40 protein-coding genes are annotated in these 48,045 nt (G+C 56.9%); 21 read left to right on the plus strand and 19 right to left on the minus strand.

Annotated elements, in window-relative coordinates; all coding sequences use genetic code 11:
* Nucleotides 1–131: 131 nt before the first annotated feature.
* Nucleotides 132–1,274, plus strand: coding sequence for an alpha/beta hydrolase (locus HMPREF2547_RS07965; protein ID WP_070605436.1), 1,143 nt, complete (start codon nucleotides 132–134; stop codon nucleotides 1,272–1,274).
* A gap of 132 nt (nucleotides 1,275–1,406) precedes the next feature.
* On the opposite strand, the gene HMPREF2547_RS07970 is transcribed toward HMPREF2547_RS07965, so the two are convergent.
* The 3 genes from HMPREF2547_RS07970 to HMPREF2547_RS07980 all read right to left on the minus strand — a co-directional run bounded on the left by HMPREF2547_RS07970 (nucleotide 1,407) and on the right by HMPREF2547_RS07980 (nucleotide 6,442).
* On the minus strand, nucleotides 1,407–2,048 hold the full coding sequence (locus HMPREF2547_RS07970; RefSeq protein WP_049171985.1) for a DUF3239 domain-containing protein: 642 nt from the start codon (nucleotides 2,046–2,048) through the stop codon (nucleotides 1,407–1,409).
* Nucleotides 2,049–2,073: 25 nt separating this feature from the next.
* Entirely contained in the window at nucleotides 2,074–3,777 is a 1,704-nt protein-coding gene (locus HMPREF2547_RS07975) for a DNA repair helicase XPB (protein ID WP_016423319.1), read from the minus strand.
* A gap of 148 nt (nucleotides 3,778–3,925) precedes the next feature.
* Nucleotides 3,926–6,442 carry a helicase-associated domain-containing protein gene (locus HMPREF2547_RS07980; protein WP_070605439.1) on the minus strand — a complete coding sequence of 839 codons (2,517 nt, stop codon included), beginning with the start codon at nucleotides 6,440–6,442 and terminating at the stop codon, nucleotides 3,926–3,928.
* 74 nt (nucleotides 6,443–6,516) lie between these two features.
* On the opposite strand from HMPREF2547_RS07980, the gene HMPREF2547_RS07985 reads away from it, so the two are divergent.
* Nucleotides 6,517–6,705 (plus strand): hypothetical protein, encoded by a 189-nt coding sequence (locus tag HMPREF2547_RS07985; protein WP_016423317.1) that lies wholly within the window; start codon nucleotides 6,517–6,519, stop codon nucleotides 6,703–6,705.
* A gap of 442 nt (nucleotides 6,706–7,147) precedes the next feature.
* Here the strand turns inward: HMPREF2547_RS07985 and HMPREF2547_RS07990 are convergent, their stop codons facing one another.
* Entirely contained in the window at nucleotides 7,148–7,768 is a 621-nt protein-coding gene (locus HMPREF2547_RS07990) for a transglycosylase family protein (RefSeq protein ID WP_016423316.1), read from the minus strand.
* An 871-nt stretch (nucleotides 7,769–8,639) separates the two neighbouring features.
* On the opposite strand from HMPREF2547_RS07990, the gene HMPREF2547_RS07995 reads away from it, so the two are divergent.
* The gene (locus HMPREF2547_RS07995) at nucleotides 8,640–9,071 is read left to right on the plus strand and encodes a cold-shock protein (RefSeq protein ID WP_005511873.1); all 432 of its coding nucleotides are present in this window, start codon (nucleotides 8,640–8,642) and stop codon (nucleotides 9,069–9,071) included.
* 72 nt (nucleotides 9,072–9,143) lie between these two features.
* Here HMPREF2547_RS07995 and HMPREF2547_RS08000 read toward each other — a convergent pair whose 3' ends face one another.
* Both HMPREF2547_RS08000 and HMPREF2547_RS08005 read right to left on the minus strand, forming a co-directional pair.
* Nucleotides 9,144–9,638 carry a DUF2771 family protein gene (locus tag HMPREF2547_RS08000; RefSeq protein WP_016423315.1) on the minus strand — a complete coding sequence of 165 codons (495 nt, stop codon included), beginning with the start codon at nucleotides 9,636–9,638 and terminating at the stop codon, nucleotides 9,144–9,146.
* 122 nt (nucleotides 9,639–9,760) lie between these two features.
* On the minus strand, nucleotides 9,761–10,921 hold the full coding sequence (locus HMPREF2547_RS08005; protein ID WP_049171372.1) for a glutaminyl-peptide cyclotransferase: 1,161 nt from the start codon (nucleotides 10,919–10,921) through the stop codon (nucleotides 9,761–9,763).
* A gap of 23 nt (nucleotides 10,922–10,944) precedes the next feature.
* Here HMPREF2547_RS08005 and HMPREF2547_RS08010 point away from each other — a divergent pair, with 23 nt between their 5' ends.
* The 3 genes from HMPREF2547_RS08010 (at nucleotide 10,945) to HMPREF2547_RS08020 (ending at nucleotide 14,192) form a co-directional block, all read left to right on the plus strand.
* The gene (locus HMPREF2547_RS08010; RefSeq protein ID WP_224433761.1) at nucleotides 10,945–11,637 is read left to right on the plus strand and encodes a DUF3027 domain-containing protein; all 693 of its coding nucleotides are present in this window, start codon (nucleotides 10,945–10,947) and stop codon (nucleotides 11,635–11,637) included.
* A gap of 158 nt (nucleotides 11,638–11,795) precedes the next feature.
* The gene (locus tag HMPREF2547_RS08015) at nucleotides 11,796–13,310 is read left to right on the plus strand and encodes an NCS2 family permease (RefSeq protein ID WP_016423312.1); all 1,515 of its coding nucleotides are present in this window, start codon (nucleotides 11,796–11,798) and stop codon (nucleotides 13,308–13,310) included.
* A gap of 9 nt (nucleotides 13,311–13,319) precedes the next feature.
* A complete protein-coding gene (locus tag HMPREF2547_RS08020) occupies nucleotides 13,320–14,192 on the plus strand; it encodes a TrmH family RNA methyltransferase (protein WP_070605443.1) in 873 nt (290 codons plus the stop codon).
* Between the two features lie 3 nt (nucleotides 14,193–14,195).
* Here the strand turns inward: HMPREF2547_RS08020 and HMPREF2547_RS08025 are convergent, their stop codons facing one another.
* From HMPREF2547_RS08025 to serC, 3 genes are all read right to left on the minus strand, one after another.
* Nucleotides 14,196–15,101 (minus strand): DUF6928 family protein, encoded by a 906-nt coding sequence (locus tag HMPREF2547_RS08025; RefSeq protein WP_070605446.1) that lies wholly within the window; start codon nucleotides 15,099–15,101, stop codon nucleotides 14,196–14,198.
* A gap of 15 nt (nucleotides 15,102–15,116) precedes the next feature.
* Nucleotides 15,117–16,244: a septation protein SepH gene (sepH, locus tag HMPREF2547_RS08030; RefSeq protein WP_083296879.1), complete on the minus strand. Its 1,128-nt coding sequence runs from the start codon at nucleotides 16,242–16,244 to the stop codon at nucleotides 15,117–15,119.
* Nucleotides 16,245–16,385: 141 nt separating this feature from the next.
* Nucleotides 16,386–17,522 carry a phosphoserine transaminase gene (serC, locus tag HMPREF2547_RS08035; protein WP_070605449.1) on the minus strand — a complete coding sequence of 379 codons (1,137 nt, stop codon included), beginning with the start codon at nucleotides 17,520–17,522 and terminating at the stop codon, nucleotides 16,386–16,388.
* 725 nt (nucleotides 17,523–18,247) lie between these two features.
* Here serC and HMPREF2547_RS08040 point away from each other — a divergent pair.
* Nucleotides 18,248–19,543, plus strand: coding sequence for a citrate synthase (locus HMPREF2547_RS08040; protein ID WP_016423307.1), 1,296 nt, complete (start codon nucleotides 18,248–18,250; stop codon nucleotides 19,541–19,543).
* A gap of 215 nt (nucleotides 19,544–19,758) precedes the next feature.
* Complete coding sequence (locus HMPREF2547_RS08045) at nucleotides 19,759–20,118, plus strand: FKBP-type peptidyl-prolyl cis-trans isomerase (protein WP_005511805.1); 360 nt, start codon at nucleotides 19,759–19,761, stop codon at nucleotides 20,116–20,118.
* 227 nt (nucleotides 20,119–20,345) lie between these two features.
* Here HMPREF2547_RS08045 and HMPREF2547_RS08050 read toward each other — a convergent pair whose 3' ends face one another.
* On the minus strand, nucleotides 20,346–21,827 hold the full coding sequence (locus HMPREF2547_RS08050) for a carboxyl transferase domain-containing protein (RefSeq protein ID WP_070605452.1): 1,482 nt from the start codon (nucleotides 21,825–21,827) through the stop codon (nucleotides 20,346–20,348).
* 108 nt (nucleotides 21,828–21,935) lie between these two features.
* Between HMPREF2547_RS08050 and HMPREF2547_RS08055 the strand changes: the two genes are divergently transcribed.
* On the plus strand, nucleotides 21,936–22,922 hold the full coding sequence (locus tag HMPREF2547_RS08055) for a ribokinase (protein ID WP_016423305.1): 987 nt from the start codon (nucleotides 21,936–21,938) through the stop codon (nucleotides 22,920–22,922).
* Nucleotides 22,923–23,011: 89 nt separating this feature from the next.
* Here the strand turns inward: HMPREF2547_RS08055 and HMPREF2547_RS08060 are convergent, their stop codons facing one another.
* The 4 genes from HMPREF2547_RS08060 to HMPREF2547_RS08075 are packed head-to-tail and all read right to left on the minus strand — an operon-like array spanning nucleotide 23,012 to nucleotide 26,074.
* Nucleotides 23,012–24,277 carry an ABC transporter permease gene (locus tag HMPREF2547_RS08060; protein WP_070605455.1) on the minus strand — a complete coding sequence of 422 codons (1,266 nt, stop codon included), beginning with the start codon at nucleotides 24,275–24,277 and terminating at the stop codon, nucleotides 23,012–23,014.
* Nucleotides 24,274–25,179, minus strand: a complete 906-nt coding sequence (locus HMPREF2547_RS08065) for an ABC transporter ATP-binding protein (RefSeq protein WP_069359659.1) — start codon at nucleotides 25,177–25,179, stop codon at nucleotides 24,274–24,276. The genes HMPREF2547_RS08060 and HMPREF2547_RS08065 overlap by 4 nt, the downstream gene beginning before the upstream one ends.
* Nucleotides 25,180–25,238: 59 nt before the next feature.
* On the minus strand, nucleotides 25,239–25,808 hold the full coding sequence (locus tag HMPREF2547_RS08070) for a hypothetical protein (protein WP_049189717.1): 570 nt from the start codon (nucleotides 25,806–25,808) through the stop codon (nucleotides 25,239–25,241).
* Nucleotides 25,809–25,810: 2 nt separating this feature from the next.
* Nucleotides 25,811–26,074 (minus strand): helix-turn-helix transcriptional regulator, encoded by a 264-nt coding sequence (locus HMPREF2547_RS08075; protein ID WP_042388879.1) that lies wholly within the window; start codon nucleotides 26,072–26,074, stop codon nucleotides 25,811–25,813.
* Nucleotides 26,075–26,207: 133 nt separating this feature from the next.
* Here HMPREF2547_RS08075 and HMPREF2547_RS08080 point away from each other — a divergent pair, with 133 nt between their 5' ends.
* The 8 genes from HMPREF2547_RS08080 to HMPREF2547_RS08115 all read left to right on the plus strand — a co-directional run bounded on the left by HMPREF2547_RS08080 (nucleotide 26,208) and on the right by HMPREF2547_RS08115 (nucleotide 37,528).
* A complete protein-coding gene (locus HMPREF2547_RS08080; protein WP_069359658.1) occupies nucleotides 26,208–27,074 on the plus strand; it encodes an aldo/keto reductase in 867 nt (288 codons plus the stop codon).
* Nucleotides 27,075–27,135: 61 nt separating this feature from the next.
* Nucleotides 27,136–27,888: an enoyl-CoA hydratase gene (locus tag HMPREF2547_RS08085; protein WP_016423300.1), complete on the plus strand. Its 753-nt coding sequence runs from the start codon at nucleotides 27,136–27,138 to the stop codon at nucleotides 27,886–27,888.
* 41 nt (nucleotides 27,889–27,929) lie between these two features.
* Nucleotides 27,930–30,383, plus strand: a complete 2,454-nt coding sequence (locus HMPREF2547_RS08090; RefSeq protein WP_070605458.1) for an HAD-IC family P-type ATPase — start codon at nucleotides 27,930–27,932, stop codon at nucleotides 30,381–30,383.
* Between the two features lie 229 nt (nucleotides 30,384–30,612).
* Nucleotides 30,613–30,990 carry a DUF485 domain-containing protein gene (locus HMPREF2547_RS08095; protein ID WP_038626386.1) on the plus strand — a complete coding sequence of 126 codons (378 nt, stop codon included), beginning with the start codon at nucleotides 30,613–30,615 and terminating at the stop codon, nucleotides 30,988–30,990.
* 2 nt (nucleotides 30,991–30,992) lie between these two features.
* Nucleotides 30,993–32,645: a solute symporter family protein gene (locus tag HMPREF2547_RS08100; RefSeq protein ID WP_038626384.1), complete on the plus strand. Its 1,653-nt coding sequence runs from the start codon at nucleotides 30,993–30,995 to the stop codon at nucleotides 32,643–32,645.
* 279 nt (nucleotides 32,646–32,924) lie between these two features.
* Nucleotides 32,925–34,097, plus strand: coding sequence for a glycine cleavage system aminomethyltransferase GcvT (gene gcvT / locus HMPREF2547_RS08105; RefSeq protein WP_070605461.1), 1,173 nt, complete (start codon nucleotides 32,925–32,927; stop codon nucleotides 34,095–34,097).
* Between the two features lie 1,168 nt (nucleotides 34,098–35,265).
* Nucleotides 35,266–36,315 (plus strand): hypothetical protein, encoded by a 1,050-nt coding sequence (locus HMPREF2547_RS08110; RefSeq protein ID WP_141744344.1) that lies wholly within the window; start codon nucleotides 35,266–35,268, stop codon nucleotides 36,313–36,315.
* Nucleotides 36,316–36,370: 55 nt separating this feature from the next.
* Nucleotides 36,371–37,528: a hypothetical protein gene (locus HMPREF2547_RS08115; protein WP_070605466.1), complete on the plus strand. Its 1,158-nt coding sequence runs from the start codon at nucleotides 36,371–36,373 to the stop codon at nucleotides 37,526–37,528.
* Between the two features lie 1,600 nt (nucleotides 37,529–39,128).
* Here HMPREF2547_RS08115 and HMPREF2547_RS08120 read toward each other — a convergent pair.
* Nucleotides 39,129–39,764: a hypothetical protein gene (locus HMPREF2547_RS08120; RefSeq protein ID WP_070605469.1), complete on the minus strand. Its 636-nt coding sequence runs from the start codon at nucleotides 39,762–39,764 to the stop codon at nucleotides 39,129–39,131.
* Between the two features lie 434 nt (nucleotides 39,765–40,198).
* Between HMPREF2547_RS08120 and HMPREF2547_RS08125 the strand changes: the two genes are divergently transcribed.
* From HMPREF2547_RS08125 to HMPREF2547_RS08140, 4 genes are all read left to right on the plus strand, one after another.
* Complete coding sequence (locus HMPREF2547_RS08125; RefSeq protein ID WP_141744345.1) at nucleotides 40,199–41,758, plus strand: serine/threonine protein kinase; 1,560 nt, start codon at nucleotides 40,199–40,201, stop codon at nucleotides 41,756–41,758.
* Nucleotides 41,752–42,411 carry a hypothetical protein gene (locus HMPREF2547_RS08130; protein WP_070605475.1) on the plus strand — a complete coding sequence of 220 codons (660 nt, stop codon included), beginning with the start codon at nucleotides 41,752–41,754 and terminating at the stop codon, nucleotides 42,409–42,411. The genes HMPREF2547_RS08125 and HMPREF2547_RS08130 overlap by 7 nt, the downstream gene beginning before the upstream one ends.
* A 103-nt stretch (nucleotides 42,412–42,514) precedes the next feature.
* Nucleotides 42,515–43,108, plus strand: coding sequence for a hypothetical protein (locus HMPREF2547_RS08135; protein WP_141744346.1), 594 nt, complete (start codon nucleotides 42,515–42,517; stop codon nucleotides 43,106–43,108).
* A 35-nt stretch (nucleotides 43,109–43,143) separates the two neighbouring features.
* Nucleotides 43,144–43,902, plus strand: coding sequence for a hypothetical protein (locus HMPREF2547_RS08140; RefSeq protein ID WP_141744347.1), 759 nt, complete (start codon nucleotides 43,144–43,146; stop codon nucleotides 43,900–43,902).
* A 537-nt stretch (nucleotides 43,903–44,439) separates the two neighbouring features.
* Here the strand turns inward: HMPREF2547_RS08140 and HMPREF2547_RS08145 are convergent.
* The 4 genes from HMPREF2547_RS08145 to HMPREF2547_RS08165 all read right to left on the minus strand — a co-directional run bounded on the left by HMPREF2547_RS08145 (nucleotide 44,440) and on the right by HMPREF2547_RS08165 (nucleotide 47,813).
* A complete protein-coding gene (locus tag HMPREF2547_RS08145) occupies nucleotides 44,440–45,300 on the minus strand; it encodes a siderophore-interacting protein (RefSeq protein WP_070605483.1) in 861 nt (286 codons plus the stop codon).
* Between the two features lie 335 nt (nucleotides 45,301–45,635).
* Nucleotides 45,636–46,121, minus strand: coding sequence for a type II toxin-antitoxin system VapC family toxin (locus HMPREF2547_RS08150; RefSeq protein WP_070605484.1), 486 nt, complete (start codon nucleotides 46,119–46,121; stop codon nucleotides 45,636–45,638).
* Nucleotides 46,114–46,896, minus strand: a complete 783-nt coding sequence (locus HMPREF2547_RS08155; RefSeq protein WP_070605486.1) for a hypothetical protein — start codon at nucleotides 46,894–46,896, stop codon at nucleotides 46,114–46,116. Before HMPREF2547_RS08155 ends, HMPREF2547_RS08150 begins: the two co-directional genes overlap by 8 nt.
* Before the next feature lie 605 nt (nucleotides 46,897–47,501).
* The gene (locus HMPREF2547_RS08165; protein WP_070605490.1) at nucleotides 47,502–47,813 is read right to left on the minus strand and encodes a hypothetical protein; all 312 of its coding nucleotides are present in this window, start codon (nucleotides 47,811–47,813) and stop codon (nucleotides 47,502–47,504) included.
* Nucleotides 47,814–48,045 lie beyond the last annotated feature (232 nt).

The following is a 48,045-nucleotide window of genomic DNA, read 5'->3' on the forward strand; positions in this document are numbered from 1 at the left end:
TTGTGTGGGGTTGGGTGCTGCGGCCCACTTTTGTTTTACCCACAGGTAAACGGAATTAACTAAGCGTCGATCGGATCCTCGGTTTCCTCTTTTGGTGAATCCTCGTTGGCTCTCTGTGGCAGACTGTCTCTATGACTAATCAGACACCTAACTCCGATGTGATTAACCTCGCTTCTTCTGAGGACGAGGCTCAAGACAACTTCACTCCCGTAACGACCGAAGAAGGTAAGCTACAACAGCTTATTGAATGGCTCGAAGAACACGTCTCGGCCTATTCCTACTTGAGCGAGGTTGTCCCCTTGGGTGCCTCTGAGGAAGACATTAAGAAGGCTCGTGCGTCAGTCAATGACCGCGGCGCTCGTATGCCAGACGCCATTATTCACGGTTCGATGATGGTCCTGGGGGCGGCTGTCAACCACTCTTCGCCATACCTTGCGTATGCCGACGGCAAGGTAGAGGTGACGGATACGACGGTGGGGGATAGTCCTAGCGTTCCGGTTCGGGTTTTTGTCCCGCAGGATCCAACCGGGTCTGTGGTAGTTGCTGCACACGGCGGCGCTTTCTGGATGGGTGACGGCAGTCTGCGTGAGAATTCCTTCGGCCCAAATATGGCTGCCCTGGCAGCCCGATCGGGCGCAATTGTTGTGGATGTGGATTACCGTCTCGCGCCAGAGCATAAAGTATCTGAGGCCGTCAATGACATCGCGCGGGTAGTCGCATCTGTTGCAGATGATTCGTTGCAGCTTCAAAAATTGGGTGCAATGCCCATCAGTGATCAGAACCCGATAGTTCTCTATGGTGTCTCTTCAGGCGGCCACAACGTTGTTTCTGCGGTGGACCAGATTAGTCAAGACACTCCGGTTGCTCTGTTGCTCGTTGCCCCGGCTCTAGACCTGCGTGGTGCTCCTGCGGTGTGGTTGCAGGCATTCTTCGGCACCTCTGATGATTCGGCAAAGGAAGTGTCACCGGGATTGCATGAGCCGTCGCGAAGCATGCGTGTCCACGTTCAGGCGGCCTCCCGCGATACTGTCGTTCGGCCAGCTACCGAGTACCTGAAGAAGGTTGAGGAGGCAGGGGGAGAGGCCTCTCAGGCGGTATTCTTGGCGACTCACCAGATTGCGGTTCCAAAGGTTCAGCGAGAACAGATTACGGACGCGGCGCGGTTCATTCTAGAGGCCACTCACACGGAACGTGAGCTGCCAGAGGATCCGGCAGGTGAATACGATAAGGAAGCGATCGACCGGCAGAACGAAGAGTCATGGGGCAAGAGCTAGTCAATCCGTTTCAGTTCCCAATGGCGCTCTCGCCGTGCATGTGAGCACCGCGGAGGGGGCGCTGCTAAGGGAAATCGGGGGCGGGTCTAGAACAGTTCAGTGCCAAAATGTCGGGGGCTAACAGCCCCCGGACTAGTTCAGCGGCAGGAGGTTGCGCTTCGTTGCGTGTACCTCTTCCACCCGGTCGATGTTGCGTTCGAGCACATTCCAATCGTTGACAGGAATATTGCGCTGGGCTTGGGCAATGATTGACTTGTCTGGAGTGGACCACGCGAGCGGCACTGGGGTGATCTCGTCGTAGAACTCGGTGCGGCTCTTGTGTGTACCGGCCACAGCAACAGCTGGCACCTTCGCGCCCACGCGGCGGGGGACACCGGAAATCGTGGTGACCGTACGTGTAGCCAGGGCCGGGACGGGCTCGCCATCGGAGGGGTTTTTACGCATGTCCACCAGGGTCATCAGCACCATGGTCCGCTCATCCACACGCGCAATCATGGCCGGAACCAGCGGGGATTCGTCGTAAAGCTCTTGCGGATCCTTAATTGCGCGTCGCACCTGGAAGGTAACGCCGACGTAGAGAGCCGCGAGGGCGAAAAGCACAACCGCGCTGCCGATAACAAACGGCGTGCGGTCGAAAACTATTAGAACCAGCACAGCGCCGACGAGCAGCAGAGCAGAGAAAATGCCGGAGGAGATGAGCAGTCGGCGGGCATCGCGGTAGTACTCGTTGTTGGCGTTGGTGTGCTCGCGGTTGACGGGGAAGTGAAAGTTCATGGCAGTCCTTTAGTTATCCAGTTTTCTAGGATTCCGAGCTAGCGGTGGAATCACCGGGCAGGGAGGGCCCGAGGTACTCGTCTGCGTCGACGATTCGGTAGGCGTAGCCCTGTTCCGCCAGGAAACGCTGGCGGTGAGCTGCGTATTCGGTATCGAGCGTATCGCGAGTCACCACCGAGTAAAAGACGGCGCCACCACCATCGGACTTCGGGCGCAGGAGACGCCCCAGGCGCTGTGCCTCCTCCTGTCGGGAACCGAAGGTGCCGGAGATTTGCACGGCGACAGAGGCTTCGGGAAGGTCGATGGAAAAGTTCGCAACCTTGGAGACCACCAGCGTGTTGATCTCGCCGCGCCGGAACTTCCCAAAGAGCTCCTCGCGTTTGGCGTTGGACGTCTTTCCTTCGATGACGTCGACGCCGAGCTCTTCGCCGATCTCTTCGAGCTGATCCAGGTAGGCACCAATCACCAGAGCGGGTTCGCCCTCGTGTCGGGCAAGGATTTGCTTGACGACGGGAATCTTCGTCGGCGTCGTTGCGGCCAGACGATACCTGTCGGAGGCCTCAGCCGTGGCGTAGAGCATGCGCTCGGACTCGGTCGGGGTCACGCGGACCTCAACGCAGTCTGCCGGTGCGATCCAGCCCTGGGCTTCAATGTCCTTCCATGGGGCGTCGTAGCGCTTCGGGCCAATCAGGCTGAAGACATCGCCCTCGCGGCCATCTTCGCGCACCAGGGTAGCGGTGAGCCCCAGTCGACGGCGCGACTGCAGATCCGCACTCATTCGGAACACGGGAGCGGGCAGGAGGTGGACCTCGTCGTAGATGATGAGGCCCCAGTCGCGGGAATCGAATAGCTCGAGTGCGCGGTATTCTCCCTTAGTCTTGCGCGTGACCACTTGGTAGGTCGCAATGGTGACGGGGCGAATTTCCTTCTTTTCGCCGGAGTACTCGCCGATTTCGTCCTCGGTCAGCGAGGTGCGTCGCAGCAGCTCGTCGCGCCACTGCCTGCCGGCGACGGTGTTGGTGACCAGAATCAAAGTGGTGCGCTGCGCGTCTACCATGGCCGCTGCACCGACGATTGTTTTGCCTGCGCCACAGGGCAGCACCACGACGCCGGAGCCGCCTTCGCGGAAGGAATCAGCCGCCATGCGTTGGTAGTCGCGCAGTTCCCAGGTGTCGTGGCCTCCGGTGCCCTGATCCTGCCAAGCGATGGCGTGTGCCTCACCGTCGATGTATCCGGCGGTGTCATTGGCAGGCCAGCCGACTTTCAGCAGCTCCTGTTTGATTCGGCCTCGCTCGGAGGGGTGCACGGTCCAGGTGTCGGCATCGATTTGCTCGCCAAGCATCGGACGAATCTTTTTGTGCTTGGTCACCTCGGCCAGTACCGCAGGGTCGTGTGAAACCAGAATAAGGCCGTGAGCTGGATGCTTTGTCAGGCTCAGGCGACCATAGCGGTCCATGGTCTCCGCGACGTCGATAAGCAGCGGCTGTGGGACGGGGAACTTGGAGAAGCGCTCGAGGACATCGACCACCTGCTCCGCGTCGTGACCGGCGGCGCGGGCATTCCACAGCGCCAGCGGGGTGATGCGGTAGGTGTGCACATGTTCAGGAGCGCGTTCGAGCTCCGCGAACGGTGCCAGCGCCGCGCGTGCCGCATCCGCCTCCGGATTATCGACCTCCAGCAGCACCGTCTTATCCGATTGGACGATCAGCGGACCCGTACCGAAACCCATTATTTCCTCGCCTCGCAGACATTCGACCAAAAATAAGCTAAAGGTCAATTCTGCCACGATTACGCGGAAGATGCGGCACGGGCTCGAATCATCCCGAACCGCCACATTCGCTTCTGCATCGCTTTACGACGGTCCGCGCGCCCGCCGCCTAGTCGACAGGATGTACTTCGGTAATGCGATGCAGCAGGAAGCGCAGCACTTGGCTGGTGGCCGGGTCGATAGCATCGACCTGCCCACCGGAGACTGTGACTGGGCGCACGCGCTTGCGGCCGGGTTTGCCGTTGCGGTCAACGTAGCTCAAATACAGGTCGTCACCGTGGCGAGCCGCGCGCTGCAGGAGCTTGAATGCTTCGGTGCCGGAGGCGTAGTCGCTCGTGCCACCGGTGCTAGTGCTGGCACCGGCAGCTTTGTCCGTACCTGTCGTCGAATCCGCAGCCGAGTCAGAGACCCCAGCAGTGCTGCCACTGGCCGTAGCGCCGCTGGAACTACCAGCATGCTCAGCAGCACGGTTGCCATCGGCAATAGCCGTCAACGCCTGGCTGATGCGTTCCGGTTCGGGCATCGTTGTACGCGCAGCGGGCACCGGAGCCGGCGCCTCAATGCGGCAGGGAGCGCGACCGAGATCCAGCACCAAACCCTCTGCATCTTCGGCGATGATGGAAAAGCCCGCATTTCTAGCGGTCTCAATCACCTGGGCAAGCGGGGCCTGGCTAATTAGCACCGTTTCGGCAATCTTCCGCAACGCCAGGCTTTGCCCAGCCTGGTGACTCTGGAATGAGGCCAGCAGGGCCGGATCGTCACAGCGGATAAACGAAGCTGCGGGGCCACCGCGGAGACGACCGTGGCGGCGGGCGACGTCGTCAAGCAAATAGGTAATGGACTGCGGCACCTCGCCGACGGCGTAGCGCGAAAGAAACTCCGAGATATCGGCGGCGTTGATGCCGGCGTCGAGGGCATCGCGGAGGCTGTCTTCGGTCACACGGTAGACGCTGGCGAGGCCGGGAGATTCCAGCTGCGCAATCGAACTGAGCATGCGTTCCATCTCCGGGGATGCAGGGCCCGGTACGACAATGGTGTTGTCCGCCTGAACCATCAGGTACGAGGCGTTCGGCGGCAAGAGGTTGTTACAGGCGGCACGCAGATCGTCGAAGGCCTCGGCGGTACCGGATTCGATGAGCGCGACCATGGCTTTGCCGACCTCGCTAAGGCCGACGGAAATCGTTTCCACGCCCGGGTCCCGCACGACGATGCCGAGGGCGACCAGCTCGTCGACCACGCCACTGAGCGTCTCGTCCGTGCACCTCGCGTTGGTAATCGGGTAGTAGTAGGCGGCGCATTCACGCAGGTCAGTCAGAGCAACGATGTCGTTGTCGCTTGCCGACGACGCCACCTGCGCACAGCAGGCCAGCACCATTTCCCGGATTGACGGTACCCCGGAGAGCCGAGCTTGTGGGGAGAGTAGAGCAATGCGCTTGCCTTCCTCATTGAGCTGGTCGACCCGCCAGGGAGCTGCGTCGCTAGTGCGAGTGCCGACCGTCAAACTCACCCACCGGTCAACCAGATCGGCGTCGAGGAAGCCGTCGGCTGCCAGCGTGGGGGCGAAATAGTCACCACCGCTGTCGTGCAGTGGCAGCGGATGCGGAGTGCCGACATGAACCAGGCCCGCTGCACTGAGGTTAGCCACGCCGCGAGCCAACTCCGAGATGTCGACGCCGAGCTCCTCGATGAGACTGCGGGTTTCCCGCACTCCGATGACACCGTTTTTCAAGGTCGGCGCGGGGGCGGTTCCCAGCAAGTCCAGCAGGTCAGTCGCCTGTCGCAAAGTTTCCCAGGCAGTGGCGGCAGCACGGTCGTTACCGCTGGCGATCACGTGGGTAGCGGGGGTTTCGGGGCGCAGGGGGACGTCGTCGTCGGCAAGCCCGACTCCACGCATAAGCGCGCGAACGGTGGCGGGCAGGCGAACGGTGCCCTCGTCGATGCGTTCGAGCAGGCCGGCGTTGATGAGCGCTGGGACCGGCAGCGAAGGGTCGGCATCCGGATGAGCGCCCTTTGTGACGCCGAGCCCTCCGGAGTTGGCGAGGGTATCCAGGAGACGCTGCTGCCTGTCTGTGACCTCGGTGAGTGCCGTGCGTAGCTGGCTGCGGCTGGGGCCATCGGGATTGGGCAGAAGATACCAGCCGGGTGGCAACGAGGTGGCGACCTCATCGCTGAGACAGAAGTAGTCCTGCCAGGGCAGAGGTTTCTTGCGGGTGGACTTGCCGGTGAAGGTGCCGCGGGGGCCGGGACCGTTGCCCCAGATGAGTCCGTATTCGCGCAGGGTATCGAGGCTTGTCCGAATATGCGTGGCCGTGGGCCGTTGATTGGCGGGAACCTCTGCTCGAGAGAGTAAGTCGAGAATGTAGTCGATGAGGGCGTCCGCAGTGACGGGTTCGGCGTCAGCACCGAGGTCGGCGGCGGCCTCAATGCAGGCGAGCTCCAGTGCGGGCAGTTTGGTCAGCGCGCGGGAGACAGAAGCGCGGAGCTGGAGCCTTGCCGCTAGCACCTGGGAAGACTTCGGCGGTGGCGACAGCGCATCGGGGCGATTGCTGAGGATAGTGCCCACAAATTGGTCTGGTTGACCTGCCAGCCAGTCGGAAAAGAGTGCAAAGGGGGTGGTGCTAGTCATGACAATCCCCACTTTAGTGAGATTTAAGGAGGGGAGAAGGTGACTGGGGAGAAAATTTTTGGGATAATCTCAGCATGGCTAACGTTGCAAAGAAATCCTATGTCGATCCCGGCTGGCCGAAGGACCTCGAGCCTGGTCAGCACGCTGTTACTGAACTGATTGCTCACCACGCTGGTGCAGATTCGCCTTTCGGCGACATTGAGTTCCCGGTTGATCCGGAGACTCTGGGTTACGTGCACCCGACCACGGTGATTAACAAGTAATCTTTTAGATTCTTAGCAGAGCTACTTCTGCTGGAGGCCCGCAGCCGTGACTGCTAGTTCAGCCATGGCTGCGGGTTTTCACATCAGTGGCCTCGGGGCGGGGGCTTGAGTAGGGGCGCTTGAAGTGGGGGCTTGAAGTGGGCGGGGGCTTATTCAAGCCCAGTTTTTTGGCCAATCCACCGGAATGGCCCCATGGATGCGGGCTGCAAATGTGAAACTGTGTAAGTTTATGACACTTTCAAGCCATTTTTCGGGCCATTTTTGTCATAAACGCAGTCACTAACTCGCGTTGGCACGCGGTCGCTAGCCATAAACGCAGGCAGTAACTCACGCAGTCACTAACTCGCGTTGGGTCGGTACCGCCAACCTGCGGAAGCCAAAAAGTAGCCCCGAGGGGGATTACCCTCGGGGCTACTGTGATGAGCTGGCTAGCTCGAAAGTCTTAAATCAGACCCTGCAGCTTCGACAGGTCGAACGGAATGGCTGCGACCAGTTCCTGCGGGAGCTCAACCTCGCCGGTCAGTGCACGGAACTCAGCGATGAGTGCCTGAGCGTCGGACAGGCTGTCGACGTTGGACAGGCGGTCAGCGAACTGCTGGACCAGGTCAGTCTTGGAGTCGGAAGCAGCAGCTGCCGGAGCGGCCTGTGCGCGAACAGGAGCGGAGCCCTGGCTCGGGTGCGGACGATCGGTCGGGCCGGAGGAGAGACCCAGGCTTGCGGAGCAAGCCGGCCATGCGCCCCAACCCTGCTGAGCCAGGACCTTCTCAGCAACGTAAATCTGCTGCTCGCGGGAAGCCTGATCAGCGGTCGAAGCGAACTCGTTACCACCGAAAGCGTTCCAGGTGCTTGCGGAGAACTGCAGACCGCCGTAGTAGCCGTTTCCGGTGTTGATGTGCCAGTTGCCGCCGGACTCACACTGTGCCAGGCGGTCCCAGTCGGAGTCCGGAGCTGCAGAAGCGGTCGGTGCGAAGATAGCGGCACCGGCACCGAGGATTGCGCCGGTCAGTGCAACCTTTGCCGAAGTGGAAGCGAAGGTGTTGGTCTTAGCTGCGTGGCGAGCCATATGAAAATTTCCTTTTCGTCGATTTTCTTTGTGGCGCCAGTGGGGCTAATGCAACCCCATCTCACTCTTATGGAAAGTTCTTCACGTTATTGATAACGGGCCGATGTCATCGCACTGGAGTGAGATGAAGGCGATCTATGCGACTTCGTCCGTTAAACGCGTCGATTGCACACCGTAGCGGTTGATAACGAAATAGTCACGCGAATCGCCGGATTCTTAATTTTGAGCGCAGGTGGGAAATATGCATAAAAGTAGGTGAAACTGCAGGTAAGAGACGTGACTGTTATTGGTGTTGTGTAAGTTAAAACTTCAAAATGTGATAAAGCTCACGTTATCGTCTTGTTATTTTTCCGGTTTTGGCGCGCCGCATGCACTGAGAAGGATGGCCATAAGAGATAGCCATAAAGAACCAACGCTGGCAGTTAGTTGCCGTCTCGGTGTGTCAATCCGCGAGCGTGCTCGCTTCACTCAAATCCGTCTTCCCTTTATGTCTCCATCTATGGGTATAATTGAGTTCTTTAGGTAATCGGAGGTGACGTGCACATGCACGCCGCTACCGCTGCCGCCACTTCGCACTAGTAAGCAGTAATAAATAATGTGTTCCCCGTTGGAGTGCGTCCTGTTTTGGTCGCACCTTAATTAAAGGAACACCATTAAGACAGCGCCCGGCCCGGCATATCCTCGCGATCCTGTCTGGCCAGGCTCGCCGCGAGCGAGCCTCTAACTCTGGCCGTTTGTGCGTGCGAGGACGGTGGCAAATGCGGAAGAATTGCATCTCCGATCCGAAGACCCCGAAGGGCAGTCACCGCTGCACAAGGGGGAACGAGGTTGAGTGCCCCCAGTCACAGGGCACGGGAAGGTTAGGTGGAAAGTGCCCATCGGTAAGGTCAGGTGGTACGACAAGGATCGCGGTTTTGGCTTCGTTTCGAATCCGGACGGTGAAGATGTCTACATCGGCAAGAACGTGCTGCCGAAAGGTGTGGAAGAACTCGTAACTGGTCAGCGCCTGGAGTACGACTACGCTGACGGCCGCCCAGGCCCGCAGGCTCTCCGGATCAAGGTGCTCGACGAGGGACCGCGCGGTGCCCGTCACCGCCGTGGCGGGGCAGGTGGGGGCGCAGGAGCCCGTCGTCAAGCAAAGAAGCACAGCCCCAGCGATCTCAACGGCATGATTTCGGACATGATTTCCATGCTGGAGTCGACGGTGCAGCGTGACCTGCGCGCCGGGCGTTACCCGGAGCGTAAGGACGGCCACCAGATGGCTGAAGTCCTGCGTGCGGTCGCGCGCGAGCTGGACTCGTAAGTCGGTAGAAGATGTGAAAAACGCCCGCTCACGAAGGTGGATAACCTCAGTGAGCGGGCGTTTTGCTGTGCTTTACGACGGTTCGTTGACGATCGACCAAGTAATACCGTAGGTGGTCTCTTCACCCTCGGAGTTCTTTCCGATGAGCGCGGTGGAAACCTCCACGACCCCGAGTGGGGTGCGTTTGCCGGCAACAGCTGCGGAGCCGGCGATGGTCTCGGTCGTGGCTTCGCCCGGATCCTTGCGAGAGGTGGAGTTGACCGCATCGTCGGAGAAGAAACGCTGCAGAGTCCAAGAGTTAGAGCCAACAGTGGAGCCGACGTTAACCTCAGCTGTCTCCTGCTCGCCCAGAGAAATCTTGGCGGCGTTGGCCTCAGTCGTGGTGCAGGCATTCTTCTCAAAGAGGTCGCAGACACGGTAGGGAAGAACCTCTGTGGTTTCGCCGTCCTGAATGACTTCGATGGACAGCGCGTGAGGGTCGTCGATTGCCTGGTTGGTCCACTTATTGACAGCAAGGACAATGCCGGTGACGACAAGACCCACCACGACAATAGCGCCGACAACCATGAACGCCTTACTATTCTGTTGCCAGCGGCGCCTACTCGATCCCATCAACTCTCACTTCCCGACATTCGTAACGGAATTGAAGCTACGTTCAGTCACACTAGCCGTTTTCGGGCCAGATACTGCTATTCACTCACGGTAACACGGTAGGCCGTGGGCCATTTCTTCCCTGTGAGCAGGAACTGGCGGGGGCCATTGGGGGAGGTAGAGGAAGAATCCGGCATTAGAGCAATGCCGTTGAGCACATCAATACTGTTTTGCTCTGCCGGGGAGAGCTGCGTGTACAGGTCGCGGAAGAGTTCGGTGGCATCGACGATGCCTGTGACCTTTCCGTCTTCCGGGTTGATGCGGTAGATGAATGGACTCTGCCAGACGTTGGCCCAAATCTCGCGGTGCGATTGCGGGGAGTTTGGTCCGTCCGCGTTGCTCTGGTTGTTTGAATCGCTCGTGTCCGCTGGTGCTTCGTCCGGCACTTCGTCCGGAGCTGCGTCGCCGTCGACAGTGACGCACTCGAGTTCGTTGAGCCACGTTGTCTCTGTACCTGCTGCAGTGACGGGCAGTTGACGCTGGGAAGAGAGGTCATCGGGGGCGCGGAAAGTGAGGGTGCCACTGCCGTCGGAGGTCACGATGGTGTCCTCGAAGGAGCACGCGCCCCAGCCCTCGGTGTCGAAGGGAACCTCGCGACGCTGCTTGAGAGTAGCCGCGTCGCGTTCAATGGCGCGTCCTTCCTTCCACGTCAGCTGCCACACGGTATCTCCATGACGGGTAATCCCCTCGCCGAAGAGTTCAGGCTGTAAATCTTCCACGTTGGTCGGCTCGGCTGCAGAGTTGTCGAGCCACTGCGGTAATCGGTAAATCTGGGACTCGCCGTAGAGGCCAGTACCCATCAACAAAGAGCCATCGGGTTCGAACTCAAGGCCCTGGACAAAAGGCGCAGCGACATTCTTCTCCGTGGGAAGTGGTGGAGCCAAGACAGGATAGGACTGCTCGATGGCCAGTTTCAGTGTCGGAACGTCACCGAGCCCCGGCACCTTATCGGCACCGACCAGCTCGGAGGGATTAACCGATGCCGAAGTCGACCTTGGGGCGGTGCCGGAGTTCGAGTCCGCACTAGCGCCACTAGAAGGGGCCTCGCCTGAGGGATCGCCACCTGAACCAGTTTCAGCCGCACAGCCGGCCAATAGGGCGGCAGTTGCCACGGAGAGGATGGCAGCTCGGACCGTCGTAAAGCGTGATGAGTGGAAAGGGCGGGCGAGTTTTGCATCGCCCGACGGGAATCTGTCCATAGCTTCACTCTAGGATAGGAAACGTGACTGAAAATCGACGACGTTCCCGAAACAGCCGCCGACGGGGGAAGGTGATGAATCACCAGGCGGTCGACACTGCCCGTACCGCGATTGAAGAGCTCGGGGAGGGGCCTGCCGGCGCGCACACCGGTGTAAGTGTCGTAGGCGAGGGCGTTGCGGTGCATCGTTTTGCGGCTGACCTGCCCGGATACAGGGGCTGGGAGTGGCATGTGGTGGTCGCGTGCGCGCCGGGCACTCAACAGGCGACGGTCAGTGAAGTGGCTCTTGTCCCTGGCGAAACCGCGCTGCAGGCGCCTGAATGGGTGCCCTACGAGGAGCGGCTGCGCCCCGGTGACCTCGGTCCGCGCGATTTGTTGCCGGCTGCAGTGGGAGATGAGCGACTCGACGGCGATGACTTGCAGACCCGCACCTTGTCGGCGCGTGGTGTGGAAGACACCGAGCAGCGTTGGGAAGAGGGCGATACCGGCCCCGAGAGTGACTTTGCTCGGGAAGCATTGCACCGCTGCCGAACCTGCGCCTTTATGGTCCCGCTGACCGGTCCGCTCGGTAAGAACTGGGGCGTGTGCGTTAACGAATGGACATTCGATGCCACGGCCGTAAGCTTTGACCACGGCTGCGGTGCTCACTCAGCTATCCCGGAAGTAACGGGGCAGGGTGCACCGGTGGCGGAACCCTACCAGGATTCCCACCTGTAGCTTTCCACCTAGGCAAACGCGATGACGAAGAAGGTGCAGTTTCGACGCCACTGTGGCCCCAGAGACTGCACCGTTACGGATTTCGGCACAAAAATTCCGCTCTGACACGGATAAACACGTGACACGGATAATAAAGAGACTCTAGAGAGGCATAAAAAATGGACAAAGGTACGTCCACCTCTGCAACATCCTCAGATGAGGCGAAGGACTCCAAGCCTGCACGGAAGGGGAGCCATCTTTCGGCAGTGGACCGCTATTTTCACATCACGGAGCGCGGTTCGACGACCGTGACCGAGATTCGCGGTGGCGTAGTGACCTTCTTCGCGATGGCCTACATCATTCTGCTCAACCCGCTGATCCTTGGCAATATCGAGGATGTCAACGGCAATAGCTTGGGGATACCGCAGGTCGCCGCTGTCACCGCGCTCGCCGCGGGTGTCATGACCATTACTTTTGGTCTCTTTGCCAAGTACCCCTTCGGCATTGCGACGGGCCTGGGCATCAACACCCTGGTTGCCGTGACATTCGTTGCTAACGAGGGGCTGGCCTGGGAAGAAGCGATGGGCCTGGTCGTGCTGGACGGCGTGATTATCGTGCTGCTGGCGCTGACCGGATTCCGCACAGCTGTCTTCCACGCGATTCCGTCCGATATGAAGGCCGCGATGAGTGTGGGTATCGGCCTATTCATTGCCATGATTGGTCTGGTCGACGGTGGCCTGGTTCGCCGTATTCCCGATGCCGCTGACACGACTGTCCCGGTGCAGCTCGGCATCAATGGTCAGATTGCCTCGTGGCCGACCGCCGTGTTCGTCCTCGGGCTGATTATCTGCGGCATCATGGTTGTCCGCAATATTCCAGGTGGCCTGTTCATCGGCATCGTGCTGAATACCATCATTGCGCTCGCAGTCGAGGCCTTGACGGATGCGGGCCCCTCCTTCGCTGATGGCAAGCCAGTGCCGACCGGTTGGAATCTCGCGGTACCGACTCTGCCGGACCGCGTAGGCGGCATGCCGGACTTGTCCCTCGTTGGAGCTGTGGATCTTTTCGGATCCTTTGCCCGCGTCGGTGCCCTCAGCGCCACCATGCTGCTGTTTACCTTGGTCCTGGCGAACTTCTTCGATGCCATGGGCACGATGACTGGTCTGGGCAAGCAGGCCGCACTTGTCGATGAAGACGGTGTGCTGCCGGACATGAAGCGCGCACTGGTTGTCGAAGGCACCGGTGCCATTGTCGGTGGTGCAGTCAGCTCCTCGTCGAACACCGTCTTTGTGGATTCCGCAGCGGGCATCGCCGATGGTGCACGCACTGGCCTTGCCAACATTGTCACCGGCATCCTCTTTCTGGCAGCGATGTTTTTCACCCCGCTCTATGAAATCGTGCCCATCGAGGCTGCCGCGCCAGTGCTGGTCATCGTCGGTGCCATGATGATCGGGCAGATCACCGAGATTGATTTCACCCGTTTCGACATCGCACTGCCGGCATTTTTGACTATTGTCACCATGCCGTTTACCTACTCGATTGCAAATGGTATCGGCATCGGTTTCATCACCTTTGCTGCGATGGCTATCTTCTCGGGTCGTGCCAAGTCCGTACATCCGCTGATGTGGATTGTCTCCGGCCTGTTCATCATCTACTTCGCCGCCGATCCGTTCACCGCTCTGCTGGGCGGCTAAAGAGTTTCCATGAGTACCACCACATTCCTCGAACGCTTTGCGCCCATCGTCGTCGACGATCCCGCCGACAGCCGTCTCGATGACATCCGCAACCTCAACAAGTCCGATTCCCGCCCCGATTTGCCCGGTGGGAAGGGGCTGGTCATCGCCGAAGGCACGCTCATTGTGCCGCGGTTAGTGCGCTCACGCTTTCCGCTCCGCGCAGTCTTTGGTACTCGCCAGAAGCTCGCATCGCTTGCCGACGGACTGACCGCGAGCGAGGCCGCTATTGCGGAAACGGTGCCCTGGTTTGAACTCGACCGCGAGGTTCTGGCCGCAGCGGCCGGATTTGATCTTCACCGCGGCCTGCTGGCCACCGCTGACCGCGCGCCGGAGCTATCGGTGGACCAAGTTCTGAGCGGAGCCACCACCTTGGCCCTGATGGAGGGAGTCGGTGACCACGAGAACATCGGAGCCCTGTTCCGTAACGCGGCGGGCATGGGCGTGGATGGGGTCGTCTTCGGCGCGGCCTGCGCCGATCCGCTGTATCGCCGCAGTGTGCGCGTTTCCATGGGGCATGTGCTGACAGTCCCATTTGCGACTCTGCCCGGTACTACGACCACCTGGCAGCGAAGCCTGGACCAGCTCAAAGAGCAGGGCTTCCGCGTGGTGTCCATGACCCCTGCGGGCACGGTGGACCTGTGGGATGCCATGGACACGGACAAGGTCGCGATTCTCGTTGGCGCTGAGGGACAGGGGCTTACCGAGCACGCGATGGCAGCCACCGATGTGCGTGCTCGCATTCCCATGTCACCGGGAACTGACAGCCTGAATGTGGCTACCTCCGCGGCGATCGCGTTCTACGAGCGACTGCGCGTTCAGTCGCAGCGCGCAGGGCGGTAGAAACTATTTCCCGAACTTGCCTCGCACCCGCTGCCAGGTGCGGCCAGCGAAGTTCTTGGCCTTAGCCCCAAAGCGACTGAGCTCCTCCAGAAAGTCTCGGTTCGGCTCTGCGTTGTGAACTTCGTAGTCGTCGTAGGCGCGGTCAAACTCTGCGCCAGACTCGGACGAACCCGGCTCACCCATTAGCCCGCGTGGACTACGAGACGTCGAATACGAAGCTCCGGGAGCCGCACGACGGCCATCCACCGCAAAACCACTAACAGGGATATCGGTAGCGGGCGAATGCGGGTCGAATCCGAGCCAGTCGGTGATGACGGCGTCGGCAAGCTCTGCCGGAACGAACGGCAAACCGACCCCCTCGCGTGGACGTGAACCCGTATCTTCGAAAGCGTCGGGCAGCGGGCGGTGCTTGCCCGCCCAGAAACTGCCCTCTGCGGGGCAGGGAAGACCGATGTCTTCCAGTGTGCGGTAGCGAGTAGCGGAGAAAGCGCGCTTGAGCTCACCATCGTGCCAATGCGCAAAGGCACCGAAGCCCGTGGATTTATTCGACACACTCGCGTAGACGTCCGTGGCGGCAATCTCCTGCCGTAGACGAGGCGACAGCTTGGACAGCTGCGAGACATCATCGAGAACCGTCTGCAGTACGGCAACGCCCTCAAAGCCACCGATGTAGTATTCACCGTCACCGGTTTCCGCCGAGCGGTTGAGCGGGAAATCACCAATCGGTGTTACCGGCAGCGTTGAGTCATAGAGAGCTAGGAAACGACGCCCGAAACCGCGGTCGTGCTGAACACCTGTCTCCAGGGTCGCAGCAGGGTCATTGGTGCTGATAAACCAAATCGTGACTACACCGCGGCGAATCGCGGAGAATTCGAAATCAGAAGCGTTGCCACTGGTCATGGAGCTCATTGTCGAGGGAAACTCCTACTTCTTCGGGCCGTTCGGACGTACGCCGAGAAGCACATCCTCCCAAGACGGCATGACAGTCTTCTTCTTGCGCTTCGGCTGCTCCACGTCCGGGTGCTGCAAGAACTCCGCCTCGTCAATATCGTCGTCGGCGGCATCGCTTTGCGACGGAACATCCTGCTCCCCGTGGCCTCGCTGCGGCTCCGCCGAAGACTGCCATGCGGCTGGCATCTCAGAGGTGTCAGCGGTATCGGCAGCTCGATTGGCCTGCGGAGCCAAGTCTCGGTTGCGGCGGGCAAAGTCGGGGTCAATCAGCTCTGCTGCCAGCTCATTGCGAGCAATGGTGAGCGCGGAAAGTCCCTCCGCCTGGTAACTCCACTCGGCCACGTTGGTGGTATGGCCGACATTCCAAGTAACCGTCACAATCCACTGTCCACTCGGGTCGCGGTAGGCGTCCCACGAGGCATCGGCGAGTTCCTGGCCACGGGCGGCAAAAGCGGTGGCGAGAATCTCCCACAGGGACAACTTGGCCGGGCCATCAATGCGACGTGGCTTCGACTGCTTGCCGAGCTCCGCAATACGTGCGCGCTCTGCAAGCACCGGGTAGGCGAAGGACTCAATCTTGCGCGGCTGCATGCCGCTGTACTCAATGAGCTCCTCCACCGTTTGGCCGCTGCGAATGCGATCCTGGATTTCGCGCGGCGACAAAACTACGCGGGGCTCTTCCAGAACTGGCTTCGGTGCCGTTGGAGTCTTCTTCGGTGCCCCGCCTGCCGTAGCGGAGTTGCCGGTCGTCTCGCTGCCTTCCGCCGCGTCGCCGCTTGCGGTGGTGGCTTCCGCTGTGCTGTCACTAGTGGAACTTCCGTCGGTGGAGCCCCTCTCTGCGGTAGCACTCTCCCCAGAGCTACCGCTGGCAGTGGCGGTGGCGGCGCTGGATCCGTCGGCAAGCGATGCGGAATCAGCTGCAGCAGGGGAACCGGCGGCATCGGCGAGCTCGAAGTGCTCGACCAGGAAAGTGCGCAGGTTCTCGTCGAGAGGCAGCGTGAAGCGAAGTCCCTCCTGCCGTTCCTGCTCGGTGATATCGGCGGGAACGAGAATCAGTGAATCGGTCACATCGCCGTCCAGAACGGGCTTCAGCTCCCTCATGCGAGAACCTCCTTGTTGGTCGACGTTATAAGTAATGCTCACTAATCATGGTAAACGACAAAACTCCCGCGTCACGGACAAATGGGGCAATGCCCTTGCGCGTGGCGCGGGAGTTATGCGGCTGAGGCCGGTATTTGGCTGTTACTTTGCAGCGTAGCCGTTGTCCAGAACCCAGTCGATAGCGCCAGTCAGACGACGGATGTCCTCCGGGTCGATGGCCGGGAACATACCGATGCGCAGCTGGTTGCGGCCCAGCTTGCGGTACGGCTCGATGTCGAGGATGCCGTTGGCGCGCAGAACCTTGGCAATCTGTGCGGCGTCGATGTTGTCCTCGAAGTCGATGGTGCCGACGACCAGCGAGCGCTTTGCAGCATCGGTGACGAACGGAGTTGCCTCCGCGCGGTTCTCAGCCCAGTTGTAGAGGTGGGAGGAGGACTCGGTGGTGCGGGCAACCATGCCGTCGAGGCCGCCGTTGGCGTTCATCCACTTGACCTGATCAGCCAGCATCAGCAAAGTGCCGACGGCCGGGGTGTTGTAGGTCTGGTTCTTGCGGGAGTTATCAACGGCAGTCTGCAGGTTCAGGTAAGCCGGGATGAAGCGGTCGGAAGAATTGATCTTCTCAATACGATCGATGGCAGCCGGGGACATTGCAGCCAACCAGATGCCGCCGTCAGAAGCGAAGCACTTCTGCGGGGAGAAGTAGTAGACGTCAGCCTGGGACATGTCGACCGGGAGGCCGCCGGCACCGGAGGTGGCATCGATAGCCACGAGCTGGCCCTCGGAGCCTGCCGGGCGGGTGACCGGAACCATGGTGCCGGTGGAGGTCTCGTTGTGAGCCCAACCAATAAGGTCAACGCCCTCTTCGCCAGCGACAACCTCAGGTGCGGAACCCGGCTCTGCTTCGATGATCTGCGGAGCGTCGAGCCACGGAGCCATCTTGGAGGCCTTGGCAAACTTGGAGGAGAACTCACCGTAAGTCAGGTGAGCGGACTTCTTCTCGATGAGCCCAAAGGTGGCAGCATCCCAGAAAGCGGTTGCGCCGCCGAGGGACAGGACAATCTCGTAGCCTTCCGGAAGCTGGAAGAGCTCAGCCAGACCCTCGCGAACCTCACCAACAACGTTCTTCACTGCCGGCTGACGGTGGGAGGTACCCATGATAGAGGTACCGCCGTCAACGATTGCCTGAATCTGTGCCGGGCGAACCTTCGACGGACCGCAACCAAAGCGGCCGTCGCCGGGCTGGAACTCTTCAGGGAGGACTGGGAATTGATCGCTCATATGAGGCGCAACCTTTCAAAGTGCATTCAAAGTGAAGCTTGATATACAGCCGTTGTCTTCAAACTCTAGCGGTAATCGGGGGTACTTATAGCAAAAGGGTGGGGTTCAATTGCCCCCGCTTCCGTACTTTGCATAACAAAACAGGGTGGATTGGCGTATTTGCAAAGTTTGCGAAGAATTTTTTCCAGTTTTGTTGGTGCTGAAAACTTGGCGGTGTGGGGCCTCGGGCGGGCGGCGAGGGGTGAATTATTGTGGATTTAGTCGATGTGTTTTCGGGCGTCGGCTCGATGGCTTTTGAACTTTTAAAGACATTGGCCGCTGAATGGGCTCCTGACCTCCTGATTAGTAAATGGGCAGTGACAACGTAATAAACCCGTTTTTTCCATTTGCATTTCGGGGTGAAGAGGGGTCAAGATTGGGTAAGCCCAGGCTGCCCGAATGGGGTAGAGGGTGTTGCACTGCTCACACTCTTTGATATTGTGTGTTCTAATCCACTGCAGGTGTCGGTTCTTTATGGTTACGACACGGTCGATGTGAACTAAGCAAACTTTTTTCACTGGGCAAGATGCAATGGAACGCAAATGTCGCGCATAATTGAATCATTGAAAACAATGCGACCCCGAAGGGGTGGCGTGGAGTTGGGAGGCAGCATGCTGTTTTCCGCTGTGCCTGCTTCCCCCGCACTCTGGAGTCGTTAAGAAGAATTTTTCTGTGAAAGGGAAGTTGTGGCTACTAAAGACGGCAAGGCTGTACTCCACTACCCGGGCGGCGAGTTCGAGATGGACATCGTCAAGGCAACCGAGGGTAACGACGGTATCGCACTGGGCAAGATGCTCCAGGAAACTGGACTGACCACCTTTGACCCGGGCTACACCGCCACCGGTTCTACCGAGTCCAAGATCACTTACATCGACGGCGGTAACGGCATCCTGCGCTACCGCGGTTACCCGATTGAGCAGCTGGCTGAGAAGGCTACCTTCAACGAGGTTTCCTACCTACTGATTCACGGCCACCTTCCGTCTGAGGAAGAGCTTGCGCAGTTCAACCACGACATTCGTCACCACACCCTGCTGGACGAGGACTTCCGTCGCGCATTCAGCATCTTCCCGCGTGGCGCACACCCGATGCAGACCCTGGCTTCCTCGGTCAACATCCTGGCTTCCTACTACCAGGACGAGCTGGATCCGCTGAACGAAGAGCAGCGCAACCTGGCTGCGGTTCGCCTGATGGCTAAGGTCCCGATGCTGGCTGCATACGCTTACCGCGCATCCAAGGGTGAGCCGTACATGTACCCGGACAACAACCTGAACGCTCGCGAGAACTTCCTGCGCATGATGTTCGGTTACCCGACCGCTGACTACGAGGTTGATCCGGTAGTGGTTGATGCTCTGGACAAGCTGCTCATCCTGCACGCTGACCACGAGCAGAACTGCTCCACCTCCACCGTCCGCATGGTCGCTTCCTCCGGCGCTTCCATGTTCGTCTCCATCGCTGCTGGTATCAACGCTCTGTCTGGCCCGCTGCACGGTGGCGCTAACCAGGCTGTTCTGGAGATGCTCGAGGACATCCAGCAGAACCACGGTGGCGACGCAACCGAGTTCATGAACCGCGTGAAGAACAAGGAGCCGGGCGTCCGCCTGATGGGCTTCGGTCACCGCGTCTACAAGTCCTACGACCCGCGTGCAGCTATCGCTAAGAAGACCGCTCACGAGGTGCTCCAGCACCTCGGCGGCGACGAGCTGCTGGATCTGGCTATGAAGCTGGAAGAGATTGCACTGGCTGATGACTACTTCGTCTCCCGCAAGCTCTACCCGAACGTTGACTTCTACACCGGTCTGATTTACCGCGCCATGGGCTTCCCGACGGACTTCTTCACCGTCCTGTTCGCCATCGGCCGCCTCCCGGGCTGGATCGCTCAGTTCAACGAGCAGGTCACTGACCCGGCATCGAAGATCAACCGCCCTCGCCAGATTTACACCGGCGAGACCGAGCGTGACTTCGTTCCGCGCGACCAGCGTTAAGGTTTTTAGCGATTACCGCGTAGGGGTTCCTCGCAGGTAACTCAGCATAGAAAAGTCCAGCGTTGAAAACGCGAAAAGGCGCGTACTAGCCTTCGAAAGGTTGGTACGCGCCTTTTATTTTTCCTAGAATTTTAAGAAGCCCCATTTGAGTTGGGTCCATTTAAGTTGGAATAATTGCCAGCTTTGATAAATGCCAACTGTGATAGGAGATTGTCTTGTCCAAGCCAGAACTCACTGCTAAGTCCGGTCCGGCTCCGACGGAACTCGTCATCAACGACCTCACTGTCGGTGACGGCAAGGAGGCCACCCCGGGTGCTCGCGTCGAGGTCCACTACGTGGGTGTTGACTACGAGACCGGTGAAGAGTTCGACTCTTCCTGGAACCGCGGCCAGTCCATCGAGTTCCCGCTGAACGGTCTGATTGCCGGTTGGCAGGAAGGCATTCCGGGCATGAAGGTCGGCGGTCGCCGCGAGCTGATTTGCCCGCCGGAGAAGGCTTACGGCCCGGCTGGTGCAGGACACTTCCTGTCTGGTAAGACCCTGGTCTTTGTCATCGACCTGTTGGACGTTAAGTAAAAGGCCACATGCTGGCTCTGTTGGCTGGCTGAGCTTCGCTTCGCGGTTCCTGTCCATTCCTCCGTCGTCGGTTTGCAGGATTTCCGGCGAAGAAAGTGACTGCGTTTATGACACTTCAGGCGTGAAAAATTGCCCAAAAGTGTCATAAACCCAGTCACTTTCTTGCTTTCTGAGGTTGGGGTGGGGGCTGAAGGCCCAAACCAGCCCCACACCAGGCCCCAGCCCCCTTACTCGCTCAGCGCGAAGCGACGGTAGTGGTCGAAACGCTGCTCACGGCCAACGCGAGCCGGATTCTTCTCTAGCTCCCAGAGGGCGTGCTCGATAGCACTCAGAGCACGGCGGGGCAGTTCGGCCGGATTCTCAGGTTCGGCCACAATCTCGTCGATGACCCCGGTCTTCAGCATGGCCTCGGCGCCAACGCCCTGCTCCTCCATCATTTCCGGGGCATGCTCGGTGTCTCGGTAGATAATCGCCGAAGCACCCTCCGGCGGCAACGGAGACATCCAGGCATCGTGCATTGCCAGCACGCGGTCAGAGGGCAGCATGGCCAGCGCACCGCCACCGCAGCCCTGGCCGAGAATGAGTGACACGGTCGGAACCTTCAAGTTCACCAGCGTGGTCAAGGTGCGGGCAATCTCGCCGGCCATGGCATTTTCCTCGGCGTCCTTGGTCAACTCAGCGCCTGGGGTGTCAATGACCGTGACCAGCGGAATGTTCAGGCTTTCCGCGATGCGCATCGCACGGCGGGCAAAACGCAGTGAGCCCGGCCCCATTGGATGCGTGCCCAGCGGCGGCTGGTTATGGCGATCCTGGGCGACCAGAATCACCGGCCGCTCACCAATCCGCGCCAGGCGAGCCCGAACCGACAGCGACTTGTGGCCATCGCCAGTGCCGGAAATCGGCACGGAGCAGTCGACAAGGGCATCGATAATGTCGCCGCCACCTGGACGAGAAGTATCGCGGGTGCGCAGGATAGCTTCCCAGGTATCGCGACCATCAATGGCTGCTACTGGCGGTGGGGTGGGTTCGCTGGGGTCTCCGTCGGCAAGCACGTCGATGGTGCGGCGGACAGCGCCGCGCAGACGTTCGAGCGGAATGATGCCGTCGATAATGCCCTGCTTGAACAGGTTCTCGGAGGTCTGAACGCCTTCGGGCATGGGTTCGCCGGTAGCCAGCTCGACGACGCGCGGGCCGAGGAAGCCGAGAAGTGCGCCGGGCTCTGCGAAGGTGAAGTGGCCTGCCGACCCCCACGACGCCATGACACCACCGGTGGTGGGATTGCGCAGGTACACCAGGAATGGCAAGTGAGAATCCTTGTGGCGCGCCACTGCGGTGGTAATAGAGATCATGAGCGCGAACGCCGCAGTGCCCTCCTGCATGCGAGTGCCGCCCGAGGTCGGGGAGAGCAACAGGGGCAGCTGCTCCGCAGTCGCGCGCTCGATGCTGCGAATAATACGACGAGCGGTTGCGGCGCCGATAGAACCGCCGAGGAAGCCGAACTCAGAACAGATGACGGCGACGCGCTTGCCGCCGACGGTGCCTTCACCGGTGATAACGGCCTCATCGAGACCGGTTTTCTCAGAGGCTCGGGACAGTGTGCCGCGGTAGGACTCGTCGATGTTGCCATGCTCGGGCGCGCCGTCCCAGGAGGTGAAACTTCCGTGGTCGAGGACGGTATCTATTACTTGTTGGGCGCTGATTCTAGCCATACCTCCACGGTAGTAAACAAGGGGTAAACCGGCTTAGTTGATGGTGGGCGGAAAGGGGTAGCGCTATTGTCGGAAAAAACGTGTCCGCACTACCGAGGAGTCGAACCAATGCCGATTACTGAGCGCCTCACCGAGCTGGCTGAACAGAGGCCAAACGTATGTGTCGTCGGTTCCATCAACGCAGACCTGACTGTCACCGTGAAGCGCCTGCCGCATGGTGGCGAGACTATCGAGGGCAGTCCTCTGCGCATTCTGCCGGGCGGTAAGTCGGCGAATCAGGCGGCGACGGCTGGAAGACTGGGCGCGGCCGTGGAACTGGTCGGCGCGGTCGGTTCGGATCCCAATGCGCAGTTGCTGCGCGACGCGCTTACCGACGCTCACGTGGACATCTCTGCAGTTGAGACCGTCGACTCTGCCACTGGTACAGCCATGATTGTCGTTGATGATGCGGCGGAGAATTTCATTGTCATCTCCGCTGGCGCCAATGGTGAAGTCGATGCTGAGATGGTGCGCAGTCATGCGGACAAGATTCAGCGGGCTGGGTGCCTCGGTCTGTGTCTGGAGATTTGTGATGAGGCTGTCCTGGCCGCCGCACAGATTGCCCACGATGCGGGTGTGCCGGTGGTGTTCAACCTGTCGCCGATTCGGGCGGTCAGTGAGGATCTGCTCGCGCTGGTCGATGTCCTCATTGTCAACGAGCACGAACTCGCAGCCATCATCGGCTCCGAGCGCGCGGTCGCCGGTTGCGAGCACGGTCAGTGGGATGCGGTTGGGCGCGCGCTTGCCGACGAACACGGGATTTCCACGGCCATTGTCACACTTGGCGGGGAGGGGTCTGCGGTCTTGAGGACGTCGGAAAGCGAGGTGGCAGTCACTCGCATTCCAGCGCTGCCCATCGAGGTCGTGGACACCACGGGCTGCGGTGATGCGTACATGGGTACGGTCCTCACCGCGTTGGCCGCGGGCGATGATGTGGTGACGGCAGCTCGTCTTGCGGCGGTGGTCTCGGCTCATGCGGCGACAGGCGTGGGGGCGCAGACCTCCTATGGCGAGACAGGAAAAATCGCGCAGTTTGCGGCGGACCATGGTCTATAAGGTGCGCTGAGCAAACTACGCGATTGACGATTATTCGGTTTTAGGTGACCGTGGCCGAAGGAGCCACGCTCTTTTGGGCAGGGCTGGGGCTAGCTCTTGGCTGTCAGAGCCTTCTTCCAGCTGACCGCGGCACCGGTGCGCAGGACATTGCGCGGGTAGATCCAGGCGGCGAGTGCGATGACTGCGGCTACTCCCACAACCATGATTAGCAGCGAAGCCGCCAACTGGAGTGCGGAGAAGTTGCCAACGGCGTACTGCATCGGGGCAGTGGTGATGGAAACCGGTGGAATCCACGCTGCAATCTGCATGACGGTAGAGTCCAGCTTGCTCCAGCCAAACAGCGGAACATACATCGTGATCAGCGAGAACACCAGTACCGGCATCTGTGCGCCCTGGAAATCTTCCATACGGCTGACCAAGGATGCGGAGGCTGCATACAGCGCGGCGAAGAAGAAGTAACCGAGGATGAAGCACGGGACCAGCAGCCAGACTGCGGACCACGGCACATCGAAGCTCTCCGCCAATCCGGTAATCATGAGGGCAACTGCGGCGCTGGCGGTCAGCACGCTCATCATGATGATGCCAGCCAGACCGGCGCCGAGGATCTTGCCGGCCAGCAGGTGCGCCGGGCGAACTGTCGAGAGAATGATCTCGATGACGCGGGAGGACTTCTCCTCGATGACGCTGGTGGCCACCGCGCCGCCGAAGACGAGGATGGCGGTCATCATGACCATCACACCAATCAGTGTGATGACCACTGCGGGCATCTTCTCGTCTTTGGCTTCATCCAGGGACTCCACCGACACGGCTGCGCTTTGAGTCTTGGAGAAAAACTCGCTGGGGTTGATTCCGTTTTCGCTGAGCAGCATGGCTTCATTTTGTTTCTGCAGCGATTCCTGCAGCATTGGGGCCAGCCAGGATGGGGCGTCGTCGGCAAGCAGCTTCCACGAGCCCTCCTTGCCTTCTGCGGTGTCGGGGACGAGAGCGGCGTCGGCGTCGCCGTCGGTGACGGCAGCGCGAGCGGCCTTGTCGTCTGCCGCGGACGTAATCTCCAACGGTGAGAGCGATGCTGTGGCAAATGCGCCGGCTGCGGCATCCGCGCCTTCAGCATCCTTTATTTCGGCGGTGGCGTCGGCGAGAGAGTCCGCGAACGGCGCTTCTCCGACGACCGCGGTTTTTACGGTGTCATTATCGGACTTGGAGGTCATGTAGTCGGCAACGAAGATACCGCCGACGGCCGCCACTGCCATGATGATGAGCGTGATTAGCGAGCTTTTCTTCAGCAGATGCTCGCGGAGTTCGCGGACGAAAACAGTCTTGACGGCCGTTGAGGCGTTGTAAGTGTTGGTGCTCATTGCTGTACGGCCTCCTGGTAGAGCTCGGTAAGTGGAATTTGCAGAGGTCCAAACGAACGGACCGTTCCCGCTGCCATCGCGCTGTGTAGCAGCTTCTGGTCGGTGTCGGCGGGGGCGTTGGAATCGAGGTGAACGACGGTGGCACCATGGGTATCACGCTCCACGCTTGTCACGCCCTCGACGGAGGTCGCCCAATCCTGGGGCGCACCATCGAGCTTGACGACGAAAGCCCGTGGGCCCCGTGCTCGCAGCTCATCAACAGTGCCTTCCACGAGCATGCGGCCGTCGCGGATGATGCCGACGCGGTCACACATGCGCTCGACAAGGTCGAGCTGGTGGGAAGAGAACACAATCGGGGTGCCGCGGTCGGCGTACTCCTTGAGTACGGAGCTCATCACCTTGACCGCAACTGGGTCGAGACCAGAGAAGGGCTCGTCGAGGACTAGTATTTCTGGGTCGTGGACGAGGGAGGCTGCCAGCTGCACGCGCTGCTGATTGCCGAGCGAGAGCGTGTCGACCTTGTCGTTGGCACGCTCGGTGAGACCGAGGCGCTCCAACAAGTTGTCGGCATTGGATTCCGCGCGCTTGGTGGGCACACCGTGTAGGCGAGCAAAGTAAATCAGCTGCTTGCGGACTTCAGCCTTGGGGTAGAGGCCGCGTTCTTCTGGCATGTAGCCAATCGTGCGGCGCAGCGAGTCATTCATCGGGGTATCGCCGATGCGCACCTCGCCTTTATCGGTGGCCAGCACGCCCAGGGCAATGCGCATAGTGGTGGTCTTGCCGGCACCGTTAGAGCCGACGAAGCCGTAGATTTCTCCAGGGTGAACTTGGAAGCTCATGCCACGGAGAACCTGCAGGTCTCCGTAGGACTTCTCAAGCCCGTCAATAATGAGGCTGTTCATGGTGATCCTTAGATTGAGGAGTGAAGGGCAGAGGAGGGATATGAGTTTTTGAGCCCGTACTAGTCGTCGCGCAGATTCCAGGCGTAGACGACGGTGGGCAGCGTGGAAATGTAGAGGAAAGCGATAATTCCGAAGATTCCGAAGCTGTACGGAATGTAGCGTCCCCAGTCAGGTTGCGCGTTCAGGACATAGGTGCCCACCAGAACGAGAGCAAGGAAGGCCACCAAGCCGAAGTAGGTGAAGCAGCGATATGTCAGCCCCCGCAGGTTCAGAATCTGTTCCTGCTGGTATTCGTCCAGTAGCGAGGTCGGTGCGCTGTCAACCATGTCGACTGTGATGTTGAGGCTGGTCCAGACGACGACCATAATGAGGGAAATCACTGGCCAGAGCAGAGAAAGCCATCCCGGGAAAATATCGGTCAGGCTACCGAGAAGCGCGATGCCGCTCAGCAGCATCAGCACAAGGCACACCTCGAATGCGATGACCAGCTTCCGCCGCGCCGCCTGGTTGCGCCACTTGGGCAACCAGCTCGACATCTGCTCGACACGCTTTGTGTACTTCGCTTCGCGCCGGGCTTCTAGCTTTTCGAAAAAGTTCGGTGTTGCGTCTTCAGTCCGAATAGCTGGCATCGTTAGCTTTCCTTTCGGTATAGGGCAGAGGACATGGGCTTGAATTCCTCGCGAGAAAACACCGCCTCAACGGGGAGATCGAACACCGCGCAGATGCGAAATGCCAGATCCAAGCTGGGGTAGTGGTCACCTCGCTCCAACGCGCCAATCGTTTGAGGATTGACCTCTACTTGTTTGGCTAGTTCGGCTCGGCTGAGTCCGTGTTCTGCCCGCAGCACTGAAATTCTGTTGAATATCGGTTCTTTGGGTTTAATCTTTGGGGACACACTCCAAAGTGTTATATAAACACAACGCTACGTCAACTGTTCGCAACAAAATGAAGCGCACTCACCTTTCTAAACCGCAGGTCAGCGGGGTAGAAAAAATCTAAAAAATTTTCAGTCCGTACACTCGGTTGGCATGACCACACTCAATCTGAAGTACGATGCAGCGACAACCGGAATTGCCAACGTGGAAATGGTCGATGGCAACGCCATCCCGATTCTGGGGTTCGGTACCTACAAGCTTGACGATGAGCAGGCGCGCGAATCCGTGCGCTACGCCCTGGAAATCGGCTACCGCCACATCGACACCGCATCGCTCTATCGCAATGAGCGAGGGGTTGGGCAGGGTATTGCTGATGCGGTCGCTGCGAACGTCGTAAAGCGTGAAGATATCTTCGTGACCACGAAGGTCTGGAACGATGCGCAGGGGTCGGCGGCGACGCGCGAGTCCGTGCGGGCATCTTTAGAACGGCTCAGCCTTGACTACGTTGACCTGGTGCTTGTGCACTGGCCGGTGGAGAAGCAGGGGACGTTTGGGCAGTGTTTCGATACGCTGCTGGAGCTCAATCGTGAGGGGCTGATTCGCTCGGTTGGTGTGGCGAACTTTTACCCAGAGGTGCTCGACCAGCTCTCGGAGACTCCGGTGGTCAACCAGATTGAGCTGCATCCGCAGTTCCCGCAGAATGAGCAGGTTGAAGACGATCGTCGTCGCGGTATTGTCACGCAGGCTTGGTCGCCGTTGGGGCGCGCGAAGTACTTTGAGGGCTCGCCGATTGCTGAAATCGCAGATCGCCTGGGTAAAACTCCCGCCCAAGTTGCTATCCGCTGGCACCTTCAGCGTGGCATCGTGGCCATCCCGAAGTCGGGCACGCCGTCGCGCATCAAGGAGAACTTTCAGGTCACCGACTTTGAGCTCACCGACGAGGACATGGAAACGATTGCGTCGATGGCGCGTGCCGACGGGCGCCTGAGTGGCGACCCGCGGGTATTCGGCAACGAATAAGCGAATTTAGATTTGCTTATAGCCCCATCACTATTGGTGTTTCGCGGGTAGCCTAAATGCTATGACGAACCCAGCATCTGAAATCCGCGTCGAAGCCGACGGCGCAATTGTCACTATCACCATCGACCGAGATCATAAGCGCAACTCCCTGACTGCCGACGTGTGTCGTGACATCGCCGATGCGGTGGAAGCTGCCGCTGAGGTTCCAGAGCAGCGCGTTATCCTGCTGCGCGGCGAAGGCCGCGCTTTCTGTGCGGGCGCCGACCTGAGTGGCCAGCACCATGAAGATTCCTTCCACGAACAGCTCCGTCGAATGCTGCGCACAATCGAGGCCAGCCGTCTGGTGGTTATAGCGGATGTGCAGGGGCCGGCTGTCGGCGCTGGGATGCAGCTGGCGATGGCGGCCGATTTGCGCGTCGTGGGTGAGCGCGGCTGGTTTATGATTCCGCCGGTCAAGCTCGGTATCGCTGTCGATGCCTGGACAATTCGCCGCGTGCGCGTCCTCGTCGGCGGTGCCCGTGCCCGCACTATTCTGTTGGCGGCCGAGCGCATGGATCAGGAAGCCGCCCGCGGTTGCGGTCTGGCTTCCTACCTCGGTGGTCCGGACAAGGCGGAGGAGGTAGCGCTTCGTATCGCCACCTACGCGCCCCTGTCGCTGGCCTACCACAAGGCAGTGCTCAACGACGATGAGACGCATAGCCCGTTGAAGGACTACCAGCAGGAGCTCTACAACACGGTGTGGGCTTCCGAGGATGCTGCGGAGGCATCGAAGGCGCGAGCCGAAAAGCGCGAACCAAATTTCATTGGCAAATAGGTCGAATAGGTTCAGCAATTAGGCGAATAGGGTAGGCAGGCATGGGCTCGTGGAAAACTCCCGACAGTGGTCTTACTCAACAGCAGGTCCAGCAACGCATCGAGTTGGGGCACGTCAACGAGCTGCCGCCAACATCCGGGCGCAGTGTGTGGGACATTATCCGTGCCAATGTGTTTACCCGGATTAACGGTATTCTCGCTGTTTTATTCGCAGTCGTGCTCTATACCGGCTCAATCGTCAACGGTGCCTTTGGTCTGCTGATTATCGCCAACTCTATCGTCGGCATCATCCAAGAACTGCGTGCCAAGCGCACACTGGACAAGCTTTCCATTGTCGGCCGTGCAAAACCCATGGTCATTCGCGACGGGGAGCCTGCTCGCGAGATCGACCGCGAGTCCGTCGTCCTCGACGATCTCATCGAGGTTGGTCCCGGTGACCAAATCGTCGTTGACGGTATTCTCCGCTACGCCTCTGACGTGGCTGTCGATGAGTCCTCTCTCACCGGTGAATCCGATGCCGTCGATAAGAGCGTTGGGGACATGGTCTACTCGGGGTCCTCGGTTGTGGTGGGGTCGGCGCGATATCAGGCCACCAAAGTGGGCAAGGAGGCTTACGCCGCCAAGCTCGCAGCTGAGGCCAACAAATTCACGCTGACTGATTCCCAGCTCTTCCGCGGCATCAACAAGATCCTGACCTACATTTCCTGGATTCTCATTCCCGTCGGCGCCTTGGCAATCTATACGCAGCTCTTTGTCGCCGGCGATGATTTCAACGATGCGCTGCTGGGGATGGTCGCCACGCTGGTGCCCATGGTCCCTGAGGGGCTTGTCCTCATGACCACCATCGCATTTGCCCTTGGGGTGGTGCGCTTGGGGCGACATCGCGTGCTGGTCAATGAGTTGCCCGCCATCGAAGGTCTCGCGCGTGTCGACACCGTGTGTGTCGACAAAACTGGCACGCTCACCGAAAATGCGATGCAGCTAGTGGAAGTCGACATCGTATCGGGTGACGGTACCTCCCGCGATGAGGTCGACTCCGCACTCATCGATCTGTGCAAGCTCGACGATCGCCCCAACGCAACGGCTCGTGCACTGCTCGATGGGCTTGCGGACGCAGGGGACGTCGTAAAGCATGAACAAGCCAGAACCCGCCCCTTTGCCTCGGCGAATAAGTGGTCGGCGCTGACGTATCACGGCGGTGCGACGTGGGTTTTCGGCGCGCCCGATGTGCTTGTCGACGACTCCGCGGTCGGCATGCAGAAAGCTCGGCAGCTTATGGAGGAAGGACTTCGTGTGCTCCTGCTCGCGCGGACATCAGTTGGGGCAGATGACCTGCCCGGCGGTGCGCTGCGGAAGAGTGGCGAGGTGGAGTTGGAGCCAGTCGCACTTGTCGTGCTGGGGCAGAAGGTGCGTTCAGATGCGGCGGACACGGTGGCCTACTTCTATGAAGAAGGCGTCGAGGTCAAGGTCATTTCTGGTGACAATGACCGCTCCGTGGGGGCTGTTGCACGTGAGCTGGAAATGGAGGGGGCTAACAATCCTGTCGATGCGTCTGAGCTTCCGGTCAGCCGCGATGAGAATAGCGAAGCCAAGCCCACCGAGATCCGCAACGAGTTCGCAGACATTGTGGAGTCGCGGCAGATCTTCGGCCGTGTCACGGCCGAGAATAAGCGCGATATGGTTCATGCGCTGCAGTCGCGGGGGCATCATGTGGCGATGACCGGTGATGGTGTCAATGATGTGCTGGCGCTAAAAGCGGCGAACCTGGGCGTGGCTATGGGCGATGGGGCGCCGGCGACACGTTCGGTTGCGCAGTTGGTGCTGTTGGATAATCGCTTCGCCGTGATGCCGATGATTGTGGCGGAGGGGCGTCGCGTCATTGGCAATATCGAGCGCGTGGCCAACCTCTTCTTGACGAAGACTATCTACTCGGTGGTGCTGGCGCTGGCTGTGGGGCTGTGGGGGATGGGTTATCCATTCGAGCCGATTCATGTGACCATTACGGGCTGGTTCACGATTGGAATCCCGGCCTTCGTGCTGTCGTTGGCTCCTAACTTGGAGCGTGCGCGCGATGGTTTCGTGCGGCGCGTGTTGCGCTTAGCGATACCGGCGGGCATCACGGTGGGGTTGTTGACCTTCATATTTTGGTTGTGGGCAAACCCGGGAGTCGACGCCGGCGATGCGGCACGAGGGGAGGCGTCCACCGCGACCCTCATTGTGCTGATTGTTTCGGCATTTTGGGTCTTGGTGGTCGTGGCTAGGCCATACACCTGGTGGAAGGTTCTGTTGCTGGCGGTGTCGGCAGGAGCGTACCTGTTTATTTTCTCGGTTCGATCAGTGGCTTCAGTGCTTAATCTGTACTGGGTGGGGCGGGAGCTGTTGATTCCTGCGCTGATTGTGGGCGCCATCGGTGCGGTCATTATCGAGGCGCTGTGGTGGTGGCGTCAGAGTAAGCCATTGCCGGAAGAAGTGGAGAATACGAGCATAACAGCGTAAATGGGGGGGGTAGTAAAAGGTCTCCTCAAGTATGCAGGTAATGGCGTTTTTGGGGGTGCCTTAAGGCTCGCTGAGAAGTGGTTAGTCGCATTTAACTTCTTTGCTAACTGTGTTCCAGGTAACTTTGTTTCAACACCTAATGAAAAGTGTGGTGCATGGCACACCAGTAGGGTGGCTGTGCTGAACCCCATTACGAACACCTGCATAACTTCCTGGAAAGGATTAGCCCGTGTCCGCAACTCCTATGCCGACAGGCCGGCATAAGCCACAGGCGGCTGAGTACCGCTACGTGCAAGACTCAGCGCAGTTCCAAGAGCTCCGCTCTACATTCCGTTCATTCGCTATCCCGATGACCGTTGCAGGTCTGGTGTGGTACATCGCATTCGTTCTGTTTGCGACGTTTGCGCCGGACCTCATGGCAACTCCCGTACTGGGCAACATCAACCTGGGCATTGTCCTTGGTCTGCTCCAGTTCGTGACCACCTTCGCCATCACTTGGGTGTACATCAACTTCGCCAACAAGAAGCTTGAGCCGATGCAGGCAGAGCTGCGCGAGGCACTGGAAAGCGGAGAAATCGCTGAAATCGTCGCAAAGAAGGAGGCATAGACATGCTGACCAGTTTCTTTGCTGCAGATGACACTGCAGCAGCAGGTAACCCGATTCTCAACATCGCGGTCTTCGTCGCCTTCATTGTTGCGACCATGTTCATCGTTACTCGCGTGGGCAAGGGCGGAAACAAGGGAGCATCGGACTTCTACACCGGTGGTGCACAGTTCTCCGGTACCCAAAACGGTCTCGCCATTGCAGGTGACTACCTCTCGGCGGCTTCCTTCCTCGGTATCGTCGGCGCCATTGCGCTGACTGGTTACGATGGATTCCTGTACTCCATCGGCTTCTTCGTCGCTTGGCTCGTCGCGCTGCTGCTGGTTGCAGAGCCGCTGCGAAACGTCGGTAAGTTCACCATGGCCGACGTGCTGTCATTCCGTCTTAAGCAGCGTCCGGTCCGTACCGCAGCTGCTATCTCCACTCTCGCAGTGACCCTGTTCTACCTCATCGCGCAGATGGCCGGTGCAGGTTCCCTGGTCGCCGTGCTGCTCAACATTCATGACTCCACTCAGCAGTCCATCGTTGTCGCAGTCGTTGGCATCATCATGGTTGCCTACGTTCTCATCGGTGGCATGAAGGGCACCACTTACGTGCAGATGATTAAGGCCGTCCTGCTGGTCGGTGCTGTCATCATCATGACCCTGATCATTCTGGTGGGTGTTAAGGGCAACTTCTCTCAGCTACTGCAGGACGCAGTGGACATGCACGCGAGCTCGGACTACATCGCCGAGAAGGGCTACGAAGCCTCCGCCATTCTTGAGCCGGGTCTGAAGTACGGCGGCTCCTTCGTCCAGCAGCTGGACTTCATCTCGCTAGGCCTGGCACTGGTTCTCGGTGTTGCTGGTCTGCCTCACGTGCTCATGCGCTTCTACACGGTGCCGACCGCAAAGGAAGCTCGTAAGTCCGTGACTTGGGCAATCATCCTCATCGGTGGCTTCTACCTGTTGACCCTGGTGCTCGGCTACGGTGCTGCTGCGCTCGTCGGCCCGGACCGCATCACGGCCGCGCCGGGCGGAGCCAACGCTGCCGCTCCGCTGCTGGCCTTCGAAATCGGTGGCTCCATCTTCATGGCAGTGGTCTCCGCAGTGGCGTTCGCTACCGTGCTGGCAGTGGTCGCTGGTCTGGCAATTACCGCTTCCGCTTCTGTCGGCCAGGACCTCTACCAGGCCGTGATCCGCAAGGGACAGGCAACGGAAGCCGAGCAGGTTCGCGTCTCCCGCATCACCGTTATCGTGCTGGGTGTTGTCTCCATTATCCTCGGCATCCTGGCCATGGGGCAGAACGTCGCCTTCCTGGTGTCACTGGCCTTCGCAGTGGCCGCATCCGCAAACGTTCCAACCATCCTGATGTCCCTGTTCTGGAAGCGCTTCAACACCGCAGGCGCAGTTGCCTCCATGTACACCGGTGTCATCGCCTCGCTGGTTCTGATTATCTTCTCCCCGGCAGTTTCTGGCAGCGAGTCCTCGATGATTCCGTCCGTTGACTTCTCCTGGTTCCCGCTGACCTCGCCGGGTCTGCTCGCAATCCCGCTGGCGTTCTTGGCTGGCATCATCGCCACCTACATGGGCAAGCCGGATAACTTCGATGACCTGGCAGCTGAGATGGAAGTTCGCTCCCTGACCGGTGTCGGTACCGAGGCTGCGGTTGATCACTAATAACCACTGAGTCCTTGGCTGGCAGCGCTGCCCGAACAGCTCAGCCAATCTCAATTAACTGAATAGACAGATGCAAAGGCCCCGTTATCGTCACTGGTAGCGGGGCCTTTGTGGTGGGCGCGGGGTCGTCGTCAAGCATGTGCGAATCAGTGCATGATAGTTAATGGACGGGGCTGTTGCCCTAGCTCTGCAGGGGCTCGCGGAAGCGAGCTCGGAGTCTTAGATATAAGGTGGGAAGGTAACAATCTGGTTTGCCCCACCGCAATAATTGGAGTGTGTATGACTGACAATTCTGGCGCTTCTGAGAACAACAATTCTTTCCGTAGCGCCCTGCATGATGAGCACGTAAGCCTTGGCGCAGAAATGCGCAATGTTGGTGGCTACGAAGTGCCGTTCCGCTACTCTTCGGAAATTGCAGAGCACAACGCAGTGCGTGAGGCCGTTGGTGTTTTCGACCTGTCGCTAATGGGTATCATCCGCGTCACTGGTGAGGATGCGGCGGCGTTCCTTGCACACTCCCTGATTTCGGCAATCAAGCCGCTGGCGTTGGGTCGTGCCAAGTACACCATGATTGTGCAGGAAGACGGCGGCATTATTGATGACCTCATCATTTACCGTCTCGGTAGTCACGAATTCATGCTGGTGCAGAATGCCGCAGCCGCTGAAGATGTGTACTCGACGCTGCGCGAGCGCGTTGGTGGCTACAACGTCCAGGTTGAGCGCATGAATGACAAGAATGTGCTCCTGGCCATTCAGGGGCCGAAGGCTGCGAAGCTTCTGCGCCGTCTGCTGCCGCAGGATCTGCACGCGACCCTCGATGGCATGAATTACTACTCTTGCACCCTGCTCGAGGTCGCAGGTGTGGAAATGATTGTCGCCCGAACCGGCTACACCGGTGAGGACGGCTTCGAGATCTTCCCGCCGGCTGACCGCGCCGTCGAAGTCTGGCGTGCAATCATTGCAGCAGGTGGCAAGGTGGAAAATCCGGAGGATCCGGCTGACAACGGTGCTGACCTCGGCCTGCTGCCGTGTGGTCTGGCCTGCCGCGACACCCTGCGCCTCGAGGCCGGTATGCCGCTCTACGGCTACGAGCTCACGCGTGACCGCACTCCGCTGGAGGCCGGCCTGAAGTCCATCATGGGGCCGACCAAGGGGCAGTTTATCGGCCGCAACGCCCTGGTTAACCGTCCGCAGTCCAAGGAGCTGCTGGTTGGTCTGCGTTTCTCCGGTGATGAAGCTCCGAAGCGTGGCACCAAGCTCATTGATGCGGAAGGCAACGAGGTTGGCGTGTTGACTTCCGCCAAGGTGTCGCCGACTTTGGGCCACCCCATCGGTTTTGCATACGTTCAGCGTTGGCAGTCCGCCACTGGTACTGAGCTGACCGTTGAAGGCACCGACACTACCGCTACCGTCGTGCCGACGCCGTTCTACAACCGTCGTCACCGCAAGTAAATGCCAAAACCAAAAACGCTGCGCGAATCGTATCGGATTTTGTGCTATCCGGGGCACGTGTCTGCTGAGGTGGAACCATAACTGCGCCTAGCGATGAAAAATCAACAGTTCGGGCTAATTTATCAGTGGGCCCTTCCATCGATTCATCACCAATAGCGCTTGGCAATGACGGCCTCTATCTCCATAGAAGTGAAATTCAGATTTGGGCCGAAGAAGGAAAATAGCAGCCTGATGAGATAGGAGTTTGAGTAGTCCTGCATGTTGTTTTCCACGCGGTGGAGCTGACACCATGATGTTAGGGGCGCAAGACTATTTGTTTCTTCTCAATGGACAGTGGCTCATCGTGTTCAAAACAGTTGTGAAAGGATACGAACTTTCATCCACGGTCTGTTGGAGCAATATTGCCACTATTGGGTATTGTGTCAAGCTAAAAAAATAATAACCCAACTCGGGATTTAATTAGGGTTAACCACGAACAAAAGCGTTGATTAAGCATATAAACTCAAAAGACACGAAAGGATGCCGGAGCAAGAGAAAAACGATTCTATTTCTTCCACAATCTCCGGAAATCCTGGACTGGATCGAAAAGAAGGCAAACTGGATGTTTGAGGCAGTGGTTAAGCAGCCTTTAGCCCAGGATAAGCTACTTACTGGCCCCATAAAGGGGTAGGCTAGCCAGGAGTATATATCAAGATGATTAGGTCAACAGTTTAGGAGAATAGACCTGGATAAAGTGCGTTTGGGGAGTGCTCCCCACGAGTCTTCCGGAGGCAACGCTGTGTTGATACGATATCGGGTGTTAGTTCGAAGGTAGATATAAATGCCGGAAGCCACTCGGACTACGTAATTTAGAGGTGCCGCTAACTAACCGACCCTACTACTGTAAAACGTTGACACGGAGAAAAGGTCGAAAAGGCTGAAGTTATTCTATTATCCACCTTGACCCATGTGCCTGTTGGCAAGATTCCCGTTACAGTATTTTGAATAGTAGTGTGTTAAGGAATGCGTGTAAAACAAGTAGATAGAAGCCGAAATGGATTCAAAATTGCTCCGATTTGAAAACTAAAATGCTGTAATTTTTGGGAATAGTCGTAACATCAATTGTTGCAAATCAATGCGACAAATTGTTTGGCCGCTAATATTATTAGCATCTATTAAAGGAGGAAAGGTGTCAAATTCGAATAATATAAACAATCTGCAGGTGAGTGGTAAGCCAGGCGTAGTGGCTTTTACCAACGCGTACAACTACTATCTCAAAGAGGCTGGGAACGCTGCGAAACCCCTAAATGAACGCATAGATAAGGCATGGACAGTTTTGGTAGCCATACTTATTTTCCTTGGTGTATCTATGATCCTAGCAGCGGCTGGACTTGTAATTTTGCCTTTCCTAGTAGGTGCCGCCGCTAGCTACTTCGGTACCAAAAAATGGGTTCATTGGAAATATGGCGACAATTCCTTCTCTTCGAGAGAGCTCGCGGCTGCCCAGCAAGCAGCGAAAATTAAGCAGCTTTATCAAGACATGCTAGTCGGGCGGTACTTTAATGTGGATGATTTAAAGACTTTCGACGGCGAATATGAAGGTCCACTAGAAATTGGGGCATTGGAAGTACAGGTAGGATTGGCGCTGGAGACCCAGTTACAAAATTCTCAGATAATTCATAATCCTCGAATGGTCGTATTGCCAAAGGGGCATGAATTTGACTCGACACATGTGGTGACCGTGAATGGCAAGAACATTCTGCTGGAGGCACGCAGGATTGACGATGAAGGGTTGCTATTAAACTCTCTGCCAGCGGACGACGGCATGTATGAACTGGACTCTAGTAATGATATTACCCGTATGTCGGGGACGGCGGTTCACGTTGCTGAATATTTCAGTCAAGCTTTTGACGGCGACATCTCCGGTATAGTTTTTTACCACGATGGAACACGCCCCATTAAAGTTGATGGTCAACAAGTGGACGAGTTTAATGCAATGCAGCCATATTGGATTAAGTCTTACTATCTACCGTTTGATGATAGCGCTACGTCTGTGCCTGTGAAATACCCTTCGGTTATTTGCGATAAAGAATCTGTTGTAGGTGTCGTAGAAATCTTGGCGGAGCAGGGGCAGGTTGCAAGGCGGCCCGCATTGGACTATATGAATAGAAAGTTTTCCATGGGGGATGACGCGACTGGCCAGACGAGTATTCTAGAGGATAAACAATTGACAATGTAGCGTCCTCTTCGAATTGAGTGCAATATCAGCTGGAATTTTCTTGAAAGGAAGCATAATGGTACGCAGTTCTAGTCTCAATGAGCGTTACACCGATATGGCAAGTGAGGTGCGTCAAAACAATGCGCTCGCAAAAAAGCAGCTGAAAGCTACGCAAGCAGGATTGGCGTTAAACGCCGCTGGAATTGCAATTGCCCATCGTGATGCGTTAATTTCAAGAAAAATGCAAGGCGCAATCCTGTCTAAGCAGGAAGAACAGCTTCTTCAAGGAGAACGTTTCCACAATGAGCTAACTAGCCAGCTCGATTCGTTGAGCGCAAGTATGACGGAAATGAAGCTGGAGATTCGGCAGGATCTGGGCGATTTAAAGAGCATTGGATTCGCGCAGTGGCGGGATGGAGTTGGTAGGAAATATTACTATAATTATCGTCCGGCCGCTATTGACTTCTTGAACAGGTATTCACAAGCATGCGCTTCTTGGACAGATGTCGTTGTTGAGAGGATAGAGTCGGTCGCCTCCTCTTTTTCGGAGTGGAAGGAACCGTCTTGGAGGGATGACGCCCTTGTAACGGGGATTTTCGTTAATAGAGCACCGTATCCGCAGCGTCCTGACTTTGAGGACGTTTCTGAAAGGCCGGTTCCGCAGCCACATAGCTCAATTTTCTATATTCTAATTGGATGCTGTCTGCTCTTCGCGAGCTTAATGCTTTCAGCCGTTGCTTCAATGTTTATCCTTGCTTTTACCTCAGATGAAGCAAGCCAGTCCACGTTTATAAATTATACTTTGTTTTTATCTATTGGTATCACTGCTGGAGTATTATTCACCATAAAATGGCGTCGTGATAGATTAATTAAGTCCGCTCGCGCTTTTAATGATTCTGCCCAAAAGGAAGCATCACTACGTAATTGGCAGAACCGGACTAATTATGAAAGTCGTCTACGAGATATAGAGATAGATTTTCTTACCCGCAATGACAATGCTCGAAAGGAAGCGGAACGTCGCTTTGAAAGCTTGGTCGGAATTGAAATCGACCAGAATCTTGCGGAAGCGTGGGCGGAACCTTTTATGCGTGCACGAGCACGGCAGATTCGTGCACTCGTGGAAAATGAACGTGTGAACCCTCCTTCAGATGATATGTTGATTGATATCCCTAAGGTTGAACCCGTGCTTTCGTTGCCGCCTGATATGCGAGCCGAGCTCTTAACCAGGTTGTAATCGGGGGAATTATTTTTCGTTGAGAATCACTCGTGGGGCTATCATCCGGTTTTTAATCGGTGCAATACTCTTCGCTTTGTGATTTATGAAATATATGACCGTTATTTGATCTATCTTAACCATTTAGAATTTGGGTGTCTTTGTTTTCCAGGCGTTATGTCTATGCTGGGGAGTACAGGCATGGGGTTCATCTCGTTACGCGGCGGATTAGTCCGGTGGGGTGTTTCGGAAGTGTTTAGCACTGTGTAGATTGCGTTACACGGGCTTTATGTCGGGCAGTTGGCGGCTGCGTGGCAGTGGATGCCTCCCGAGCATGGATTTCAGCTCGATCGATGAGTCTGCTGGTCGTCTCACAGCAGCGATTCCTGGATAGGAAGCTAAATGGATCGATGGGGAGAATCGCGTCTGTCATCTTTGGTAAGTAGGATTTGTGCTGCGGTCTTGACGCCGATTCCTGGAAAGTTCAATCCAAGACTTGGGAAAGAGGGTAATCCTTCAGCCAATTTCGGCTCAGTTGGCGATAGCATCGTAACGGGCTTTCAGGGCTTTAATGTTGGCTGCCAGTCAGGGAATGACATACTCGGCGGCCATCGTGCCTGGAACAAGTAGCGGTCTGCCTCACTAGTGCCACGAGGATGCTGTCTGCCAGTGCTGCGGGGTTATGGTGGGTACGTTCCGACAGCAAGGTGATATCCCTTGCTCGTTCCGCTTTTTCAGTCCTGTCAATCCTTTGTAGAGGATTTACCATCCCGGCACTGGGGTTCGGGCGAGTGAGTTGCCAACGAATACACGAAACTGATTTGAGAAAATCTGAATAAGAAAGTAGAAGCGCGGTTTTACTGTAATTGTGCTTCTGACAGACGATGTCATTAACGAAGCGTGCAGTATCTTCAGCGCGGAAAATACATCATCGTTGCGTTCTACCGCACGCATCGTATGAGGCATTGTACAGACGGTATCCACAGTGCGTGAGGCGCGTCGCATCTGTTTGTAATCACACGTCGCCGGACAGAGACTAACAGCTTTGCGCATCGCCCGGTCGGGCTGGTATCCGGCGTCGCAGCCACAGTCACTGTCTGCCGCGATGGGAAGCGCACCAATAGTGCTAGGTTGGGGACGGTAACTAAGACGGTGCCGCGGGCCTGAATATCATTGAACAGTGCTGTTAATTCTGATTCGAGTTGTGGTAGCGGCTTGCCGAAAATCTTGTTGCCTTCACGGTCGAAGGCGCAAGGATAGATGTTGAAGATTTGCCGAAGGCTAGGCCACGGAGTATCTATGGAATGCTCCGGTGACACGATGAGCTCCTAGAAAACGAGATGGGTACACCGTCGTTCCAGTTGCTGTCGTAATGACATCCGCTGTGCACATTTACGTCTAAATTGATGTCTGGATATAGATTCAGGTTGTGCTTGCCCCATTAGGTATCGTGGAGTGTCCTGGTGGCGGGTGGCGCTACCTCCCGAATGATTGAAACTACGGGGCGATTAGGCCATATTTGGCTCAGCGACTACCTCCATTCTCGGGGATAGCCATAGCGTAACGGGCGAGCCCGATGCCCACCGGAGGCAAGGTTCCCGTGAATTAGGGAACCTTGCGCCTAGCGGAACAGGCCGGTGAGACCTTGATTATCTCGGCCTGGCTGCTCTTCTTGCTCCGATTCCGATTCTGTCGGCTCGCCGGAGGTTGTCGGAGTCGTTGAAGTATCGGGCGGAGTGGAAGAATCAGAGGTCGTCGAGCTCTCCGTCACACTCGTCTCCGTTGCGCTCTCGCTCGGAGTCGTCGGCTCAGGTTCCTGAGGCTGTGGCTCAGTGGTCGTCGGAGTAGTGGAGATCCACATTTGCTGCGATGTCGGGTTCGCGGGGGTTTGCTGCAGCACCGTCCACACTTCCTGCTCGCCGACTTGTGCGCATTCAAGATTCTGGCCGTTGGCGCTCATTCGTATTTCGCCGGTCTGGTTCGGGCACAGCTGCCCGATGCGCGGCGTGCCGCCTTCTCGAACCTTTGGTCCCGTCGTTGTCGGCGAACTCGTCGTCGACACCGTAGTAAGTTGGCCTGACGACGAGGTTTGCGTCGCGGCAACCTCCTTGCTTTCGCTGTTGGCGCAGCTGGTGGCAGTGGCCGCGAAGGTGAGGAAGCAGCAGGCCAGCGCCAGGTGCTGGCGGTTCTTGCGCCGGCCGGCAGTGAGTTGAGGGCGCTGTACGGCTGACAGCTGAGTTCGCGTATTCACATCCATCTCACTTTCTGGGCTTCTCAGGCTGGTTTGTCGCGGTTTATTCTCAAAATTATTAGGAGTGGGGCTCTTGAAAAACCACTGGGTGGTGCTAGTTATAGGGGTACTTGCCGAGTTAGTGGCATGGAAGTTGCTGGCACCCAATAGATAGGTTGTTTCAACCGGCAACTATACAGTCGACTTTTCGATTTGCATACAGGGAGCTTCTCTAAGGCAGCTAAGCAAAAGGCAAAAGTACAGACATGAGGTAAGGCATTCCGTAGCTGAGTGAGCTGTACTTCACTGTTTTACCGCGCGGTTTTGCGGTGAGCTCTTTAACCGGGTCCTGGCAGGAAGGTACTCGGTTGGCTACCAAGACCAACTCAAGAAAAATGAAGGGGATATATAAGATAGGTCAGCAGAGTACGTAGTCCTCCTGGTTAGATTAACTACATCGAGTGCGTAGTAAAGTCCGGGGCGGAAGTACGTTTCACCCTGAAATTTCAATTTTGAGAGCGATGAACAGAGAAGAGCTAGCCGAGCACCTTCGAAGTCGGCAAAACGCAGAGCTTCTAGGGGCACTGGGCCAAGGGGGCATGGGGACCGTTTGGGCTGTTCGGAAAAACGACTTGCAACGAGTTGAGGCCCTAAAAGTCTTTTCGAACGAAACGGCAAACGACACCAACCAAAAAGCGCGATTTCAGCAAGAGATGAGGACGCTAGCTTCGCTGCGGCATCCAGCGATTGTCGAAATTTTTAATAGTGATGTGACTCCTGAAGGTGTCCCGTACTTTTTCATGCGGTACGTGGAGGGTAACGATCTACACACAGAAATTAATCACAGGAAAACGCAAAATCAGCCATTTTCTGTGGAGCAAACGGTAGAGATTCTGATGCCGATTGCCAGTGCCCTGGACTACCTGCATGGACATAAGCCAGACCCAATTATTCACAGAGACATAAAGCCTGCGAATATTTTGCTCCCTGCAGAAAATGCCGGACAGCAATCACCTTCGGTATTGACGGACTTTGGTATCAGCATTGTCGAACGTGCTACAAGACTTACCAGCCCTTACGTGCTGATTGGTACAGAATCATACTGTGCTCCAGAGCTTTTCCAATCCGGAAATAGTGACTACCTTGAGGAGTTGAGTAACCCGACACCGGCTACTGATAACTATGCGTTAGGGCTTATCGCCTTTGAAATGCTAACCCTCGTGGGGGCTAGGCAAACTAGGACGACTGAACAATGGCGGTTCAACCGTGGAGTGCCTGATTTCGATGTATCGCGGCTGCTTCCTTCGGAACAACCCTACGGGGCCAAGATTAAGCGCGTGATTGAGAAGCAGTTGGATCCAATTCCAGCGAACCGCTATGGGAGTGCACAGGATTTCCTGCGGGCTCTCGTTGAAGCGGTAGGAAAAACTGACAGTTTGAACTACGACACGGGCCGAGCTCGGCAAACTGCACCAGAAGAAACTAAAGCACTGCCCCTTACTGGGCGACCTGGCGAATACTCCCAGTACAATCGCCGAAAAACGCGAGTTGGACGAGACCGCAGTGGTCGTTCACGCTCTAAAACCCCTATCGTGCTCACCTTGGTTCTACTGGTGGCAGTACCCGTTGGAGGCTATGTGGCGTTCAACAAAATACAGGAAGAGAACGGTGCTATTGCCAATACAAATATTGCTAAAGAGTTTCCAAAACTTGTAGGCAAGAATAAGTGGAGGGGATACCGATGTAAAAACGTTGAGCCTGGTGACGGGCAGGTTGAGTCGGTTCAGTGCCAAGGAAATGGGGAAGGAATTGTTATCACACAATTCTCCAACCAGGAAGCCCTTGAAGCGTCAATTCCAGAAGGGAATGTAAGTCGACTCAGCAATGGAATTTGTGAAATCTCCAAGATTACATCAGAAGGTAATGAGTATTTAATTCCCGAACACAAGAACGGTGAATTCGCATTGCTGCTGTGGGGGAATCGAGTGGCGGAACGAGCCACTGAGGTGCCAGTATGTTAAAGAGTCTTGCTATTTGTGATGACCTGGGCAGGTCTTACTCAATGCAACCCGGAAATAGAGTAATTATTGGGCGTTCGGCGGAGATTGTAATCGGAAGCGATGACCCTTACCTCCACCGGAAATTGCTCCAAGTCTGGGATAATCAGGGGGTATGGCAGCTGGACAACCTAGGAGATCGGGTAGTCGTACAGATTGTTTCGGCTCAGGATGGAGCAGGGAATATGATCCTCGGGCCGAAGGAATCACTTTTCATCCCGAATGGCCAGTGGTATCTCGTCTTTGAGACCATTATAAGGAAATATGAACTGTCGCTGGAGATCACCGGACCCCGACTGTCCCCGTTAATGCCTGCTCCTAGTCAGAATGATAACGATCCGACGCGTGGTGCAATTCGAACTAACCGTGAGCAAGCTCAACTGTTGATTGTGTTAACTGAGAAGTTACGAAAATACCCAGGTGTAGGTGACGAGGCCATCCCGACAGTTGCGCAGTGTGCACAAACTCTGGGGTGGACCGAGAAGAAGACCAACTCCAAGATTGAAAATTTGGTTAAACAGATTTCCGCACAAGATAGACCTCTGAACAGGCCATATAGGGTTAGTTTGGCTAGATATGCGTATCAAACTGGCCTCGTCAGTGATTTCGATGGATAACTACATTCGCTGAGCGGGTGGGGAGCATTCCCTAGAATCCTTAACTTTCATTAAGTGCTTTGCTATGATTCTGGTCGTTGGGTCAAGGGCATTAAGGAGATGCATGAATATGAAGAAGCGGCACACTGTATTGGCGCTGGTAGGAGCCTCGAGCCTTTTGCTTGCGGGGTGTGGTGGAGCTGAGAGCGCTGCTCAGGATTCGCTGAAAGAATATTCTTCTGCGACTGCCAATATGTTGCAGGCCACTATGGATGCAACCTATGAAGTGAACTATGGCGATTCCGATAAGGCTGAAAAGCTGTTAGAAAAGCAGCTCAATAATACTGCTAAGTCATATCACAAGGTGTTTTGTTCCGAGCATTCGGAAGATATGCCGGACGAGGCAGATTCAGATGATATTTACAAAATGATGAAAAATTTGGAATCTGGGTCTGGTATTCCTGACAAAAAAGAACTAAAAAACGACATCAAGCAGTACAAAAAATCGGTTGATTCGAAACTGAAGTCTGTGAACAAAGCAATCGATAAGGCAACGTTTACGGAACTTTCGGATGAAGAGGCAGTCCTTGAATCAAATACTGCATCGTTTAAAAAAATGATCGGTGATGATTCAGTTAAATTTGTTAAAGAAGACGGTGATTGGAAGTTGTGTGAGTGGCCCGATATTGATGACGCTCTCGAGCCGGCAGGATGGTAGTCGAGACTTTCGGTTGTAAGTGATTGGACGGCAAAATGCAAAGCAAAAAGATTGTTGCAACAGTAGTCGCACTACCTATGTCGGTGATGCTTGTGGGGTGTGGAGCTGGTGTTAATGGTGAAGCTGAGCGTGAGGGAGCTCCTACGTTCACTACGCAAGCTACCGATGCGGAAAGCTCCCGGTCGGCCGATCTGTCAACGGAACAAGATTCGTCAGTTTCCTCGTCGAAAAATGCGGAAAGCTCGTCTCAAGACACGGGTAAGAATGGGGAGAAGGTCCCCATGGCCTCTGGTGGCGCTAAAATCGACGGAAATCGTCTGGTTGTCTCGCAACTGCAACCGTCGAGTGATGCTGCGACGGATGTAACGGCAACATTCAAGGATTTGAAAGAATTCGGCTTCGGAAAAATCAATGTCGAATTCTATAAAAAGAACATGAATTCTCAGTTCATTTACCCCCGCGATAAGGAGGTAGTAGAAAAGGGCGGTGATAATTACTACTCAGATATTTGGGTAAAGATAACAGGTTTTACACCTGACGGTGAAGAAATCACCGAGTCCAGGTGTGCTATGGATATTCGAATGGATGACCAAAATGGCATCAATCGAGCAGTCAAGTATTCTGACGGTACTTGGATTGATGAAGTTAACGAGTTAGCTGAGTCAGCTGTTAACCCGTGTAATTTTGATGCGGGAATTATGAATGACATACCCGGCGATTACACTTTAGAGATTGATTACGGGCTCAAGGGACTGCCCAACGTAACAATCGTACAGCCGGTTCGGATTGCTTGATGTATTTGAATTTTGCACGCTGGTAGCTATTGAAAGCTAGCTACTGGCTTTCAATAGCTACCAGCTGTTGTGAGACTCCCGATTTATTCGTTCCCACCAGCTAAACACCGATAAGCATGCCCGGGGCAGAAGATCTCCGGTTTCTGCGCTCCTGAGCCAGATAACGCTGTCGAGTTCTTGAGGGCATGCGCTCGTATGTCGGCTAAATGCATCGGGGTTGTGGCTTAGCCGAGGGATTAGTCTTTCCCATAATTATCAGGCAGTCTCTTCTATTTCGCTATAGCAGCATCCATTACGCGACTGTACTACAAAAGTAAGATATGTCGATAGATAGCGCTCGAGCGAGTACTGCCAGTAAAACACTGCTAATAACGCACGGTGTGGCCGACTATCCGTATTTCCTTCGAATGGGTTTATGGCCGGGCCGGGCGGTCAATTTAAATGCCTAAGTTCGCAGTGTGGGGTGGGGTATGAGTGATGGGTTCGATCTTCCTCATCGCTAAAAGACCTAGCCAAGTACTAACGTTCGAGCAAACGTCAGGCCCTGGCTTTTTCCTCTTCGGCCTCAACCTCAGCGTTGAATTCTCGTTTAGAGGACTGCCACTGGTCTTCGGTCATACCGATACGCCAGTAGCCAGAGATCGAAACGTCCTTCTTCGGGATCTCAGATTCAACGAAGAGGAAGCGGCGCAGTTCCTTAATCATCTCGGCGACACCGTGGATGAACCAGTTAGTTTCCTTACCCTCTGGAATGCCCGCCTCGCGCACTGCGCGGGATAGCTCTGTGCCGTGGGTTGCGCCGTTGCGGAGGACCCAATGGACCTCCACGCCTTCTCGGGTTGGGAGCTCAAACTTGCGATCTTCGGCTTCGATTTCGATGTATGCGGTTGCGGTCGTGCCTTCTGGGAGGTGCTTTAGTCCGGCGCTGATAGCTGGTGCTGCGGACTCATCGCCGGCGAGTACAAAGTGTCCATATTCGGCCGCAGGTCCCCATGCGCCACCTGGCCCTAAGAAGCCAAGCTTGTCTCCGACTTCAGCTACGCGTGCCCACGGTCCAGCCAGGCCTGAATCGCCGTGGGTGACGAAGTCGACATCGAAGTCGCCGGTTTCGGAGTCCAGATTAATCAGAGTGTAGGTGCGGGTGATTGGCAGTTTATTTCGCGGTTGTTCGGCGCGAATATGCGCAATATCGAACGGCCAGGAGTAATCAGCGTCTTCTGGCACAAACAGTAACTTGATGTAATGGTCGGTAAACTCCAGCTCCTTGCCCACAAATGCAGGCGAGTTCATGCTCAAACGAACAAGGTCTGGGGAAATCTGGCGACGTCCAGTAACTGTTGCCTCGTGTGCCTTGCGGGGCTTGCGCTTCGGTGCTGCTGCTTTAGCTAGGTCAGCCATGGTTGTCACTGTCCTTCAACAAGTCTGGGGCTGTTTTGTACTGGCGGAAATTTACACGCCATACGATTAGGTAGGCCTAACATAAAGGTGGATGGAGGCTTGTTGATGATGACTATTCCTGTGAGTAGGAGCGCGCTGTGGCTGGTCGTGAGAAGATAAAGGACCCCGCCTGAACAAGAAAAACACCAGTTCGCGACGGGGGGGGGGTAATAAATGGGGGCCTTCATGTAACTCCCTACCCTCTATCTTTGTTTCCGCTGGTCAGGGCACTGTCTCGCGTCAATCGCCCTTACTGTCTCCCGTACAGCTCCCACTCTGTTTTCACCAGTAAAGGGTTAGGTCAACTTCAACGCGGTCTGAGTGCCACTGAGAGTAGGTGGATGGCATACCTCAATGCCTTCCAGACCTCTGCTCGCCTTGATGAGTGGCTCGTCTTTGGTGAACAGGTACTCGCACCCCGCTTCGATCGCGCAGGCCAGAATCGCAACGTCCTGAGGCTTGATCATCCTTTCTGGCCCAAGCTGTTGCGCACGACGCATCGCCCATTCATCAAGCTCAACCCAGAAAACATTTGCTGACTCAAAGAACTCTTTGGCTTCGTCAATATGCTTATTGGAGATAGGCGCTACCTGCTGCCCGCCCCGCATTCTTGGCGCCGAAACCGCCTCAACACCGACCAGCGTAGGCAGGTAGACCTCGAACTTCGGGTCTTCGAAGACACGCGCGGTACGTTCTGCGTACGTCTGTTCCTCGTCAAGGAACATATCCAAAAGCAGGCACGTATCAACGGCAACCTTGACGGCCTCTCGGGTCTTAGCCATTGGCGCTACCTACCTCATTCTCTCCACGAATTGCTTTCATTAACGCATCCACCGTGACACCTTGTTCCTTGAGGTCCGTCCAAATCCCTCGCCCTGACCGCGCGGGAGCTTCGGACCGGATAACCCGTATACGTCGTGCATCAACTTCTTCAACAACATGTGTCTCGGGGTGACGCTTGAGAAGACCATAGACACTGACTTGGCCTCGTAACCCACTACGAAGTTCTTCATCCAATTCTTCGGTGAAACTGATCTTCACGATAGGCCCGCCGGACACAGGGTGGAGCTTGGCATGAAATTGCCCCTTGTTGGCGGAGTAGTAATACAGCTCGCCCGTAACCGAACCCAGCGAGAGAGGAATCTTTTTGAAAATGGACTCGATTGCCTCTCGCAAGGGCGCGTCAAGGTGCACATCTCCCGAAGCGCCGGAAGGACTCAATCGGACGCCGGTGACACCACTTTTTGATTCAAGCTTCGTTAGATCACGGACCCACTGAACCTGTTTGAATGTCCAATTCTCGGGAATAGTTCCACCGTCGCGAAGGTGAGCAATTCCATCAAGTACTTCAGCTTCAACCGCAGGAGGTGCCAGCACGCCTGTCACAGCGCTTCCTTCTTCGAGGATGCCCATCTTAACTGGCTCATCGGTAAAGCTGGCCACCAGCTTCGTGAGTAGTTCCAGGCCTGTAAGGACAGTCTTCGCGTCCATGTCTTGCAGGGTGCCGTCAAGTTTGAGACTAAGGGCTGAGGTCTCTGAGTTTTCTTGATTGGTCATGTGTCACCTCCTTGTATATCGGTGACTTTGAGTTTAGTTAGAGGGCCGACCCTGCAGAGCTACTCGGGTAAAACATGCCGAATACCTGTGGTTCTTGTTTCGCCTGTTACCCCTGGACAGGGGTAAGCTTATCGTCCTCGTCCCGAAGCGCCTCCCGTCACTCCCGCGTATCAACTGGCCCTAGCAAATCCCCGCACAAGAGCATCCCACTGCCTCTCATACCCGACCCCCGCTACACGGCGCACCCAATCCTCAGGACCCCCGCCATCAACCGTTCGGCCTCATCCTCGGCAACGACGGACGCAGCCCCTCATTCATGCTTCGAGCTAACACGGAACCGGCGATCCCTGATCGCTCCTTCCGTCCCGGGTATAACACGTGGCCTTCACCGCCATGAGCGAGAGCCATGACGGCACCCCACCGGTTCATCACGGGCACGTCTCGCCCATCCACATCCCGAAGGATCACGTTGCCATCTCGTTGCATCTCGACCTGTTCCCACGTCAGCTCGTCCATCTCCTTGCCTCGCAATCCGGCGCCGAGTCCCAGAGCGAACACGAGTTCCTTGTACCCGAGCAACGGCGCGCGCGCTGTTTCGCGTCCTTTCACTGCCGAATCCGCATCCACCCATCCCACGAATACGGGTCGGCCTGACGTATTACCTGGTTCAGCGGAACGTGATAGGTGCCCTCCAGCTCGGGGTGCAGTACGGCCTGCAGATTCTCCACGGCGCGGACACCCGCTCGAGTGGTCACTCCGGCGCGCTGACACACCTGGTGAAGCTCCTCCCGTGTCGAAGGAACCTCGCCGGCCTCGAGCGGCACACGTGACAAGGAATCGAGAACGATGTAACAGTCGTGAAGCGTCGACAGTTCCTCGTCATGGTCGCTTCGATGTCTCCGCGGATACGCGCCCACTCATCCTTCGTCACGCGCTTAGGTCCCACAACGGAAGTTCCGTGCCGATTGATGTACCTAGGCATGCCCGGGAACCGCACGACATTTCCACGACATACGGCACTGTTTAGGGCTGTATCCGGCTGTATTAGCGGGGGGGTAGTCGGATAGGGGAAACCCTGCCCGAACAGGTTAAACGCCAGTTCAGGGCGAGGGTATTTGTGCCCCAGAGAGTGTCTGGTTCGGTGACATC

It is taken from the genome of Corynebacterium sp. HMSC055G02 (genome assembly GCF_001809065.1).
GTDB lineage: Bacteria > Actinomycetota > Actinomycetes > Mycobacteriales > Mycobacteriaceae > Corynebacterium > Corynebacterium jeikeium_D.

Bases quoted from the DNA above. Each gene is read 5' to 3' on its own strand.
- HMPREF2547_RS07965 (WP_070605436.1), top strand. From the start codon at position 132: ATGACTAATCAGACACCTAACTCCGATGTGATTAACCTCGCTTCTTCT.
- HMPREF2547_RS07970 (WP_049171985.1), bottom strand. From the start codon at position 2,048: ATGAACTTTCACTTCCCCGTCAACCGCGAGCACACCAACGCCAACAAC.
- HMPREF2547_RS07975 (WP_016423319.1), bottom strand. From the start codon at position 3,777: ATGGGTTTCGGTACGGGTCCGCTGATCGTCCAATCGGATAAGACGGTG.
- HMPREF2547_RS07980 (WP_070605439.1), bottom strand. From the start codon at position 6,442: ATGACTAGCACCACCCCCTTTGCACTCTTTTCCGACTGGCTGGCAGGT.
- HMPREF2547_RS07985 (WP_016423317.1), top strand. From the start codon at position 6,517: ATGGCTAACGTTGCAAAGAAATCCTATGTCGATCCCGGCTGGCCGAAG.
- HMPREF2547_RS07990 (WP_016423316.1), bottom strand. From the start codon at position 7,768: ATGGCTCGCCACGCAGCTAAGACCAACACCTTCGCTTCCACTTCGGCA.
- HMPREF2547_RS08000 (WP_016423315.1), bottom strand. From the start codon at position 9,638: ATGGTTGTCGGCGCTATTGTCGTGGTGGGTCTTGTCGTCACCGGCATT.
- HMPREF2547_RS08005 (WP_049171372.1), bottom strand. From the start codon at position 10,921: ATGGACAGATTCCCGTCGGGCGATGCAAAACTCGCCCGCCCTTTCCAC.
- HMPREF2547_RS08015 (WP_016423312.1), top strand. From the start codon at position 11,796: ATGGACAAAGGTACGTCCACCTCTGCAACATCCTCAGATGAGGCGAAG.
- HMPREF2547_RS08020 (WP_070605443.1), top strand. From the start codon at position 13,320: ATGAGTACCACCACATTCCTCGAACGCTTTGCGCCCATCGTCGTCGAC.
- HMPREF2547_RS08025 (WP_070605446.1), bottom strand. From the start codon at position 15,101: ATGAGCTCCATGACCAGTGGCAACGCTTCTGATTTCGAATTCTCCGCG.
- sepH (WP_083296879.1), bottom strand. From the start codon at position 16,244: ATGAGGGAGCTGAAGCCCGTTCTGGACGGCGATGTGACCGATTCACTG.
- serC (WP_070605449.1), bottom strand. From the start codon at position 17,522: ATGAGCGATCAATTCCCAGTCCTCCCTGAAGAGTTCCAGCCCGGCGAC.
- HMPREF2547_RS08050 (WP_070605452.1), bottom strand. From the start codon at position 21,827: ATGGCTAGAATCAGCGCCCAACAAGTAATAGATACCGTCCTCGACCAC.
- HMPREF2547_RS08055 (WP_016423305.1), top strand. From the start codon at position 21,936: ATGCCGATTACTGAGCGCCTCACCGAGCTGGCTGAACAGAGGCCAAAC.
- HMPREF2547_RS08060 (WP_070605455.1), bottom strand. From the start codon at position 24,277: ATGAGCACCAACACTTACAACGCCTCAACGGCCGTCAAGACTGTTTTC.
- HMPREF2547_RS08065 (WP_069359659.1), bottom strand. From the start codon at position 25,179: ATGAACAGCCTCATTATTGACGGGCTTGAGAAGTCCTACGGAGACCTG.
- HMPREF2547_RS08070 (WP_049189717.1), bottom strand. From the start codon at position 25,808: ATGCCAGCTATTCGGACTGAAGACGCAACACCGAACTTTTTCGAAAAG.
- HMPREF2547_RS08080 (WP_069359658.1), top strand. From the start codon at position 26,208: ATGACCACACTCAATCTGAAGTACGATGCAGCGACAACCGGAATTGCC.
- HMPREF2547_RS08085 (WP_016423300.1), top strand. From the start codon at position 27,136: ATGACGAACCCAGCATCTGAAATCCGCGTCGAAGCCGACGGCGCAATT.
- HMPREF2547_RS08090 (WP_070605458.1), top strand. From the start codon at position 27,930: ATGGGCTCGTGGAAAACTCCCGACAGTGGTCTTACTCAACAGCAGGTC.
- HMPREF2547_RS08100 (WP_038626384.1), top strand. From the start codon at position 30,993: ATGCTGACCAGTTTCTTTGCTGCAGATGACACTGCAGCAGCAGGTAAC.
- gcvT (WP_070605461.1), top strand. From the start codon at position 32,925: ATGACTGACAATTCTGGCGCTTCTGAGAACAACAATTCTTTCCGTAGC.
- HMPREF2547_RS08115 (WP_070605466.1), top strand. From the start codon at position 36,371: ATGGTACGCAGTTCTAGTCTCAATGAGCGTTACACCGATATGGCAAGT.
- HMPREF2547_RS08120 (WP_070605469.1), bottom strand. From the start codon at position 39,764: ATGGATGTGAATACGCGAACTCAGCTGTCAGCCGTACAGCGCCCTCAA.
- HMPREF2547_RS08130 (WP_070605475.1), top strand. From the start codon at position 41,752: ATGTTAAAGAGTCTTGCTATTTGTGATGACCTGGGCAGGTCTTACTCA.
- HMPREF2547_RS08135 (WP_141744346.1), top strand. From the start codon at position 42,515: ATGAATATGAAGAAGCGGCACACTGTATTGGCGCTGGTAGGAGCCTCG.
- HMPREF2547_RS08140 (WP_141744347.1), top strand. From the start codon at position 43,144: ATGCAAAGCAAAAAGATTGTTGCAACAGTAGTCGCACTACCTATGTCG.
- HMPREF2547_RS08145 (WP_070605483.1), bottom strand. From the start codon at position 45,300: ATGGCTGACCTAGCTAAAGCAGCAGCACCGAAGCGCAAGCCCCGCAAG.
- HMPREF2547_RS08150 (WP_070605484.1), bottom strand. From the start codon at position 46,121: ATGGCTAAGACCCGAGAGGCCGTCAAGGTTGCCGTTGATACGTGCCTG.
- HMPREF2547_RS08155 (WP_070605486.1), bottom strand. From the start codon at position 46,896: ATGACCAATCAAGAAAACTCAGAGACCTCAGCCCTTAGTCTCAAACTT.